Genomic DNA, 57,671 nt, shown 5'->3' with positions numbered 1-57,671 from the left:
CAGGGAAACGGCTTAATGCCTGAGAGTATGGGAGAACTGCTGTAGCAGGATATCCCTGTACGTTTCTCTCATAAACACCGATCAGTGCATCCAGCATATCCGGGTTCTCAAGGATATTTTTGTTTGTAGCAAGCTTGTCCTCGGCAGCAGCTCCATCGAGGATCTGTGCAAATACTTCAGGACCGAAAGCAAGAGAAAGGATCGCACCGCCTACACCGGAAACAGAAGAGTAACGTCCGCCGATATAGTCATCCATAAAGATTGCTGTAAGATAATCTTCGCTCTTTGCCAGAGGTGATGTCTCGCTTGTTACGGCAAGCATATGTTTGGATGGGTTTAATCCTGCTTTAACCAGAGCATTCTTTACGAAGGCTTCATTTGTCAGTGTTTCAAGAGTTGTACCGGATTTGGATACAACGATGAACAGAGCATGAGCAAGGTCTACGGAAGCAAGAACAGCAGCTGCGTCATCAGGATCTACGTTGCTGATAAATTTAGCTTCCATCTTGGATGTGTTGTTTGCTTTAGCCCAATTCTCAAGAGCAATATATAATGCACGAGGACCTAAATCACTTCCACCGATACCGATCTGTACAACAGTTGTGAATTTCTCGCCGTTTTCGTTAGTAATCTCACCTGCGTGAACTTTATTTGCGAAGTCTGCGGCTTTCTTCTGCTGTGCAACGTAGAATTCACGTTTGTTGACACCATCAACTACTACGTCTTCGCCAAGCTGTGTACGTGCAAGGTGATGAAGAACCATACGTTTCTCTCCTGTGTTGATCACAGCACCGTTGTATAATTCCTGGAATTTGTCAATAAGCTCAGCCTCATCTGCCAGTTTTGCAAGTGCATCCAGAACTGTTTCATCAACCTGTTTTGCAGCGTAGTTGTAAGTTAAGCCGGCTGCCATCGGTGTGCTGTATTTCTTTACACGTTCAGCACCTTTCTCGCCTGCCATGGCATCTGCAATATTTACATGACCTTTCAGTTCGGCAAGTTTGCTGTAGGAAGCAAGAGTGTCGAGATTTTTCCATGTTGCCATAATGATATTCCTCCTTTAAGTGACTGCAGCTGTATGGCCACAGTTATTAACTATAATTATACTGAATAATTGTTCTAATTTCAATGCACGAATGTATGGGATTCAGAGATATTTCGGCACTGCTGCGCGAAAATTTTGTGAATATTTCTCCGTCCCGCTTTCGTTACTGTTCACACACCACTGTCCCGCGAGGTGTTTTGGCATGAATATGCCAAAATCCCGAGACATACAAGCCAAAATTCCATTGCCGCAGGCAATCTGGAATGAATTTTGGCTACGTTACTGTGAACGGAGTGAACAGTAACCCGCTTTCCTGACAGCACAACTGTAAGATCAGTATATATTTGCAATAAGACCGGCAAAATGATATTATGTATAAAGTTACAGGCAGACAGTAATTTTACAGGGAGATAATTAAAAATGGAATTTTGGGATATTTATGATGAAAATAAGAAACCGACAGGACGCACAATGAAAAGAAATGACTGGTGTCTGAAGGACGGGGAGTATCACCTGACCGTACTTGGTGTCGTCGGCAGACCAGATGGTACATTCTTGATTACCAAACGTGTGATGACCAAGGCATGGGCTCCCGGCTGGTGGGAAGTATCAGGGGGTGCAGCCCAGGCAGGTGAGGAATCCTGCGAGGCTGTCCTTCGTGAAGTAAAAGAAGAAACAGGACTGGATGTACGAAATGCGGAAGGCGGATATCTGTTTACTTATAAGAGAGAGAATCCGGGTGAGGGAGATAACTACTTCGTGGATGTGTACCGTTTTGTCATGGATATTGATGAGAGTGACCTGCACCTGCAGACAGAGGAAACAGACGGATATATGTTTGCCACTGTTGATGAGATCAAAGCCTTTGCAGCAGAAGGGAAATTCCTGCATTATGACAGTATAAAAAAGGCGTTTGAGATGTAAGGTATGGGTATAACAGTAATGGAAGCACAAAATAAAAACCATCATACAGGAATGATTTGACCTGTATGGTGGCTTTTTTGGCAATTGCAGAAAGCCTTTTTCAGACACGCTCTAAGATTATTTCATGGCGTTTCTGATTGCAGCCAGCAGTTCGTCATATTCTTCGTATGCCGGGATCTCCGGATAATCTGCCTTGATCTTGTCTGTACTGCGGAAGAGAAATCCTGCCTTGCTTGCCTGGATCATACCCAGGTCATTGTAGGAATCACCGCTTGCAATGGTATCGAATCCGATAGACTGTAAAGATTTTACAGTAGTTAACTTGGATTGTTCCACTCTCATCTTAAAGCCTGTGATCTCACCGTTGTCTGCAACTTCAAGAGTGTTGCAGAATAAGGTAGGTCTGCCAAGCTTCTCCATGAGCGGTGCTGCAAACTGTGTGAAAGTATCGCTGATCAGAATTACCTGAGAGAAAGAACGAAGTTCATCCAGGAATTCCTTTGCGCCCGGAAGCGGATCAATTTTTGCAATCACATCCTGGATCTCTTTCAGTCCGAGACCATGCTCTTTCAGAATACCAAGTCTCCAGTTCATCAGCTTATCATAGTCCGGTTCATCACGTGTGGTTTTCTTCAGCTCCGGGATTCCGCTTGCTTCTGCAAATGCGATCCAGATTTCAGGTACCAGTACGCCCTCTACGTCAAGACATGTAATATACATAATAGAAATCCTCCTTTGTGTAAAACCTCTTTATTTTTGAAAATCCTTTAATGCTTTATTTAGTGAAATCATTCTAACATATTCTGAGAGTCCTTGCAAATTTAATTTTTGGTTACTGTTCATTGGTAATATCCCGCGAGGTGTTTTTTGTGAGCGAAGGTCACCTACAGAACTTGCCACTGGCAGCTTCTTACGGATGCTTGGCAACAGAAAACCCGAGATATACCGCACGAATTTATGCGATTAGCATAAATTAAGTTTGCGAAGCGTGTTACTGAGAACGGAGTGAACAGTAACAATTTTTGAGTAGTTCAAAAGGAGAAATAAAAACGAGTATTGACATAAAAAAACTAAAGCCATATAATAGTTAGGCAACTAATGGATAGCAACCTAACTATTATATGGCTTTGCAATAGTATGGGTACTGATTTTAGGAGGTGCGGCGAGATAGACGAGGAAATGAAACAGAAGCTGAATGAGATGCATGTAGGCAGGCTGATACATATTTTATCCCATACAATGAAACGGCATAATCCGGCAGAGGTGATGGAGAATGACGATCTGACGACCATGCAGAAGCATGTGCTGAAATTTATCCTTCTGGAAACCATGCACAGAGATCTCTATCAGAAAGATATTGAAGAGGAATTCCAGATCAGGAAACCTACAGTGACAGGGATCCTGAAGCTGATGGAGAAGAACGGTTACATTTACAGAGAGAGTGCGAAACAGGATGCACGCCTGAAACAGATCATTCCCACAGAGAAAGCAGAGAAGATCCGTCCTGCAATCTTAAAGAGTATTGAAGAAGGCGAAGCCAAAATGCTACGGGGAATTCCGAAGGAGGATGTGGAACTGTGCAAACAGGTTCTCTGGCAGATGTATGAAAACCGGAAAAAATCCTGCGATAGCAGGAATGATTTTTAACAGAAATAACGAGACATAAGGAGGACATTGACAAAGATGAATAAGAAACTTTTACGTTCAGTCCGGGAATACAAGAAGCAGTCTGTACTGGCTCCGATCCTTGTAATCCTGGAAGTACTGATGGAAGTTCTGATTCCTCTGGAGATGGCGAAGATTATCGACGTAGGTATTGCAAACGGAGATATGAGCTATATCATCCAGCGTGGAGTCATCCTTGTTGCAATGGCAATGCTTTCCCTGTTCTTCGGCGTACAGGCCGGAAATATGGCGGCAGTTGCAGCAGCAGGATATGCGAAGAATTTACGACACGATATTTTTTATAAGGTGCAGGATTTTTCCTTTAAAAATATCGACCACTTTTCAACATCAGGTCTGGTCACACGACTGACCACTGATATCACAAATGTACAGCAGGCATACATGATGAGTATTCGCCTTCTTGCCAGGGCACCGTTTATGATCATCCTGTCATGGATTATGACACTGACGATCAACAAACCGATCGCAGTGCTTTTCCTGATAGTTGTTCCTGTCCTTGGCGGTACACTAATCTTTATTGCGAAAAAGGCACATCCGCATTTCATCAAGGTCTTTGATGAATATGACAACCTGAACAATTCCGTTCAGGAGAATGTAAATGCCTCACGTGTAGTTAAGGCTTTCGTAAGAGAGGACTATGAGATTGAGAAATTCCATGGAATTTCCAGATATGTTTATAATCTGTTTACTAAAGCAGAGAAAATCGTTGCATGGAACTCACCGGTTATGATGTTTGTCATGTATACTGTAATCATTATCATTGTTGCAATTGGCGGAAGAGGTATTGTTCTCGGTGGCATGGAAACCGGTGAGCTGACAAGTATCATTGTCTACGCACTTCAGATTCTCATGTCCCTGAACATGGTAACTTTCGTGTTTGTTATGATCATGATAGCAGAAGCATCCACAGACCGTATTGTAGAGGTTCTGGATGAAGTTCCTGAGATGCAGGATAAAGCTGATGCAGTAAAGAATGTGGCAGATGGTTCCATTGACTTTAATCATGTAGATTTCAGCTATGCAGGAGAGGGAGGAAATCTTTCCCTGAAGGATGTAAATCTTCATATTAAATCCGGTCAGACAGTAGGTATCATCGGCGGAACCGGAAGTGCAAAGTCTACCCTGGTGCAGCTGATCCCCAGACTCTATGATGTCACAAAGGGTAATGTCCAGGTGGGAGGCGTGGATGTACGCAACTACAATCTGGAAGTACTTCGTGACCAGGTTTCCATGGTACTTCAAAAAAATGTGCTGTTCTCAGGAAGCATCTATGACAATATTCGCTGGGGTGATGAACATGCCAGTGAGGAAGAAGTTCGGAGGGTCTGTAAGCTGGCCCAGGCAGATGGATTCGTCAGTGAGTTCCCGGATGGTTACGATACAATGATCGTTCAGGGCGGTAACAACGTATCCGGCGGTCAGAAGCAGCGTCTGTGTATTGCAAGGGCTCTTCTCAAGAAACCGAAGATCCTGATCCTGGATGACTCTACCAGTGCAGTAGATACAAGAACAGATGCCCTGATACGTAAGGCTTTCCGCGAGGAGATCCCGAACACAACAAAGATTATTATCGCACAGCGAGTTTCTTCTATTGAAGATGCAGATCAGATCATCGTACTGGATGACGGTAAGATCGCAGGTGTGGGTACTTCAGAAGAACTGCTGAAGACAAATGATATTTACAGAGAAGTATATGAATCACAGGTCAAAGGAGGCGGAGACGATGAATAAGAAGAAAAAATTAGATCAGAACACCATCCAAACTGCCAAAAGACTTCTGAAATATATGACAGGAACCCATAAGATACAGTTTATCATCGTATTTATCTGCATCTTTATCAGTTCCGCAGCAAGTATTGCAGTATCCCTGTCCCTGAAATTTCTGCTGGATGACTTTATCATCCCGCTGATCGGACAGACAGATCCGAACTTTGCAGAACTCTATAAGGCACTTGCAGTCCTTGGCTGTATTTTTGCACTTGGTGTGATTGCCACATTTATTTATACCCGAATGATGGTTTATATCGGTCAGGGTGTGCTTAAAAGTGTCCGTGATGATATGTTCGAGCATATGCAGACTCTTCCGATCCGCTATTTCGACCAGAATACAAACGGATCTGTCATGAGCCTCTATACCAACGATACAGATACCCTGCGACAGATGATCAGCCAGGCGATCCCGCAGGCGCTGATGGCGCTGTTTACGATCGTGGTTACCTTTATTTCCATGTTATTGTTAAGTCCGCTGCTTACAATTCTGGCAGTTGTGATTATTTTTATTATGCTGAAGGTTACCAGTAAGATTGGTTCCAACAGTGGCAAATATTTCATCCGTCAGCAGGTATCTCTGGCAGATGTGACCGGTTTCGTGGAAGAACGAATGAATGGTCAGCGTGTGGTAAAAGTTTTCAACCACGAAGATAAATCAAAAGAAGAATTCGACAAACTCAACGAAGCACTCTTCGAGAGTTCTGCAAACGCCAATAAATACGGAAACATGATGGGACCTGTGATCGGTAACATCGGTAACCTGCAGTTCGTACTGACAGCAGTACTTGGGGGACTTCTCTCTGTAACAGGTGTGGGCGGCATCACCCTCGGTGTTATGGCTTCCTATTTACAGTTCACCAAGAGCTTTACCCAGCCATTCATGCAGGTGGCACAGCAGTTTAATGCCATTGTTATGGCACTTGCAGGTGCAGAACGTATCTTCAGGCTCATTGACGAGAAGCCGGAAGAGGATGAAGGTTACGTAGAACTTGTTAATGCAAGAAAGGATGCCAACGGCAATATCACAGAATGCAAAGAGAGAACGGGCATGTGGGCATGGAAACATCCACATTCTGCAGATGGTTCCGTTACTTATACAGAACTGACAGGAGATGTCCGATTCGAAGATGTTACATTCGGATATAACCCGGACAAAGTTATTCTGAAAGACATCAGCCTCTTCGCCAAGCCGGGACAGAAACTTGCTTTCGTAGGTTCCACAGGTGCAGGAAAGACAACGATCACAAATCTGATCAACCGTTTCTATGATATTCAGGAAGGTAAAATCCGTTACGATGGAATCAACATTACCAAGATTAAGAAGGATGACCTGAGACGTTCTCTGGGAATCGTACTTCAGGATACTCACCTGTTTACAGGAACTATTAAAGAAAACATCCGCTACGGTAAACTGGATGCTACAGATGAGGAAGTATACGAGGCAGCAAGACTGGCTCATGCAGACCAGTTTATCAAAATGCTTCCAAAAGGATATGATACCATGTTAAGCGGAGACGGTGAGGAACTGTCCCAGGGACAGCGCCAGCTTCTCTCCATTGCAAGAGCAGCAGTAGCCAATCCGCCTGTACTGATCCTGGATGAAGCAACCTCAAGTATTGATACCCGTACAGAGAGTATTGTACAAAAAGGTATGGATAACCTGATGAAAGGCCGTACTGTATTTGTGATCGCCCATCGACTTTCAACCATCAGAAACAGCGATGCCATCATCGTACTGGATCATGGAAAGATCATTGAAAGAGGCGACCATGAAGACCTCATTAAGTTAAAAGGAACTTATTATCAGCTTTATACTGGTAAGCTGGAATTGTCATAAGGAACTATCAGAAAGACTGCAATTATTTCAGAACATGAATAATTGTGGTCTTTCTTTGCGGGCGTTGCGTTTTCTGCGTTATAATGCTATGATCGTACAGGTATGTGGATCACAGATGATGAAGTTCCGGTTTAAGAATAAAAAAGAAAAATTATGCAGCAGCAAGGGAGAGATATACGATGGTAAAGATAGATCTGATCACTGGTTTTCTTGGTTCAGGGAAGACGACGTTTATCAGGAAGTATGCGCAGTATCTGATGGATGCTGGTAATAATATTGGAATTCTGGAGAATGATTACGGGGCTGTGAATGTGGATATGATGTTGCTTCAGGATCTGATGGGAGAGAACTGTGAGCTGGAGATGATCTCAGGAGGGTGTGATAAGGACTGCCACAGGAGGAGATTTAAGACGAAACTGATTGCTATGGGTATGTGCGGTTATGATCGTGTGATCGTGGAGCCGTCTGGGATTTTTGATGTGGATGAGTTCTTTGATATTCTTCATGAGGAGCCGTTAAATCGTTGGTATCAGATTGGGAATGTGATTGCAATTGTGGATTCTAAGCTGGAGCGTGATCTGTCAGAGGAGGCGGATTTCATTCTGGCTTCTGAGGTGGCAGATGCCGGATGCATTGTGATGAGCAAGAGCCAGGACGCATCACCCGAGGACATCCAGGGTACGATTGAGCATGTGAATCAGGCATTGGAGAAGGTTCATTGCAGCAGGAGATTTCATTGTGAAATGAATGGTGTGGATACTGCTAATGTTATCCACAAGAATTGGGATGAGATGTCGAAAGAGGACTTTGACCGGATTGCATCCTGTGGATATGTGATGGCAAGCTACAGGAAACCGGAGTTTGAGGCAGAGGATGCCTTTACTTCTCTGTACTTTATGAATGTGAAGATGACTGAGAAGGAGCTTCGGGAAGCGGCTGAGAAGATTCTGTCTGATCCTGAATGTGGGCGTGTGTTCCGAATGAAGGGATTTATGAGAGTAGACAGTGACAGCGAAGACGGTTCTGGACTATCTGCATGGGCAGAGTGCGATAGACGGCAGTGGATTGAATTAAATGCTACGAAGAATGAAATTACAATCCGACCGCTTCATGTAGGACAGGAGGTCCTGATCGTGATTGGGGAAGAACTGCAGGAGGAGAAAATTAAATCCTATTTGAAAATCTGAGATTTAAATTTACAAAAAGGGCACTTGAAAAATCAGGTGCCCCATTGTATAATCTACTTAGAAGATGACCGGAAGCGTGTTCCGGTTGCCCTCGGTATAATTAATGAGTAAAGAAATTAAGCATCCAACTTTGGGCGGTGGGATGCTTATTTCTTTTTATGTTGATCTATGTAAGTCAATGCCGTAAAAATTACTAACAATAAAGTAAGGACTTCCATTGTGTTCATCGGGCATCACCCTCCTTTCGTGAAACTGGAGGGCAGGGGTCGAAACTTCGCATCCGGGTCTGTTCAATTATACTTGTTCAGTATAACGTGAAAAATAGAAGATATCAAGTACTTTACGTTCTATATTATTAAAAACAAAACAGGGTATGAAGTTCATCGTAATCTGATGAAACTTCATACCCTGTTCATTTATTTTTATGGAGTTTTGTAACCGTAAGGATTATTTGGTAAACAGATCAACCAGATCCTGGCCGTCTTCGTAGCCCTGGCTCTTCAGCTCGTTTACGAACCATTCGTCTACACCGTCTACAGCTTTCTTGAAGGAATCGATATCCATATCAGCTTTCTCTGTGAAGGTTACGCCGTTTTTGGATTCCCAGCGTTCTTTAATCTCATTGTCACTGGAACGGTTGATGTAACGTTCGTATTCAACTGCCTTCTGACCACATTCATCAACAACTGCCTGCTGTTCTGGTGTGAGGCCGTCGTAGATATCCTGATTGATGCAGAAGAACAGACAGTCATAAATTGCATCCCACATGGAGCAGTAAGGCTGAACCTCCTGAACGCTTGCTGCGTCGATAGCAGGAAGCGGATTTTCCTCACCTTCAACAGTGTTCTGCTGAAGTGCTGTGTAAGTCTCTGACCAGTTCATGTTGGTGGCATCAGCGCCCCATCTCTTGTAGCATTCCATCAGAAGGTTGGAACCTGCTACACGAACCTTCAGATTCTTCATATCATCTACAGATTTAATCTCACGTTTGCTGTTAGTCAGTTCACGGAAACCGTTTTCTGCGATACCCATGCAGTGGAGTCCGTACTCACCCAGGATTTCCTTCAGCTTCGCACCTGCTTCGCCGTCGAATTTCGCATCTGCATCATCGTAAGAATCATAGACAAATGGAAGAGAAACAACGTTGAAACGTGGATCAAATGCAGAGTAGATCAGGTTGGAGTGCATGGAGATCTGAACCGGGTCCCCATTCATCAGAGCCTGGATGCCTTCGGACTGGTTGCCGTTTGTAAGCTGGTCAGCTGCGTAAATGTTGACTTTAACTTTGCCGCCTGTAGCTTTTTCCATCAGTTCACCGAACTTACGTCCGCCGTCAGCCCAGGTACTTGTCTCAGTAGTGGAGCATGCAAAGTTCCAGGTTGTTTCCGGCCAGTCCAGATCACTGTAATCTTCCACTGTGTTGAAGGAATCCTTTGTGAAAAGGTCAACCAGATCCTGGGCATCGTCATAGCCCTGGCTCTTCAGTTCGTTTACAAACCAGTCATCGATACCGTCAACTGCTTCTTTGAAGGAGTCGATGTCCATATCTTCTTTTTCTGTGATTGTTACACCGTTCTGGCTTGCCCAGCGTTCTTTGATCTCGTCATCTCCGGAACGGTTGATGTAACGCTCATATTCAACTGCTTTCTGTCCTGCCTCGTCAACTACTTCCTGCTGTTGTGGTGTGAGACTGTTGTAGATGTTTTCGTTGATACAGAAGAACAGGCAGTCATAAATTGCATCCCACATAGAGCAGTAAGGCTGAACCTCCTGAACACTTGCAGCGTCGATAGCGGGAAGCGGATTCTCCTGACCTTCTACTGTGTTCTGCTGAAGTGCTGTGTAAGTTTCAGACCAGTTCATGTTTGTGGCATCAGCGCCCCATCTCTTGTAGCATTCCATCAGAAGGTTGGAGCCTGCTACACGAACCTTCAGGTTCTTCATATCGTCTACAGATTTAATCTCATGTTTGCTGTTTGTGATTTCGCGGAAACCGTTTTCTGCAATACCCATGCAGTGGAGTCCGTACTCACTGAGGATTTCTTTCAGCTTTGCACCTGCTTCGCCATCGAATTTCGCATCTGCATCGTCGTAAGAATCATAGACGAACGGAAGAGAAACAACGTTGAAACGTGGATCAAATGCAGAGTAGATCAGGTTGGAGTGCATGGAGATCTGAACCGGGTCCCCATTCATCAGAGCCTGAATACCTTCGGACTGGTTGCCGTTTGTAAGCTGGTCAGCAGCGTAAATGTTGACTTTGACTTTGCCGCCTGTGGCTTTTTCCATCAGTTCACCGAACTTACGTCCGCCATCAGCCCATGTACTTGTCTCAGTAGTGGAGCATGCGAAGTTCCAGGTCATTTCCGGCCAGTCAAGGTCGCTGTAATCTGCGATTGTGTCAAAGGAGTTATTGCCGTCTCCTGCCTCCTTGGAAGCTGTGTCAGAGGAAGCGGAGGACTGATCACCTGTGTAGGAGCCTTCTTTTGCAAGAGCTTTCGGAAGGAAAGTGGAGGTGATCGGGATGTATGTAACGATCAGAAGAACTGCAACGCAGGCTGCGATCATTGGCACAACTGCCCTTGAGATCTCCTGCAGAGTAACTTCCAGACCTTTTTTGATCTTGATGCTGATTGCTACGAAGAGGTTTACGCCTACAGGAGGAGTTACCTGTCCGATTGCAAGGTTTACAGTTGCCATAACACCGAATGCTACTATATCGTATCCAAGAGCCTTACATACAGGAAGCATGATCGGGATGAAGATGTACATAGCAGAGTTTGCATCGATGAAGCATCCTGCGATCAGGAAGATGATATTTACGATCAGCAGGAAGGTAAACTGATTGTGTGCGATGCTTCCAAGTAAATTGGAGGCTGCATCTGCAATACCGAATTTGGTACATACAAACGAGAACAGGGAGGCACTTGCTACGATGAGCATGATACCGCCGGTTGTCTTTGCTGAGTCTACCAGGATGTCAAACATATCGCGGATGGAAACTTCGCGGTAGATGACCATACCTACGAAGAGTCCGTATACAACGGATACGGCTGCTGCTTCTGTTGGTGTGAAGATACCGCCGTAGATACCGCCCAGAATGATGACCGGCATCAGGAATCCCCAGAAAGCATCTTTAAAAGCGTCCCAGCGTTCTTTGCCTGAGGCTTTTTCTCTGGATGGTTTGATGTTGTGTTTCTTTGCTTCCAGCATTACTACGATTACCAGTGCCACGCCCATAAGAAGACCTGGTACGATACCTGCCATGAACATATCTGCGATGGATGTGCCTGTGATGGAGGCATATACAACGAAGGCGATACTTGGCGGGATGACAATGGCGATGGAGCTTGAGGTTGCCATCAGTGCTGTGGAGAATGGTGCGGAGAAACCGCCCTGTTCTACCATTGCAGGGATCAGTACGGCGCCAAGAGCTGCAACAGTTGCAGGGCCGGAACCGGAGATGGCGCCGAAGAAGCAGGCTACGATAACACATACGATGGCGATACCGCCTTTTTTGTGTCCTACGCAGGTATCAACGAATTTGATCAGTCGTTTGGAGATACCGGCTTTTGCCATGATGTTTCCTGACAGTACGAAGAATGGGATTGCCAGGAGCAGGAATTTGCTGATTCCTGAGTACATGTTGGTTGCTACGATCGTCAGGGATGTACCGGAGTAGAGGATTGCGCATACGGAGGAAAGTCCGAGGCAGATTCCGATGGGTACACCCAGGATCAGGAATATGAAGAAGGAGATAAATAAGATTGCACTGATCATTTATTTGCCCTCCTTTTTGTCTGTTGTGATTGTGTTCATGTTACTTTTTGTGCTGTTGTCGGTATTTTTGGCGCTGTCGGTTTTGCAGCAGAAGTCCAGACAGAATTCAATGAAGTGAAGGATCATGCATGCTGCACCGATGGGTACGAAGGACCAGAAGATCCATTCAGGCCAGTTTAATACGAAGGTTCTTTTTCCATTCTGAAGCTGAGTGATTACCTTGTCCATTCCGTATTTGAAAAGGATGACGCTAAAGATGATGCTCAGGACTGTGATCAGAATTACGGATGGTTTCTTCAGTTTCTTTGGAAGACGGTCTGTGACCAGTGTCAGGCTGACCAGTTCTCCTTCGCGGCAGGCCAGTGCGGCTGCCAGCAGGGTGATGAGTACGAATACCGCTACTACAAGTTCTTCTGTGAAGGACCAGGAACGGTGGATGACTTTACGGGAAAATACGTTTCCCACAGTCAGCACCAGGATCAGCAGTGTGGAGATCACAAGGACGATCTTTTCTACTGCAGCCAGTGCGTTCATGATTTTTTTGTAGATTTTCATGCTCTCTACTCCTCTCAAAAAATTTGCTGCTGTTTTTCGGAATTTGGAGCAGATTCAAGGCAGATGGAATGTAATGGTTATAATATGTAATTAGTTACATTTTTCATCTGTGGTGAATTCTGTTGTCTGCGAAAAACAGAAGTAGTGTTTCGGTTTCAGATCGACAGCCTGGAAAAGAAAGTATGTCTCGTGTGTCAGGGCTTTTTTATGTTATAGGAATATTATGGAGTAATTTCCTATAACATAAAAAAAGTCCGCCCCACGCAGGGACGGACATATGATATTCCGTAACCACCCTGTTTCACCTTTGAAACAAGTACGATTCTGCAACGTACCGATATACGCGGCTCCTGTAACGGGGGGCGGCCGGGGAAGCTTACTGTGAATACGGCAATATCTGTGATGGCTGTATTCAAGGGTTCGGCTTTCCTTCTCGGGGATGATATTCGAAACAGGTCTGTCACTGCATTTCACCGGACTGCAGTTCTCTGAGGACAGGGGGGACTGTTTTTACTGGTTCCCTTCGTTGAATTTATGCGTTATAGGTTTAGCTGTTTAAAAAGCTAAAGCAATTTTAACGCTGTTTGTTTTGAAAGTCAAGAGGTTTTTGTAAGTATTTGGGGGAAGTTTGTTGGTGTGGGGCGTACACAGACAATAAGGGACGCGCGAAGCAGCATCTCTCTGCAGGTTCAGTTCCGGGGGCTAAGTAACTCTAAGGTGGGGGAAATCCGCTAAAAGCATGAAGAAAAATGCAAAACTCGCTCCGTCGCAGACTCCGCTCAGACAGGTTGCTATTTTTCTTCATAACGCGGATTTCCCCCACCTAAGAGTTACTAAGCCCCCTCCAGATTCACCTGCAGAGAGATGCTGCTTCACGCTGGCTATTGGCTGTGTAAGAGAAAATGGATGAGGTGGTGGGAGCGGAGGGGTCAAGTGAAAAGAATCAGTTGTTACTCTTGACAATTGAATGATTTTCTGCGTATATTGTAAAAAATAAAATATTAAATATTGGATAAGTAAAATTATGAAAATAAATGAGTAAAAGCTACAAAGATGAGCAGAAAGAGGTAAAGATCATGGATTTAAAGAATTATTCAACAGGGGTACAGCATATCGGGATTCCGACAAATGACATTGATAAAACTGTGGAGTTTTATCATAAGCTGGGATTTGAGACGGCGTTTGAGACTGTGAATGAGGAAGCGAATGAGAAGGTTGTTTTTCTGAAGCTGGGAACTTTGGTTGTGGAGACTTATGAGAATCATGCGGCGAAGATGGAGCATGGGGCGATTGATCATGTTGCGCTTGATGTGAGAGACATTGAGGAGATTTTCCAGTATATTAATGAAGCTGGTTTAAACTCCACACAGGATACCATTCATTTCCTGCCATTCTGGGAAAATGGTGTAAAATTCTTTACCATTGAGGGTCCGAATAAGGAGAAAGTGGAATTCAGTCAGTATCTGTAAAACAGAAAAAGTTACGGAATATACCTACATAATAAAATTCCGAACATAATAAAATGAAGCAGTAAAGCCGATACATTGACTGGAAACAGTGTGTCGGCTTTTTCACTGTTCGAAATAGACTGTAGCAGTAAAAACCGGGAAAAATAAAGGGGCATTAAAGGGAAAAGAGAGATGAAAAATTTAAAGAAGTGGTATATTAATCTGTCGATACAGAGAAAAATTCTGTATTGTACGTTAGGGGTAGCATTGGTTGTTCTGTTGGCTGCCAGTGTTTCGCAGTATATGTCTGCATCTTCAATTGTGACAGAACAGACAAGGAAGCAGTCTGCGGGAGTGGTGAACGAGTTGTCGGTGAATTTGGATCATTATTTTGATATGGTGAGGAATTCATTTGAGTATATTGCAAATAACAGTACGGTTCAGGAGGAATTGGAGTCTGATGAACCATATAAATCGGATGGCACAGAGCTGTATTCCTATTATTCAAGATCAGGGCAGATCAGAAGGCTGCTTTTGCAGGGATATACAAGTATTTATATGAAGGATATCCAGCTGTATGGTTATAACGGAGCAAATCATCTGCTGGCAAATAATCGTGAGATTCATGAAAAGACCGCTCAGATATCCTGTGAACTGGCGGAGCAGGCAAAAGGACGCTGTATTTATTATAATGCTTCTGAGGAAGGCCTGATGTATATGGCAAAGCAGATCAAAGATTCTCTGACTATGAAGCCAGTGGGAATATTGAGAGCATCTATTAAGCTGAGCTATCTGAAAAAAATGACGATCACAGCCAGAGATTCTTTGGCTGCACATATTTTTCTTCTGGACAATGACAAAAATGTTCTGATAGAGAGTGCAGAGAATGATGCGACAATCAGTGACAGAAGCTGGATAGAAAAAATATCAGGCAACACAGGAGAATTTCTGTTTACTGCAGATGGACAGGGTTATGACTGTGTATATCAGAGAAGTTCTGACACAGGACTTACAGTTGTAGGAATGATCCCTATGAGTTTCTTGCAGAAAACAGCCAGAGGATTACAGAAAACGACAATCATGCTTATTCTGGCAAGTTTGATGTTGTGTATTTTTCTTGCTAATATTCTGGCAAAGGGAATCGCTGGTCCGATCAAGCGTACAAGTAAAGCAATGCAGCAGTTTGCGGAGGGTGACTTTTCTGTCCGTCTTCCGGAAGGAAGAAGGGATGAGATTGGAACCATGAATTCTGTTTTCAACCAGACGATAGAGAAAATAGAGCAGCTGATAAAACAGGTTGTGGAGATGGAAACAGTTAACAAAGATATTGAATTCCAGGCTTTGCAGGCACAGATCAATCCGCATTTTCTTTATAATGTACTGGATACGATCAACTGGATGGCGCGAAAGAAGGGCGAGGATAATATTTGTCATATGGTTACTTCTATCAGCAGTCTGATGCGTGCAAGTATCAGTAATAAAAGAAGTATGGTTTATATTCGTGAGGAAATAAAATATGTACAGGATTATCTTTACATACAGGAAACCAGATATGGAGATAAATTTACATCTTATATTGAAGTGGATGAGAGATTAAATGAATTAGAGATTCCGAAGATGACTATTCAGACACTGGTGGAAAATGCGGTAGTTCATGGTGTGGAAAATGCGACATGGGACTGTTTCCTTTATGTTTCAGGAGAAATTACAGATGGAATGGCAGTATTTACAGTAAAGGATGATGGAGTTGGAATGTCACAGGAGCAGTTGGAGAAATTGATGGGGACAGAGGAAGAGCCAGATCATGAAGCAGAGCGGACACATACCCATCTGGGAGTATATGCGGTGAGAAAGAGACTGGATTATGTATATCAGAACAAAGCAAGGATGAGCATTATATCAGAACCGGGGAAGGGAACACAGGTAATACTGGAAATCCCGATGAACGGTAATGTCGGAGTTACCTACAGGAAATGTGATGAACCTGTTAATGAAAATAACAAAAAAAGGGGAGACGAGAGATAATGGAATTGCAGGTAATGATATTAGATGATGAATATATTATTCTGGATGGTTTATGTTCGTTTCCATGGAGCGATTATGGATACCGTATATCCGCAACTGCAAGGAACGGATTGGAAGGGCTGGAGAAACTGGAGCAGGCGAAACCGGATCTGATCCTTACAGATGTGAAGATGCCGGGAATGGATGGACTGGATTTTGCAGAAAAAGCACATGAGATTTATCCCAATGCGGTTATAGTGATACTGACAGGATATGACAGTTTTGCCTACGCTCAGAAAGCAATCAGCATTGGTGTGGAAGAATATCTTCTCAAACCGGTGGACTATGATGAGTTAAAGGCAATGGCTGCCCGGATTGCAGGGGAAATTCATGCAAGGAAGGAAAAACAGCAGGAAATCCGGGATCTGAAGAAATATTTCAACAGGTCAGTTCCGCAGCTGAGATCCAAATTTGCGGGAAATCTTCTGTATGGAAGAATCCAGGGAAAAGGAGTTGTAAAAGAGCAGGCAGAATCTCTGAATCTGACAATAGAGAAATATATTGTGTGTGTAGGGCGAAAAGTTGTTGGAGAAAATAAAATCCATACAGGAGATAAATGGATAGAGGAATTTGCATGCATCAATATTTTTGAGGAAATTTTTAATGATTTTGGAATTCATGTTTTGAGCGATTATAATACAGCAACTGCAGAATATAATTTTATTCTTTTGTTTGAAAAGGAAGAAGAAAACGCAGTATGTATGGAAAAAGCATTGCAGGCATGCAGTAAGATACAGGTAGAAGTAGAACGGTATCTGAAAGCACATATGAATTTTGGATTGAGCGATGTAGAAGTGGACGAATATCAGGCAAATGCACAGTACCGTAAGGCACAGACAGCATGCAGGCAATGTGTTTATCTGGGTACGAATATCATACTCAGATACGAAGATCTGCAATATAAAAAACAGACAGACTTTGTGATTACTTCCGGTGAAAAAACACATTTTATGATGACTTTGTTTCAGGACAGTTTTGAGAAAGCGGAGGATGAACTTCATCAGATATTTCGAAACGCACCGGAAGATGTATCTCCGGTGAAATTTGCAGCAATGGATTTACTTTTGGGATGTATGAAATTTCCATATATCTGTGCAGTTGACAGTGAAATTCATAATAAAAACTGGAATCTTTCTGTGCTTCAGGATGGAATAAAAAGAATCTGTCAGTGCGAGAACACAGAAGAGGTGTTGAATTGTCTGCTGAATCTGTTTGGAACGCTGATTAAACAGAATACAGAAGGAACTGATGAACGGAACCGGAAACTGGTTCAGAGTGTTCTTTCTTACATTGAGAAGAATTATTCAGGAGATTTATCTATGGATGATCTGACTGAGAAATTCCATGTAAGCAGAACCTATATCAGCCGCCTTCTTAAGAAATATGCCGGAAAGAGTTTTCTGGAATATCTGACAGATGTCCGGTTCCAACAGGTGGAGAAACTGATTGCAGATAATAAATATAAACAATATGAAATCGCAGAAATGGTAGGATACAAAGACTTTGGATATTACATAAAAGTATTCAAAAAGCGTTACGGTATTACACCCAATGAATTCAGGAAATATATATAAACAGCGAGGTTAACTGTATCAGGTAAGTCATTTAATCGAATCAGACAAGTAGCGAGGCGGATGATTTTATCTGCCTGACGATAGAACAGGAGATTTGTGCACAGTATAAAATTTGTGCACAAATCTCCTATTTTTACTTTTATTTCCAATTGTTTATAAAAGGCAAAAAGACTAAAATAAAATCATCAAGAACGAGGAAACACAAATTAAAAGGAGGAAACAAGTAAATGAGGAAAATGAAAAAAGTGTTATCACTTGCCATGACGGCAGCTATGACAGCCAGTCTTCTGACAGGCATGGGAGCAGTTACAGCTTCTGCGAAGAAATCGGACGATGGAAAAAGAACGAAGATTACTGCTTTATTAAAAGGTACAGAGTCTACAGAACAGTATAAGACATTTGATTATCTTCTTAAAAATTTCTGTGATGAAAAAGGTCTGGATTATGAAATTGAACTTGTAAACGATATGCAGGATTATTTTACAAAACTCCAGATGTATATTAACAGTGATACACTTCCGGATATTTTTGGATGCCCGAACGGAACACTTTCTAAAGCATGCAAAGATATTGATGCACTGGTTAATGTGGGAGATGAACTTGAAAGAAACGGATATGATGAGAAATTAAATGGTGCGATCAGAGATTTCCTTACAGATGCAGACGACGGAAATATGTATCTCTTCCCACAGGGATTGTACTGTGAGTATTTTATGTACAGAAAAGATATCTTTGAAAAAGCAGGAATCAAAGATGCTCCGACAACATGGGAAGAATTTGAAGAAGATTGCCAGAAAATTGCAGATCAGGGCGAGATTCCGGTTATTGTGGGAGGTTCTGATGCATGGCAGCTGATGAGATATCTTTCTTTCTCACCATGGAGAGTAACTGGTTCTGAATTTATTGAGGGTTATCAGGCTGGAACAGATTCTTTCAGTGACAATGAGTCTGCAAAATATGCAGTAAATCTTCTTTCTGATCTTGGAACAAAAGGTTATTTTGAACCAGGATTTGCAAGTGTAGATTTTACCTCTGCATGTAACTTATTCTTTGGTGGTTCCGGTGCAATCTTCTATACAGGCTCCGGACAGATCAGCCTTGCAGAAGAAATGTATGACAATGGTGAACTTGGATTCTTCCCTGTGCCGGATACAGAAGGAATGGACAATATGTCTACTAACGTACCAGTTCATGCAGGTTTTGCGGAAGGATTTAATAAGGCAACATATGATGATACAATGCAGGAATTCTTCGATTATATGTGCGAAAACTTTACAGATGCATGCTACAATCAGGCACAGGTTTTCTCACCGTTTAATGAAGAACTTCCGGAAGGACTGCCACAGCTTTACTATGATACACAGCCAATGTTTGAAGATGCAGAAACAGCATGGACTTCCTGGGATGATAAACTGGATTCAGATGTAATGACTAAAATTGTTGATGAACAGCAGCAGCTTGCTCAGGGAATCATAAAACCGGATGAATTTATTAAGACCTGTGATTCTCTGGTAAAGAAATAAAAAAATTTAAGCAGTAGTCTGGAGACTGGCAAAATTTTTGTCAGTCTCTTTGAAAGAAAAGACATAAAACAATTTGATTTTCGGAAAGGAGGGAGCCTCGTGCAGAAAGCATTTGGAAAAAAATCAGTAATTTTCTTATTTATTTTTCCGGCATTTCTTATCTATACGGCATTTGTAATCGTGTCCATTGTATGGGCCGGATATTACAGCTTCTTTGACTGGAGCGGTGTTGGTGAAAAGGTATTTGTAGGCTTCAAAAATTACATTGAACTTCTTACACAGGATGATGTTTTCAGATCTACTGTATGGCATACACTGATTTATACAGTGATCAATGTTGCAATTCAGGTATTTGGAGGTTTATTATTTGCGATTCTCCTCAGTCGTATTAAAAAAGGAAGAGTTGCTTTACAGACTCTGTATTATATTCCGGTAGTTATCTCTTCTGTAGCGATTTGCCAGATTTTTACAAAGTTATTATCAGTAACTCCAACCGGTATTGTGAATCAGGTATTATCATTCATCGATCCATCTCTGAAACTGATGGAGTGGATTTCCAATCCTCAGATTTCACTGTATGTAACAGCTTTTGTAGAAGCATATAAATACCTGGGACTGTATATGGTTATCTTTTATGCAGCACTGATCGGTGTTCCGGATGAACTGGGAGAAGCAGCACTGATCGATGGAGCATCAACATGGCAGGAATATCTTTATGTAAGAATTCCTTATATTAAACCGGTTATCATTGCAAACTGTCTGCTGGTACTGAATGGTTCTCTGAGATCTTTCGAGTTCTCTTATCTGTTAACACATGGAGGACCGGGAAATGCTTCTGAACTGATGACAACTTATATGTATAAACAGGCGTTCAGCAGTATGAAATATGGTTACGGAAGTTCTGTAGCGATCATGATCGTAATCATCTGTATGGTAGTTGGAATGTTATTCCGTAAATTCACAGGAGGAGGGGATGACGAATGAAAAAGAAAAAACCAACCATTCCGAGCATCATTAAATGGGTTATAGCATTAATCCTTGTTGTGATGCAGGTTTATCCTTTCTTCTATGTATTTACTTCAAGCTTTAAGTCACTGGATGATTTCAGACAGTTACCGGCATATGCACTCCCGTCAAAATGGGTGCTGACAAACTTTATCAATGTTTTTACAAAAAGCCATATGCTGACTTATTTTAAAAACAGTATCATTGTTTTGATCGGTGTATTGATTCCTCTGCTTTTATTTGCATTGATGGCTGGATTTGCATTAAGCAAAATCAAATTCAAAGGCAGAAAATTTGTCCTTAATTATTTCCTTCTTGGATTGATGCTTCCTATGCAGGTTGCACTGATTCCATTGTTTACTATTTTTAATAAGATGGGACTGATCAATACATACCCGGCAATTATTTTGCCACAGATTGCTTTTTCACTGTCTTATTCCATTCAGCTGTTTTATTCATTCAGCAAATTCTTCCCTGAAGAAATGCTGGAAGCAGCGATCATTGATGGATGTTCACCGATAGGATGTTTCTTTAAGATGGTGGTTCCGATGTCACTGAACTCTATTATCACAGTAGCAACCATGCAGGCAGTATTCTGCTGGAATGAGTATATTAATGCTTATACATTTACCAGATCTACAGATATGAAAACCATTACACTTGGTTTAAATGACTTCGTAGGAAGCATGGGACTGACAGACTGGGGTGGTACATTTGCAGCCATCACTGTAACAGTACTTCCGGTATTTATTTTCTACTTCTTCAGCAGCAAGAAGATGCTGGCAGGTATGACAGCAGGTGCAGTAAAAGGTTGATAATATGCAAGAATTACCTGATAACAGTAGTTTGATTTATGAGTAAATAACAGGCTTGCCGGAAAAGTACAAGCAGGCCTGTAAAGTGAAATAAAGTATAAAAAAGGAGATTAAGACTATGCAGAAATTATACTATCAGTTCCCGGGAACATGGTTTGGCGATTGCATGCCATTTGGACATGGAGATAAATTCTATTTATATCATCAGAGAGATACCAGAAAACCGGGACCATTTGGAGAACCATTTGGCTGGGATCTGGCAACAACTTCTGATTTTGTACATTACGAAGATAAAGGCGTGGCAATTCCGAGAGGAACAGATGAAGAGCAGGATCAGTTTATCTTTGCAGGAAGTGTTTTCGAGGCAGAAGGACAGTATCATATTTTCTATACAGGTTATAACCGTGATTATCCGGCACTTGGAAAACCATCTCAGGTTCTGATGCATGCATACAGCGATGATCTTGTAACATGGCACAAAACTCAGGATGCACTTACCTTCACTCCACAGGAAGGCTATGACCCGGATGACTGGAGAGATCCATGGGTGATCCGCGACGAGGAAAATGATCAGTATCTGCTGATCCTTGGCGCAAGATTACAGGGACCAAAGACAAGACAGACAGGAAGAACTGTTAAATTCACATCCAAAGACCTGAAAAACTGGAAATTTGAAGGAGATTTCTGGGCACCGGATCTCTATACTATGCATGAGATGCCAGACTTATTTAAGATTGGTGACTGGTGGTATCACATTGTGACAGAATACAGTGACAGAAGCAAAATGGTATACCGTATGAGCAAGAGTCTGGAAGGTCCATGGATTGCACCGAAAGATGATGCATTTGACGGCAGAGCTTATTATGCAGGACGTACTTTTGAACTGAACGGACAGAGAATCCTCTTTGGCTGGGTTGCTACCAAGGATCAGGATGATGATGACAATAACTTCATCTGGGCAGGAACATTTATGGCACATGAGGTTTATCAGAGAGAAGACGGAACTCTTGGTGTAAGAATTCCGGAAACTGTATGGAATGCATTTGATAAAGAAGAAAAGACAGAAGATTTTGTAATTGATACTCCAACTAAGAGTACAGAAAAAGTAGTTGCAAAAGACACAGGAGATATCTTCAAATTCGAAGCAGATGTGGAATTCACAGAAGGAACCAGAACTTTCGGTGTGAGATTCTATGAAGATGAGGATAAAGCTGAGTCTTACCAGTTCGTATTTAATGTAACAGAAGACAGATATGTATTTGAGAAAAAACCAAACTGGCCATGGCCTGCAAACCAGAATATCGGACTGGAGAGACCGCTGGAGCTGGTACCTGGTAAGAAATATAATATCAAAATGATCGTAGATGATACAATTGCTACAATCTATGTAGACGGTGTTGCATTAAATGCAAGAGCATATAAACGTCCGGGAGAAAGCCTGTCACTCTTTGCTTCTGAAGGAAGCCTGAAAGTAACTAACTGCAAGGTTACAACCGGATTAAAGAAATAGAGACAGACAGCAATTTAATCGATAAACCGCGGAGCAGTGATTCGGTGTAGAGTAACGTGATGAAGAAATTGCTGTAAATAAAAAAGTTGCTGTGCGTTTCAGTTATAGAAATGCACAGCAGCTTTTTTGCGTTAAGTCGATTGGAAACAACAGCTTTAGGGGTTGCTTAATCTTCTAATTTAATCTTCTCCTTAAGAACCACACATCCTGCCATATCACCGATAACATTGACGCAGGTTGCGCCCATATCGCAGAGTGTATTGATACTGATATAAACACCCATAACTCCTGCCGGTAATCCTGCCATGGTTGCCAGGGCTGCGAAGGATGCGATGGCACCGCCAGGGATTCCCGGGGTTCCTACTGACAGGAGTACGTTTGCCAGAAGGATTATGATCATCATGGAAATGCTTACGTTAATTCCGCATGCATTGGCGAAGAACATGATCATGAATGACATCAGGATGGATACGGCATCCATGTTTACAGTAGCACCAAGAGGAATGGCAATACTTGTGATCTTGTTGGATACGCCCATTTCGTCTTCCATACGCTGTTTACTGATCGGAATGGTCGCTGAACTGGAACAGGTTCCGAATGCGTTCAGAGCTGCAGGAAGCATTGCTTTGAAGAATTTCACAGGGCTTTCTTTGCCGATGAATTTCACGGAGCCACCGTAAATGACCAGGGCAAATCCGAAGAATGCCACATACAGGATGATCAGCTGAGTTGCCAGTGAAATGATGGTTTCTGTACCGTTGGCTTCTACAACAGGAACGATAGTACAGAATACACCGATAGGTGTGAAGTACATAACTGTGCTGATGACTTTCAGACAGACTTCGTTACAGGAATCGATGACTTTCAGAAGTGCAGTACCCTTTTCGCCGATAGCGATAAGTGTGAAGCCTACGATGACTGCGAATACAAGTACCTGAAGCATATTTCCGTTTGTGAAAGCTGCAACCGGATTGGATGGGATCAAGTTTTTGACGGTGTCCAGAATGCTGGTCATCTCAGTTGCCTGGATGTCGGAAGTTGCCATCTCGAATTTAACACCCTCACCGAGATGGATCAGCCGCGGGATGATCAGTCCTGCCAGGCTGGCAAGTGCTGTGGTGCACAGGAAAAAGATCATGGCACCGGCTGTGATCTTGCCGGTTGTGCGGGCATTACCGATGCTGGAGATACCCATGATAATGGAACAGAAGACCAGTGGAAAGATCATCATGTTCAGGGCATTCATGTAAATGCTTCCGATAAGGCTTGTGATGGCAAGTACCGGTTCGAAACGGTTTGCCAGAAACAGTCCGGTAATGATACCAAGGATCAGACCGGTAAAGATTGCTGCGGTAATATGTTTTTTATACCACGAATAGAATTTTTTCATTTGTTCCCTCCTCTTTATTGTTATTTCCTGATACCCGAAGGACTATATTGGCAGACGGATTGAGTGATGCGCAAATCTGGTAAAATTTCTGCGGCCTATAACTGTGATAAGATACCGGGTTCAGGAAAAATAGCACGACACTACTTTATCACAATAATGTGTGAATTACAATATTTCCCGCTGGTTTCTTATTTGAGTGGGAGTGTTTCCGAAGTGCTCAAGGAACATCCTGCGAAATAGTTTGTAATTGATAAAGCCATGCCGCTCCAAATTGTAACACAGAAAAACAGGCATCGATGATACAGATATCGAAGCCTGTTTTTCTGCGTTGCCGGAAATTATTTTGTAATATTCCTGTGACATAAAAAGTCCTATGCAGGCTATTATGATTGTCAGGTGCAGGTGAAGAGGGTATAATAGTTGTAATTATTTAACCAAATCAAGGAAGAACCTGCTTCAATTGTAAAGAGCAATAAGTAGTAGGTGGGGACTTACTTGTATCAGAAGGAGGGTTTATATGAAACCAACTATTTTATTAATAAATTTTCAGGATCAGCAGAAGCTTCGTAAGTTAAAGATGGCATTACTGCCTTTTAAGATTCGTTTAAAAACTGTAGAAACTCAGGACTATAGTCAGCCAATCGGATATCTGGCAGGAGTGAAAGAGGTTTCTCAGGTACAGATTCCATCAGCGCTGATCCCTCAGGAGCAGATGGAGAAGGAAATGCTGATTCTTGCAGGAATCACCGGGAATCTGTTTGACCAGGTGCTCTATACTTTGCGGAAAGCAGGTACACCTGTGGATTACAAGGCAGTTCTGACGGAGCATAATCAGAACTGGAACTGTATGCAGCTTTATAAAGAACTGGAGAAAGAACATAATATGTATCACCCGTCTTAAATAATAGAAATAGTTGGAGGTTTTGGCTATGAAGGTTGTAGTTGCAGTTGATTCATTTAAGGGAAGCATGACTTCCATGGAAGCAGGAATGGCTGTCAAAGCAGGTATTCTTGCAGCAAAAAAGGACGCAGAAGTGATCGTAAAACCTCTGGCTGACGGTGGAGAGGGAACTACGGATGCGCTGATCAAAGGTCTGAAGGGAGAACGTGTGGATGTGACAGTTACAGGTCCTTATCATGAGCCGGTTCAGGCATATTATGGATATCTCAGGGAAAGTAATACCGCAGTCATGGAAATGGCAACAGCAGCAGGTATCACACTTTCAGATAAGAAGGAGCCTATGACCGCTACCACCTATGGAGTGGGAGAACTGATCCTTCATGCAATCGGCAGAGGTATCCGCAACTTCATTATCGGTATTGGCGGAAGTGCCACTAATGACGGCGGAGTGGGTATGCTGAAAGCACTTGGCTACAGATTTCTGGATGAAAAGGGAGAGGATGCCGGAGAAGGCGGACAGGCACTTGCAAAGATTGTATCTGTAGAAATTTCAGACAAAAAGCAACTTCTTTCCCAGTGTAATTTCAGGATTGCCTGTGATGTGACCAATCCTCTCTGCGGTTCTCAGGGAGCTACATATATCTATGGACCGCAGAAGGGAGTTACCCCCGATATCCTTCCGGTTCTGGATGCAGGCATGAAAAACTATGCAGAGGTTACTGCCAAAGTGACCGACAAAGACAACCAGAATGCGGCAGGTGCAGGTGCGGCAGGCGGACTTGGATTTGCATTTCTGAATTATCTGGATGGCGAGCTGACGCCCGGAATACAGCTTATTCTGGATGCTGTTCATGTGGAAGAGGAAATGAAGGATGCAGATGTGGTTGTAACAGGTGAAGGTTGTCTGGATTATCAGACTGCCATGGGGAAAGCTCCGGTCGGTGTTGCAAAGCTTGGTAAGAAATATGGCGCAAAAACCATTGCATTTGCAGGAAGCGTTACGAAAGAGGCAGTTGCCTGCAATGAAGCAGGAATAGATGCTTTCTTTCCAATTGTACGCGGAATTTCCACACTGGAAGAAGCAATGGATCCGGACACTGCAAAAGCAAATATGGCTGCAACTGCAGAGCAGGTATTCAGACTGTTGTAATTATTTTTTATAAAAAATCTTCTGAAGCAGATAGGAAATCGATTTGATATGTCTGCACAGGAGATTTTTGTTTGCAGAAATTGCAATGTTGAGAAACTTCAGATGATATAGTAAAATTATTACAGCCAGAGAAAATACTTTGAAAAAAGTTGATTAAAAGATCTAAGGATATGTAAGGGAGAGACAACATGACACTAACACAGATGAATTATATCATCACAATTTCCGAAACTGGTTCATTAAATAAAGCTGCGGAGGCGTTGTATATTTCCCAGCCTTCTCTGACCAATGCAGTGAAGGAACTGGAGAAGGAGCTTGGAATCATTATATTCAACCGTAGCGGCCGTGGTGTGACACTGACCAATGACGGGACAGAATTTCTGATGTATGCCCGTCAGATATACGGACAGTATGAAAGTGTGGTTGAGAAATACAGTGAGGGTGGTTCCTATAAGAAGAAATTTGGCGTTTCCACCCAACATTATTCTTTTGCAGTGAAAGCATTCGTGGATATGGTGCAGAAGTTTGATGTGTCGGAATATGAATTTGCCATCAGGGAGACAAAGACTGCAGATGTGATCAGTGACGTCAGCGCCATGAAAAGCGAGGTGGGAGTACTTTATCTCAGTGATTTCAACAGAAAGGCACTGCTAAAGCTTCTCCACTCTGCGAATCTGGAGTTTCATCATTTGATTGACTGTCAGGCATATGTATATTTGTGGAAAAATCATCCACTGGCAAATGAGAAATCTATCAGCTACAGCCAGCTGGCAAAATATCCCTGTCTGTCCTTTGAACAGGGAGACAAGAGCAGTTTTTATCTGTCAGAGGAAATTCTGTCTACCAATGAATATTCCAGAACAGTCAAGGCTTCGGATCGGGCGACTATGCTGAATCTGATGGTAGGACTCAATGGCTATACCCTGTGTTCAGGGATTATCTGTGAGGAGCTTAATGGCAGTGATTATCTGGCAATTCCCTTCGAAGGGGATGAGCAGAACCAGAACAGCGACATGGAGATTGGCTATATTACCAGAAAGAATTCAATCCTCAGTAAGGTGGGGAATCTGTATGTCTCTTCACTGAAGAAATATCTGGAGCAGAATACTTCTTTTTCATAAGGAGAAAACAATGAGTCAGAAAAAAGTACAGATAAAAAAGACTCTTGGTCAGCAAACCGAGGATCAGCTAATGAAGTACATCTTAGATAATCAAATTGCAATTGGTGAGAAAATCCCAAATGAATTTGAGCTTGCTGGGATATTTGATGTAGGAAGAAGTACAATTCGTGAGGCTGTGAAGGGGCTGGTAAGCCGTGGGATTCTGGAAGTGCGGCGTGGAGACGGAACTTATGTGATCAGTACAGTTTATATGGAGAATGATGTTCTGGGATTTGGGCAGATAAAAGACAGATATCAGCTGGCATTAGATCTTTTTGATGTCCGTCTGATGATTGAACCGGAGATTGTCACATGGGCATGTAGAAAGGCAACGAAGGAACAGATTGCAAAACTTCGTGAATTATGTAATGAAGTTGAGATGCTATACAAGCAAGGGCATAATCATATCCAGAAAGATATAGAATTCCATAGTTATCTGGCAAAACTCAGTGGAAATATGGTAGTAGAGCGTCTGATCCCTGTAATCAATACATCAGTTGTGATATTTGCCAATATCACATACAGAAGTCTGATGCAGGAAACTCTGGAAACACACAGGGCAATTGTTAACTCTATTGAACATAAAGATCCTGTAGGGGCAAAATGTGCCATGAATATGCACCTGACCTATAACCGGCAGGTAATCATGGAACTTCTGGAAAAAAAGAAAAAAGTAAGAAAAAATCATGAACCAGATGATATATAAGTACATCTGCTATTAATCAATCAAACAAGAATAATAATGTAAATACATCAGACGTATTGAATGTTATAAAAACGTTTTTTAATGAAAGATAGTAAAAATATACAAAAAACAGGCGGTGAACAAGGAAAAATCACCGCCTGTTTTTGTCGTTTTGCAGAAAAAAATATATATACATCATATGTATTGAAAGCTGAAAATCCAATTGTTATAGTGTAGCCATGATCAAGCAAGGCGCCGGATATATAACATATAATAACTGTCTTTGGTAATAGAAGTTTTTAGCGGGAGTTTCTTAGCAGGAGGAAAAATCATGAATTTAAAAAGTCAGGAAATGCGTAAATTAGCGCCGGAATTAGACCCATTAAGAATCGGAACAGGATGGAAAAAGGAAGATCTTGGGAAACCGCAGATTATGGTTGAAAGCACTTATGGTGACAGTCATCCGGGAAGCGGACATTTAAATATATTGGTAGAAGAAGTCAGAAAAGGTGTTGCAGAAGCCGGAGGCTTTGGAGCGCGTTACTTCTGTACTGATATCTGCGACGGGGAAAGTCAGGGAACAGATGGAATTAATTACAGTCTGGCAAGCCGGGAAATGATTGCAAATATGATAGAGATTCATGCCAATGCGACTCCATTTGATGCAGGTGTCTATCTTTCCAGCTGTGATAAAGGAATGCCGGGAAATCTGATTGGGCTGGCAAGAGTCAATATTCCAGCCGTTGTTGTTCCTGGTGGAACAATGAATGCCGGACCAGAGATGCTTACTCTTGAACAGCTTGGCATGTACAGCGCGAAATATGAGAGAGGCGAAATTGATGAGGCAAAGCTGGACTGGGCTAAATGTAATGCATGTCCAAGCTGTGGAGCATGCTCTTTTATCGGAACTGCATCAACCATGCAGATTATGGCAGAAGCGTTAGGACTTGCACTTCCGGGAAGCGCATTAATGCCGGCAGCCAGCCCGGATCTTCTGGCATATGCAAGAGAGGCCGGAAGACAGGCGGTGAAATTGGCGCAGACAGAGAATATGCGTCCAAGTGATATTGTGACAATGAAAAGTTTTGAAAATGCAATTCTGGTTCACGCAGCAATTTCAGGAAGTACAAACTGTCTTCTCCATATTCCGGCAATCGCACATGAGTTTGGAATGGAAATTACAGGAGATACTTTTGACCGCCTTCACAGAAATGCAAGATATCTGTTAGATGTTCGTCCAGCTGGAAGATGGCCCGCAGAATGCTTCTATTATGCAGGAGGAGTTCCGGCCATCATGGAAGAAATTAAAGAACATCTGCATCTTGATGTAATGACGGTAACAGGAAAGACTCTTGGTGAAAATCTTGATGATCTGAAAAAGAACGGATTTTATAAGAAATGTGATAAATGGCTGCAGGAATTTAATCAGAGATATGGTATTAAAATTTCAAAAGAAGATATTATCCGTCCATATGACAAAGCCATTGGAACAGATGGAAGTATTGCAGTATTAAGAGGTAATCTTGCGCCTGAAGGTGCTGTTATCAAACATACGGCGTGTCCGAAAGAAATGTTCAAGTCGGTTCTTCGTGCGAGACCATTTGACAGTGAGGAAGAATGTCTGGATGCGGTTCTTAAACATAAAGTTCAGAAAGGTGATGCTGTCTTTATCCGTTATGAAGGACCAAAAGGAAGCGGAATGCCGGAAATGTTTTATACATCTGAGGCAATCAGCAGTGATAAAGAATTAGGAAAAAGTATCGCTCTGATCACAGATGGAAGATTCTCAGGAGCTTCAACAGGTCCGGTGATCGGACATTGCAGCCCTGAGGCAGTAGATGGCGGTCCTATCGCTCTGGTAGAAGAAGGCGATCTGATTGAAATTGATGTAATGGAGCGAAAACTGAATATCATTGGAATTGCCGGAGAGCGCAAAACAGCAGAAGAGATTGATGAGATACTAAAAGAAAGACGCAAAAACTGGAGACCAAGAGAGCCGAAATATAGAAAAGGGGTTTTGAGATTATTCAGCCAGCATGCGGCAAGTCCGATGAAGGGTGCATATCTGGAATATTGATCAAATGGGATATGAGAAAAGGAATTGATTATGTATCAGGAAGAAAATAGAAAACAAAAATTTATAACAATGGGTGAAATTATGCTGCGTCTGACTCCTCCTGACTGTGAAAAAATCCGGACGGCAGATTGTTTTGAAGCGAGATATGGAGGAAGTGAGGCGAATGTGGCATTGTCTCTGGCAAATCTTGGGATAGACAGCTCATACTTTACGGTTGTACCGGATAATAGCCTTGGAAAAAGTGCGATAAGAATGATGAAAAGTAATGATGTTGACTGTACACCTGTAATTTTCAGTACATCTGAAGAAACTCCGACACATAGATTAGGAACATATTATCTGGAGACTGGATATGGGATTCGTCCAAGTAAGGTCATTTATGACAGAAAACACAGTGCTTTTGATGAGTATGATTTTACTAAGGTCGATCTGGAAAAATTACTGGATGGCTATACCTGGCTGCATTTAAGTGGGATTACCCCTGCTTTGGGAGAGCGTTGCAGAAAAATGATCATGGACTGTCTGAAAATTGCAAAAAAGAATGGAATCACCGTCAGCTTTGATGGGAATTTCAGAAGTACATTATGGAGCTGGGAAGAGGCAAGAGAATTCTGTACAGCGTGTCTTCCGTATGTCGATGTTTTGATGGGAATAGAACCATATCACTTATGGAAAGACGAAAATAATTACAGTGCAGGAGACGTGAAGGATGATATCCCATTTCAGCCAGATTTAGAACAGCAAGAGGTAGTCTTCAATGCATTTGTTAAAAGATATCCGAATCTGAAATGTATTGCCAGACATGTACGATATTCTCCAAGCTGTAGTGAAAACAGTCTGAAAGCATACCTGTGGTATGAGGGAAAGACTTATGAGAGCAGAAAACTGACATTTAATATTCTGGATCGTGTTGGCGGTGGTGATGCGTTTGTAAGTGGAATTATTTACGCACTTATGCAGAAATTTACTCCGGAAGATACCGTAAATTTCGGAGTGGCCAGCAGTGCGATCAAGCATACACTTCATGGAGATGGAAACATTACCGATGATGTTTCACTGATCCGTCATGTGATGCAGATGAATTTTGATATTAAAAGATAAAGGGGCAGAGATTATGAAAACAATAGAAGAACAGTTTCAGAAATTAGGAGTAGTGCCGGTTGTTGTTCTGGAAGATAAAAAAGATGCGATTCCTTTAGCAAAGGCTCTGTCTGAGGGCGGACTTCCATGTGCGGAAGTAACATTCCGTACAGAGGCAGCGGCAGAAAGTATTCGTCTGATGTCAGAAACATATCCGGATATGCTGGTAGGAGCGGGAACTGTACTGACTACAGAGCAGGTAGATCTTGCAGTGAAATCTGGTGCAAAATTTATTGTAAGTCCAGGGTTTGACCCGGAAATTGTGGATTATTGCCTGAAAAAAAACATTCCGGTATTTCCTGGGTGTATTTCCCCTTCAGAAGTTGCCCAGGCTGTAAAAAGAGGATTGAAAGTGGTTAAATTTTTCCCGGCAGAGCAGGCTGGTGGAATTGCTATGATAAAGGCAATGGCAGCACCATACCAGAACCTTAAATTTATGCCGACAGGAGGAATAAATGCCGGAAATTTGAAAGACTATTTATCCTGTGATAAGATTCTGTGCTGTGGTGGAAGCTGGATGGTAAAGGGAGATATGATCAGAAACGGTGAATTTGATCAGATTCAGGTTATGGTAAAAGAAGCAAAGGAATTAGCGGATGAGATTCGCTTTAAATAAAATATATTAAAAATATTGGAGCCTTAGCTTTGGCTCTGATGTTATAAAATGTCGAAATAAGGAAAAACTCTCGTTTATGGAATATATGATATGCGAGAGTTTTTTGTTTGGCTGTTGAGAACAGTTATGAGTGAACAATAATCTTGTTTACTTTAACTGAATCAGCTACGAAGTAGGTATTAAGTGACTTTTATATTCTTCTGTTATAGAATAAAAGTAATGATGTTAGGGTCAAAAGGCATTTTGCCCCTAACTTGATATCTACGAATTGCTCCGCTGCAAAGCAGCTCCCGCAATTCTCAAAGTAATTATTGAGGTAAAAGGATATCTTATTATAGATATACAAGCAGGAGGAAATCAAAATGGGGTTACAATGCAATGATGAGATGCAGGAAGATGTAATGTCGGAAACAGATATTATAGAAGCAAAGGAACAAGTATCCAGTGTCATTTTTGAGCATCAGGAGCAGGAAATTCCTCATAATCCTTATGATCAGGAATTGCGCGAAATGGATAGTATTCGACGTGGTGATGTGGAAATGCTTAAACACAGTATGTCGGAAACCTATCGCGGGGAAATTGGGCAGCTGGCCAGAAATCCAGTCCGGCAGGCGAAGAATGTTGCTATCTGTGTTATCACCCTTGCTTCCCGTGCTGCTATCGATGGTGGAATGGTTCCGGAAGAGGCATTTTCTATGGTGGATGGATATATTTTAAAGATTGAGGACATGAATAATGCAGTAAAGATTAATTCCATGATGCGTCAGGCAGAATATGAGTTTGCAGAGCGTGTGGCAGAAATTCATAAGAACCAGCACAAAAATGAGCTGGTCGAACGGACAAAGAATTATATTTATCAGAATCTTCACAGTGAAATCGTAATAGGAGAAATCGGGCAGAAAATAGGAGTAAATACCAGCTACCTATCGGATCTTTTTCATAAGATTGAAGGGATTACCATACAGCAATATATCCGTAAAGAAAAAATACGTCTTGCCGAAAATATGCTTCGTTATTCTGATTATGAAGTAAAAGAGATTGCAAATTATCTTTCTTTCTGCTCACAGAGTTATTTCGGGAATATTTTCCGTCAGCAGACAGGAATGACACCTGCCAGATACAGAAAGAAATATGGAAAATGGAAAGAACAAAAATAAATGATATTCACCTAAAATAAATGATAGAATAATCCGCACGGATTGGTTAATATAAGGTTCATAAGAGATAGCATTGTAAGTAATGAAATAGATAAATCATTACTGGATATAAAAAATATCCGTAAATATATTATAGCAGTGATGAATTTATAAGAGTTTTTTAGAAATCAACAGTTAACCAAATATTAACAGGAGGATATGATTATAATGAAGGAACTTCTTTTCGGAGCGGCATATTATGATGAATATATGCCATATGACCGTCTGCAGCAGGATGTTGCAATGATGAAAAAAGCAGGAATCAATACAGTAAGGATTGCAGAGTCTACATGGAGTACCTGTGAGCCGCAGGAGGGTGTGTTTGACTTTTCTCATGTAGAACGTGTAATGGACGCAATGGAAGAGGCAGGAATCAATGTCATCATTGGAACTCCTACTTATGCGATTCCTACATGGATGGTGAAGTCTCATCCGGATGTAATGGCAGAGACTGTAAATGGCAGAGGTATTTACGGAGCCCGTCAGATCATGGACATTACTCATCCGGTGTATCGTTTCTATGCAGAGCGTGTGATCCGTAAATTAATGGAGTGTACCGCATACAGAAAATGCGTTATTGGTTTTCAGGTAGACAATGAAACCAAATACTACGGAACAGCCGGAAAGAATGTGCAGGAGAAATTTGTGAAATATCTCCGCAGGAAATTTAATAATGATCTGGATGCCATGAATCATGAATTTGGTCTGGATTACTGGAGCAACCGCATCAATGCGTGGGAAGATTTCCCTGATGTGAGAGGAACGATCAATGGAAGCCTCGGAGCTGAATTTGAGAAGTTCCAGAGAACGCTGGTGGACGAATTCTTAAGCTGGCAGGCAGATATCGTAAATGAATACCGCAGAGAAGATCAGTTTATCACTCATAATTTTGACTTTGAATGGCGGGGATATTCCTATGGAGTACAGCCTGATGTAAACCATTACCATGCAGCGAAGGCACTGACGATTGCAGGCACAGATATTTATCATCCGACACAGGATGATCTGACAGGGGCAGAGATTGCATTTGGCGGTGATATGACACGTTCTTTAAAGAGAGATAACTATCTTGTTCTGGAAACAGAAGCTCAGGGTTATCCGGGATGGACTCCGTATAAGGGACAGCTCAGACTTCAGGGTTATAGTCACCTTGCAAGTGGTTCTAACAGCGTAATGTACTGGCATTGGCATTCTATTCATAATTCTTTTGAGACATACTGGAAGGGACTTCTCAGTCATGACATGCAGGAGAATGCACCGTATCGCGAAGCATGTATTATGGGCAAGGAATTCTCAGAAATCGGAAGTCATCTGGTGAATCTGAAGAAGAAAAATGATGTCGCTATCCTTGTAAGTAATGAGGCATTAACGGCTCTCAAGTGGTTCGGAATCGAAGCAACTGCGGCAGGAAATAATGGCATTGGATACAATGATGTTGTTCGCTGGATTTATGATGCACTGTATCAGATGAATATTGAGTGTGACTTCGTATGGCCGGAATCTGATAATCTGGAACAGTATAAAGCAATCTTTGTCCCGGCACTCTATGCAGCACCAGATGAACTTCTGGAAAGACTGAAACAGTATGTGGCAGATGGTGGTACGCTGGTGGCAACATTTAAGACTGCATTTGCGAATGAGAATATTAAGGTAAGTCATGAAATTCAGCCGCATATTTTAAGTAACTGCTTCGGAATCAACTATCAGCAGTTTACCTTCCCGAAGAATGTCGGACTGACTGGAAGTATTATCCGAGAAAGTGGTGCAGATGAAGCAGATAAGAAAAATGAAACAAAAGAAAATATTGAGACTGAAGAAAATACAGATGTGCCTGCAACAGCTAAAGTATTCATGGAATTATTAATGCCACAGGAAGCAGAAGTTCTGGCATCTTATGATCATTATAATTGGAAAGAATATGCAGCAATCACTAAGAATCATTATGAAAAAGGAACTGCCATCTACATTGGTTGCATGACAGATGACAACACTTTAAAAGCAGTGATCACAGAAGCACTTAGGAGCGTTGAGGTAGAGCTTCCGGAATACAGATGGCCGGTGATCGTAAGAAAAGGAACCAACGATCTGGGAAAATGTGTCAGATATATCCTGAACTATTCCGCAGAAGAACAGAAAGTTTCTTATTATGGCAAAAATGGTACAGAGTTGTTATCAGGAGAATCTGTACAGGATGGAGAAAGCATCACGGTTTCACCATGGAATATAAAAATTGTTGAAGAAGCATAAGATATAGGTAATGTAAAACACAGGGAGATTTTTCTTATAGATATTCCTGTGTTTTATATTGCCTTTAAATATTGATATTATATTGTGCAAAAACTATAAAAGAAAAAAAATTAACAAATGAATGACAAAATAACAAACAAAAAGGACATAATTCTTTCTTTAAATGAAGGTGAAAATTGATAAAATATTCTTATAGAAAACACAGAGATATATACAAATATCACAATCAAGGAGGAAAGAAATAAGATGAAAAAATTTACAGTGTGTTTACTGATCGGTGCAATGGCTGCAAGTATGCTTACCGGCTGTGGAAGCAATGGTGGAAGTTCTGATTCTTCAGACTCAAAAGCAGACAGCAGTTCAGAAACAATGACTATTATGATGAACGGTTCTGATTCAGATGCATTTATGGAAGGATACCGTAAGATCGTTGATGGATTTAATGAGTCCAACGAGTATGGAGTAAAGGTAGAAATTCAGAACATAACCAACGCTGACTATAAGACAAAACTGACAACAATGATGGCTTCTGACTCTGAACCAGATATTATCTTTACATGGCCACTTGGATATCTTGAAAACTTTGTAAATGGTGATAAGGTCGTCAGCATTCAGAAATATCTGGATGAAGACGAGGACTGGAAAAATAGTTTCAATGGAGGTATTTTAGATCCTTTAACATATGATGGCGAAGTATATGCAATCCCAACTCAGCAGAGTACAGCTATCATGTATTATAACAAAGCAATTTTTGATAAATATGGTCTTGAAGTTCCGACTACATATGATGAGTATGTGCAGATATGCGACACATTAAAAGAAAATGGAGTTACACCTGTTGCATTAGCTTCTACAGCGGATGATGCATGGCTTGTATCTCAGTATATCCAGCAGCTGAGTGATGGAATTAAAGGCGAGGATCTATTCAACTCTCTAAAAGACGGCACAGGAAAATGGAACGATGAAGGTATGGTTGAAGCTGGTAAACTGTTCCAGGAAGAAGTTAATAAAGGATATTTCGAAGATGGATTTACCGGAGTATCAAGAGAAGAGGCACAGTTACAATTTGCAAATGGACAGACAGCGATGTACTTCAACGGATGTTGGGAAATCTCCAATCTGGATAAGAAAGAGAATGCTGCAGAAGCAGAAAATATTAGTTGCTTCTTAATGCCGGCAGTAAATGAAGAATATGCAGGTGTAGAAGTTGGTTCTGTTGATACTTCTTATGCGATTACTAAGAACTGCAAGAATGTAGATGCTGCAGTAGCGCTGTTAAAATATATGACAAACGAAGAATCAACTTCTTTATTACTTTATGATTATGGACGTACCCCAAGTACAAACTTTGATATCGACAATTCAAAATTAACACCGCTGTGTGCAGATTTCATAAATCTTCTGGGAGATGTAAAGGTACAGACACCATGGTTTGACCGTGTAGATACTGATCTTGGAAATGAATTTAACAATACAACAATTGGAATTGCAAACGGTGATGATGTGCAGGAAGCATTTGATACCCTGCAGTCTTATGCAGAAAGCAAGAGTAAATAAACAGATTGTTAAATAAACTGGCGGAACCTGAGATTTTACATCGGGTTTCGCTTGTTAAAAGGGAGAGTTGTCTATGAATAAAGTAATGGGTAATAAGAAAACCATAGCACTTTTTGTATTGCCTGCATTTATTATTTATGCAATCTTTGCATTAGCTCCTATCTTTTATAATGTGTATCTTTCATTATTTGATACAGACCTGATGTCAAAGATGAATTTTGTAGGAATCAAAAATTATCTGAGTCTTTTCAGTGATAAAACATTTAAACATGCATTTGGAAATAATATTCTGATGGTTGTTGGATCTTTGGTGGCACATATGCCATTAGCAATGTTCTTTGGTAATGCAATCTTCAAAAAAATCAAAGGTGCATCATTTTTCCAGACTGTATTTTTCCTTCCATGTGTAATCTGTGGCGTAGCAGTTGGTCTTACATGGACATTCGTTTACAATGGTAACTATGGTCTTTTGAATGGATTCTTAAAGGCAATCGGACTTGGCGGTCTGCAGCAGATGTGGCTGGCTAACAAAGAGACAGCAATGCTTTGTATCATTATTGTTATCATGTGGCAGTATGTTGGTTATCATATGGTAATTCAGCTGGCTGCAATGAGAAATATTGATTCTTCTTTCTATGAGGCTGCTGAGATTGATGGTGCTACGGGCTGGCAGCAGTTTAAGTACATCACATTTCCGCTTATCAAACCAATCCTGAAAATTGACGCGGTTCTGATTATTACAGGTTCTCTGAAATATTACGATCTGGTTGCTGTTATGACTTCAGGTGGACCAAACCATGCAACAGAGGTTATGTCTACATATATGTATTATCAGTCATTTAATATTCTGAATTATGGATACGCCAGTGCAATCGGTGTTGTCTTAATGTTACTGTGTATATTATCTGTAGGAATTTCCAACAGAGTATTCAAGACAGACGAAACAGTGTAGGAGGTGTTGGAAAATGAAGAGAAGTGCCTCAGAAAATATATGGCTCGTTATTAAATATGTATTGCTGATCGGGTTTACGATTCTTTGTGTCTACCCTCTTGTATGGCTGTTTTTGGCATCATTTAAAACGAATGCTGAATTGTATACGAATACATGGGGATTACCGGAACAGTGGTCAATGACAAACTATGTAAATGCAGTTGTAAAAGGTGGTGTATTCAGATACTTTGGAAACTCAGTTATTATTGCTGTTTCTGTGGTTCTGGTTACTGTAATCCTTGCAACAATGGCATCTTATGCAATTGCCAGAATGCATTGGAAGCTTGCAAACCTTACACATAGTATTTTCCTTTTAGGAATGATGATTCCTATTTATGCTCTGGTAATTCCTCTGTTCTCTATTTTTAAGGGGATGGGGCTTCTGGATACACATCTTGCTGTTATTATTCCGCAGATTGCTGTAGGATTTCCGATGGCCATTTTCATTATCTGCGGATTTATGAGAAGTATTCCGACAGAACTTGAAGAGGCAGCAATTATTGACGGATGTACGGTATTTCAGTGTTTCTTTAAGATTATCCTGCCAATAGCAAAATCTTCAGTTGTAACAGTTGCAGTCGTTCAGTTTATCAATGTGTGGAATGATCTTCTGTTGCCGAGAATTTTCCTCACGGACAGTTCAAAAATGACGCTGCCGGTAGGACTTACCAACTTCCAGGCGATGTATTCTACAGACTATGTAGGTATGATCGCGGCAGTTATTATTACAATTATTCCTAGCATTGTAGTTTATATTTTATTACATAAGCAAATTATGGAAGGTATGGTTGCAGGTGCTGTAAAAGGATGATATGATTCAGAAAAAGAAATCGCTGCTTCTTATATGGGGCAGTGATTCTTTGAATCAGGAAGGTGGTAATGTTATGAATTTGTTGATTGCAGATGATGAGGCTGTAATTCGCAGGGGACTGCTGAGTCTTGACTGGAAATCAATAGGAATTACAGATGTGTATTCGGTTGCAAATGGAGTAGAAGCGAAAGAACTTTTGTTGAGAACATCGATAGATCTGGTTATTTTTGATATCAGAATGCCCGGTTTCAGTGGACTGGAACTGGCGCAGATGGTGAAAGAACGGTCTATGGATGTGGCCGTTGTACTTTTATCTGGATTTTCAGAATTCGAATATGCAAGATCGGCAATGCGATATGGTGTATATGAATATCTGCTTAAACCGGTTTCTCCAAATGAACTGATGGAAACAATGCATAACGTTATGCACCGTCTGGAACAGAAAAGATTTGAACAGAAGTTATTAAGCCAGAAGGATGAATTTGGGGAAAAGCATGATGCGGTATCGCAGGTAAACAGTCTTTTTGTACAGTCATCCGGTGCAATCAAATCGATTCTGACTGATATCGCGCAGAATTATGAGCAGAATATTTCTTTGGCAGATCTGGCTGAGAAGTATCATTTTTCAGAGAGTTATATTTCACGTAAGATTAAGAAAGAAACAGGCTATACTTTTGTGGATATTCTAAACGGGATTCGTCTGATGTGTGCTGCGAGTCTTCTTAAAACAGGTGAAAAGATAAGCGATGTGTGTGAAAAAACAGGATTTAATGACCAGCATTATTTTTCACAATTGTTTAAGAAAACATTTGGATGTACACCGTCGAATTACAGAAGTGAAAGCGGAGAAACTTTCTCGGGGCTTTATGAAATTCTGAACAGTAAAGCTGGAAATGGAAAGTGATATGGCAAGACAAAATAAATTAAAGAAAACAGGTGGCTTAAAAACAAATGGCGGTCTGATGAACAAAATTTTTAAAGTTTATATGCTGTTAATGTTCATTTCCTGTATGGTTCTTTTGATTGTTTTTGGAATTCGTTTTTCGAGCGTTTATAATTCACAGGCAAAATCTCATATGAATGATGTTACTGCAGCTACGGAAACAAGAATAGAAGAAAGAATCAGCCAGATAGATCAACTTTCTGTGTCAATTCTGATCAATAACAGTGTGCAGAAGAATTTAAAATCAATTAATCATCAAAAGGTTATGGAACCGGAGAAAACATCTTTTCAGATTGAAAAAACAGCGATTTCCAGAGATATTCGAGGAAGTATTTTTAATATTCCAGGTATTGTATCAGCCAGAATATATTCTTCTGATGGTGTGGAAATTGTAATAGGAACTTCCGGTAAAAAGATGAAAGCCGATGATATCACAAGAGAAAAGATATATGCAAAAAACGGAGGTGCATTATGGGCAGACGATGAAGAAAACGGGATGGTTGGCCTGTATCGCGCAATCTTAAGTGTTGACGATTTTAAGCCTATTGGATATATGGTTATTGAATGTAAAAATTCATACTTCAGTGAGAAGCTTCGATCTGTTCCGAGTACTTATAAAAACCGTTTTTATCTTTTGAATAATGAGATGGATATTATTGTATCCAGTGAAGAAAATATGCAGGGAATTTCTTTTCCACTGAAGACCAGAGATTTTAAGAGAGTAAAAATTGTCAGAGATCCCAGTACTGAGAAGAATAGCTATTTCACATATCAGTATATGAACAATGGATGGCTTTTGGTTTCTACTATCAACGTAGGGCAGTTGTGGAAGAATATAGGAATTGCCCTTCTGAGTGTACTTCTTACGTTTGGAATCGTGCTTCTGGTGTCTCTGGTAATAATGAGACATGCCGCCAGAGTTATGGTAAAACCGACAAAGAAGCTAGTGGATAGTATGACAGCATATCAGGAAGGAAATTTTGATTCCCGATTCGAGGTGGAAAATCAGGATGAAATCAACCAGATTGGTATGGTTTATAACCAGATGGCGGATAAGGTACAGAATCTGATAGAGAAGAATTATACGCTGGAAATTGCAAACAGAGAGGCTGAAATTGAATTTCTGAAAATGCAAATCAACCCTCATTTTTTGTATAACTGTCTGGATACGATAAGCTGGCTTGGTTTTTCAAATGGAAACAGTGAAATAACGGATCTGGCAGTTGCTTTGGGAAAATTTCTCCGGGCAAGTATCAAAAGGGAAGACTATTATACGGTAAAACAGGAAATGGAGGTTGTAGATAACTATTTATTTATCCAGAAATACAGGTTTGGAGACAAAATAGAGATCAGACATAATATTCCTGATGAAGTGCTGAATTTCTATATACCAAGCTTTATCATTCAGCCGGTTATAGAAAACAGTATTGTACATGGTCTGGAAGAACAGATTGAAAAAGGAATCCTGTGGATCAACATTCAGCTATGTAATAACAAATATCTTCAGTTTAATCTGACGGATAATGGAAAAGGCATGGATGAAGAGCAGTTAAAACAGGTCATTCAGAATTATAGTGATAAAAACAAAAAAAGCAGTATTGGATTGAGTAATGTATATCGAAGGTTGAATTTGCTATATGGAGAAGCATGTGAATTTCATGTGACAAGTGTAGCGGGAGAAGGAACAGAGGTGACTTTCAGGATTCCTGTAATGCAGGTACCTGGCAATCATACTCTGAATGAAACATAAATGTTTAGTGGAGGACATGACAATGAATGCAAAACAGAACTACAAATGGAACGAACTGACAATGGGAACCTGTTATTATCCGGAACACTGGGATAAGAAACTCTGGGCAGATGATCTTGACAGAATGAAGAAGACCGGAATTTCTGTGATCCGTATTGCAGAGTTTGCATGGAGCAAAGTAGAGCCGGAGGAAGGTGTTTTTACCTATGATTTCTTTGATGAATTTCTGGACCTATGCAGTGAAAAGCAGATGAAAGTTATCTTCGGAACACCTACAGCAACTCCTCCTGCATGGCTGACAGAGAAATATCCGGAAGTCTTAAATGCACGGAAAGATGGTGTGCTTCTCAGACATGGAGGAAGAAGACATTATAATTATAACTCACCGGTTTATCAGAGACTTTGTGCAAGGGTTGTGGAGAGAGAAGCTGCTCATTATGCGAAACATCCGGCAATCGTGGGATGGCAGATTGATAATGAAATCAACTGTGAAGTGGATGAGTTTTATTCAGAGGCAGATTCTGTTGCGTTTCGTGAATTTCTCAGAAAACAGTATGGAACTCTGGAGAAATTAAATGAAGCATGGGGAACTACCTTCTGGAATCAGACTTATACAGCATGGGATCAGATTTATGTTCTGCGCCCGGTTTTAACTCGGGGAATTAATCCTCATCAGCATCTGGATTATATCAGATTTATTTCAGAGAGTGCCCGTCATTTCTGTAAAATGCAGGCAGAGATTATCAAAAAATATGTAAAACCGGGAGACTATATCACAACAAATGGTAAATTCTGGAATCTCGACAATCATAAAATGGAGAAAGAGTCTCTTGATGTTTATTGTTATGATTCTTATCCGGATTTTGCATTTGGTCTGGATCGTGATCCGCTGCACAGTGATGATCTGAATGATCGTAAATGGTCTCATAATCTCGCAGAGATACGTTCTATTTGCCCTCATTTTGGAATTATGGAACAGCAGTCCGGTGGAAATGGCTGGACAACCAGAATGGAAGCACCGTCTCCGCGTCCGGGACAGTTAACTCTCTGGGCAATGCAGAGTGTAGCTCATGGTGCTGATTATATTTCTTTCTTCCGCTGGAGAACCTGTACATTTGGTACAGAAATCTACTGGCATGGAATTTTGGATTATGATAATCGCGAGAATCGTAAATACAGAGAGGTTCAGGATTTCTATAAGAAGTTAAAAGCAATTGACGGTGTATGCAATTCAGAATATAAAGCAGCATTTGCAATCGTTAAGGATTATGATAATGAATGGGATACTTCTGTAGATGTATGGCATAACAGAGTAGCAGGAGCAAGCGAACAGGGAATCTTTAAAGCTGCTCAGTTGACACATACACCATATGACATTGTATATCTGCAGGAGGACAGTGAACTTACAGATCTGACGAAATATCCGGTACTGTTTTATGCACATCCGGTTCTGATCAGTGAAGAACGCGTGAAACTTTTGAAAGAATATATTGAGCAGGGCGGAACATTGGTTATCGGATGCCGTTCAGGTTATAAAGATATGAATGGTAAATGTGTGATGCTTCCACAGCCGGGGCTGCTGGCAGAACTTACCGGTACAGATGTACGTGATTTTACATTTACAAGTCCTGCAGAAGACGAGGTATTTGCAGAGTTTAGCGATAAGAAAATTCCAATGCCAGTATTTAATGATATTATTACACCGCTGGAAGGCACAAAAACACTGGCCATCTATGGAAACAGTTATTATGAAGGAAATCCTGCGCTTACCTGCCATGCAGTTGGCAAAGGACAGGTATTACATCTGGGGGCAACTTTCAATAAGGAAAATACTGAAGCATTGTTTGATTATCTGAAGATTAAAGAGCCATTTAAAGAATATATTGAAGCTCCGGAAACAGCGGAAGTGATTATGCGTGAGAAGGATGGAGAGAAATACATTTTTGTATTAAACTATCAGGCTGAAAAGATTGAATATACACTTCAGAAACCAATGATCGCACTTTATGATAAAACAGAAGCAACAGGAAGATGTACACTTCCTGCATTTGGAACTGCTGTGTATAAAGTAATAGAATAAAAAGTATTTCGAGAGTTACCGAAAGAATATAAAGACGGGGACTGACTAAAAACTGCTATAGAAACAAGAATGATATATTTGGCTTGTTATTCAAAGAAACATATATCAGGAAATGTTTGATATAGCAGTTTTTATTTGTCTGTGTATATGACAGGAAGGATAATCTTGGTAATTTTTATCAGGCAGTTTTTTTGATAGATTATTCCTCAAGTAATTTCACATAACGTGCCTGATGCTGAACGGCCGGAAGAAATTTATTTAATTCCTTTCGTATGTTGTATTATTCTTTTTTGGTGTTTTGTTTCCTGTACTTCTGCGGGCTGCAGCCCTTCACTCTGGAGAATATCTTGGCATAGTAGTTGGAGTCTGTGAAGCCGGATTTCTGGGCGACTTCCATGATGCTGTCATCGGAACTGAGGAGAAATTCAAGGCTCCGTTCCACCCGGTATTCCTGCAGAAATGTAAACAGGGATACGTTCATGTATCTCTTGAATAACCGGCTGCATTCGCTCTCGCAGAGGTGGATTTCCTCTGCGATATCTTTCATCTGGATTTTATTCATGTAATTGTATTCCAGATAATCCATGATCTCACGCATACGGTTTCGTTCCAGTTTGCTGTGTTCCGTATAGGGGAGGTTCTCCGGGAGATTCTGCAGCATACAGCGCCACAGCTTCTGCAGCGTTCCGGTGATATCCAGTTCGTAAAATTCTTTTTTCTCTTCATACAGAGTTATGATTTCTCTTACATATTCAGAAAAAACTTCATGCCAGGGCTGCGAATAGTCAATGTAGACTGCAGGAAGGGAGAAATTGTGTAAAAATGGCTCCACATATTTCCTGCGCAGGATACTTCCGTAGGAACCATAGATAATCTTTGGCAGAAAAGTGATGGAAACATATTTGCCGTCTTTCATATCTTCCATGAAGCCTGCGTGGAGTACATTGGCATTTCCCAGAAGGATATCTCCTGCTTTCATGTGGTAGGTACACTGGTTTACTTTATAGAGAATCTGTCCATCCAGGACAAGGGTGATTTCTATCTCAGGATGCCAGTGCCAGAGAAAGGAGCCGGATTTGTAGCCGGAAAGTTTCTCGTAGCTTACCAGCAGTGGAAATTCATCACTGCCATGTTTCTTCAGTTCTTTCTGTGAGCCGTCGGTTATGATCTCTGCCATTATACATGCGTCCTCCGTTGAGAATATATGATGATCTTTAATTATCGTATTTTATAGCAATTCCGGAAAATATTGCGGACAACCCGATGCATCAGAGAAAGACCGTTATGCGAAATTGCTGTTGATGACTTATATAATACATTGTACACTTATATAGATATAAACGCAAGATTTTACTATTTTCCCCTTAGATTATCAAGGAATTTTATGACACAGCAGGGTATACTTTAATCCAAGAGTGTAGCTGATAAGGCTGCTCCTAAATTTTCATACACATATTCCCGTCTGCCGCTGGTTTTCACACCTGCACTGCCACTGTAAACCGTGAAAATTGTCAGTACATAGTACTCATAAAACTATGTATCAGCGGTCAGACCGGAAAAATGAACGGAGGATTTTTACAATGAATATTCCAAATAAAAATGAATTGACACGTATTTACGGCGAAGCAGAGAAATCAGCAGCACGTTTTCAGGCTGTAGCTGATCATTTCGCAGAAATTTACCATCATGATATAGCAGAATTTTTTACAGCACCGGGAAGAACAGAGATCATCGGAAACCATACAGATCATAATGGCGGTCGCGTAATCGCAGGCAGTATTGACATGGATACCATCGGTGCAGCTTACCCGAACAACAGCAGTGTTATCCGTATCACAAGTGAAGGATATGACAAGGAAGTTGTCGTAGACATCAATGATCTTGCCAGCGTACCGAAGGCTCAGGGAACCGTATCTCTGGTAGCAGGTATGGTGGAAGCTATTCAGAAATTCGGTTTTAAAGTAGCCGGTTTTGATGCTTATGTGACCACAAATGTAATCCGCGCAGCAGGTGTAAGCTCTTCTGCATCTTTCGAAATGCTGGTATGTTCCATCATTAATTATTTCTTTAATGATGGTGCAATGACATACATCAACTATGCAAAAGCAGGACAGTATGCTGAGAATGTTTACTGGCTGAAGGCTTCCGGATTAATGGATCAGCTTGCATGTGCAGTTGGCGGACCGATCCTTCTGGACTTCTCAGACAGAGAGAATCCAAAATATGAGAAAGTAAACTTCTCCTTCCATGATTATGATCATCATCTTGTAATCGTTAATACAGGAAAAGGTCATGCTGATTTAAGTGAAGAATACTCTGAGATCCCTATGGAAATGAAAGAAGCAGCCAAGGCAGCAGGAGCAGAGCTTCTCTGTGAGACAACTCTTGAGAAAGTGCTTGCAAACATGGATAAGATCGATAATGACAGAGCAATCTTAAGAGCTATTCATTTCTTCAAAGAGAACGAACGTGTAGAGAGAGCCGCAAAAGCAGTTGAAGAGAAAGACGGTGAGACTGTACTGAAGCTTCTCAGTGAATCCGGAAAATCTTCCTGGGAATTACTTCAGAACTGCTATCCGATCAAAGCATATACAGAGCAGAAGATTTCGGTTGCGCTTGCTCTTACAGATCTCTTCCTTGAGAAACTGGGCAAAGGTATCTGCCGTATCCATGGAGGCGGATTTGCCGGTGTTATCATGTGCGTAGTGCCGGAAGAGGAGACAGAGAACTATGTTTCCTATATTTCTGAATTTGCAGGAAAAGAAAACGTATATCCGATGAATATCCGCGCAGTTGGTGCAGTACATATTGAAAAGTAAATATGTCGCAAAGGGTGTTACTGAACATACAATTATGAGCAGGCAGCGAAGCAGATTGTGAATATCTGTTTGACAAATATTGATTTAGATGTTATCAGGAAAAACAGGCAGCAGTAAGGTGGATTGGATTGCCATACACTTTACTGCTGTTTTTTTGATGGAAGTTTCCTGTTTTGCTTTTCAATGCAAAATTCCTGTATTATAATTGTGATAATGTATAATTATGATAATGATATATGATAATTTTTGTAGATAATGCATTTTGCATCTGCTTATCAGAATGTGAAATTTACAGGAATTGCTACAGAATTATAAGGTATCTAACCGAATAAACTGCGGAGCAGTTATTCGATGTAGAGCCGCGTAACGAAGCGGATGATTTTATCCGCTTGACATGAGGGGGAAGGAATAATGAAAAAAGAATGGACAATGCGGAAGGCACTGCTTGTTCTGTGCATCGTAAGTGTCGTATTCGCACTTCTTCTGCAGACGTTTCTGTTTCATCAGTCTCTGCGCAGACAGATCCGGGCAGAGAGTATTTCAGATCATGAGCTTTCTCTGAATAAAATGCAGACAGATCTGTCTAATTTTATTCACACAATACGAGGGGAAATGCTTATGATCTACAGTGAGCAGGATCTTATCGCAGCTATGCGTGATACTGCTGAAAAGGATTCAAGCATGAAGGATTATTACTGGAGAAGCTGGTATTTTGCAAGGAAACGTTTTACAAAGGAGGATCAGCTTCTTGCCATGTATCTTTATGATACAAAAGATCATCTGATCAGCAGCTACCGCTACAATTCAGTTACATATCCCAAAGATATTTACAAGGTAGAGTATGATGATAATTCAGACCGGGTTTATGATTATGTGCATGGAGATCGTACAGACCTGATGATTTCCGGATATCACAATTCTGTTGCAAAGAAAGATATTGTGCGGTTTGTGTTGAAACTGCATAATTATGATGCAGACAGGAATGCCCTGGGGTATCTGGTCTGTGATATTAACAGTGCGGCATTTACTTCAATTATGGCTAAATATGTGGATGTAGAGCAGGTATGTCTGTGGCTGCAGCCATTAAATGACCGGGTGATTGCAATGACCGGAGAGGCTTCTGAGAGTCAGCGCAGAATCCAGAAGCAGTTGGCAAAGGTTGTACAAAGTCATTATAAATCCGGTGAACTGGAACAGGAGTATGATGGAAATTATCTGATCCAGGTGTCACAGGAGAACTATAATCTGGAGGCATTTGTGCTTGTCTCCCAGTCTCTTCTCACTGCAACGCAGAAGACACTGATACGAACACTTCTTATTATAATGGGAGCCATGATCCTTGCAATTATGGTGATCGTATTGTTTGTGTCTCAGTGGATGACAAAGCCTGTAGAAGAGATGAGCAGCACTATCACGCGGATCAAGGACGGAGAAACCCAGCTTCGGGTGCAGCCCGTAGGATGGTCTCAGGAATTGACTACGCTGGGTACGGAATTTAATGAAATGCTTGACCGTATGCAGGTCATGGCACAGGAAGAACTGCAGCATAAAATGCTGGTAGAGCGGACGGAGTATAAAATGCTGCAGGCGCAGATAAATCCTCATTTTCTCTATAATACACTGGATACCATGAGCGGGATTGCCAATGCGCAGAACTGTCCGATGGTAAGCGGTATGTGCCATTCATTGTCTGCAATTTTCCGCTACAGCCTGAATATGACAGATGAGCTTTCCACTGTGCAGAATGAGATGGCGCATGTGAGAAATTATCTCTATGTTATGGATATGAGAAATGGCTCAACGATAGCTTACGATTATCAGATTGACAGCGATACACTGGCAGATCAGATGCCGCGTATCTGCATCCAGCCGGTTGTGGAGAATGCGCTTACACATGGTCTCAGAAATGTCCGCCGTAAGGATAAAAAACTTCTGATACGTTCAGAACATGTGAATGAGAATCTGGTGATCACAGTTCAGGATAATGGTGCGGGGATGGATGCGGAATCTATGAACCGTCTGCTGGAGCAGAATGATATGAAACGTGTGGAGTCCGGCATTTCCATTGGAATCCTGAATGTCAGCGCGCGTCTGAAGAGGCTTTTCGGAGAGAAATACGGACTGCATATTGAAAGTACAGCAGGCGAGGGGACAACTGTGACGATCACAGTTCCGGCTGTTTCTACGGAGAATTCCGGTGATATGGAAAATGTGTAACTGTTCAGTACCTTCACAGTTACGAGCCAAAATGCATTAAAAATCACCTGCGGTGATGGCATTTTGGCTTGTATGTCTCGGGATTTTGGTACTTACGTGCCAAAACACCTCGCGGGATAGTAGACTACTGAATAGTTACGAAAATGTTCAAAAATGAGCAAGGAGAGAGACAATGAAAAATATGAAATATAAGGTTCTTGCTGCAGATGATGAATTCTGGAGCAGGGAAAATATCCGGAATCTGATACCATGGGAGGAGTATTCCCTGGAATTTCTGGAGCCTGCATGTGACGGGGAAGAGGTTATGGAGAGAATCGCCGAAGAAAAACCGGATATTATTCTCACAGATATTAATATGCCATTTCTGAGCGGTCTGGAATTGCTGCAGCGTTTGCAGAATGAATACCCTGAAATCATTACCATCGCCATCAGTGGCTATGATGACTTTGATAAGGTAAAGGGTGTATTTGTTTCCGGCGGTCTGGATTATCTTCTGAAGCCTGTGGGAAAGGAAGAGATGGTAAAGGTGCTTACCAAGGCACTGGGACTTCTGGAAGAGCGTGAGAATACAAAAAAGCAGGATGAGACCAGCAAGCTCCAGAAACATAAGCTGTCGTCATTTCTGGAAGACAGTGAATACTCGGCACTGCTTTCCGGGAAACTGTACGGGCAGTCAGCATCCCAGACTCATGTATCCAGCACGAATACATTTTCAGAAGTAGCCACACTGATGGTTAAATTTTACAATATTACAGAGATTGCGGAGCAGTTTGAACATGATAATCTGCAGATGTCCTGGAATATTAAGTCCAGATTGAGAGAACTGACCGGTTCAAAAGGGAATGCGATTATTTTTAACAACAGCAATAAGATGAGCGAATTTCTTATTGTAAAGACTGCTGACGCAAAGGAATTCAGAGCACTGGCAGAAAATATTCTGAAAGAATTTCCGCTGGAAGAATACGGCCCTGTCTCTGTTGTACTCCATGAGCAGACAAGTTCACTGGATGATATCGGTACAGTTTACAGAGAACTGATCTCAACACTGATTACCCGTCCGTTTAACAGGGAACACAGTATCCTTTTCTGCCCGGAAGAGAAAACAGGAGAGCTGCCAAGAAACAGCGAAACGCAGATGGTCGGGAAATCAGCACCTGCACATATGGAGACGGAATTGTATCATCTGTTGACAACGGGACAGAAGGCAGAGGCAGAGAAGCTGATCTTTAAGACCTGTAATTTCAGACAGTGTGATGATGGAAACTGGACTTACCTGGATGTGAAACAGTATGCGGGCAGGATTACAGGAATCCTTTACCGTTATGTTCAGGAGAAATGCCCGGAGCTTACCGCACAGGCAGAGGAAGCCATGGATAACATTGATTATTATATGAAATGTCTCAATGCACACTCTCTGCTTGTATCCCTGAAAATCCTGTTGGACAGCTTATGGGAGAGCGGAGAGGATAAAAGCTCTGATGCAGGTTCTATTATGCAACAGGTGGAGCAGATACATAAATATATTGAGCGTTCCTATCATGAGAATATTACACTCACTGCTCTGGCAGAGCAGTATCATATGGATGCAAGCTATCTCTCCAGGACTTTCAGTCAGAAATACGGTGAGACGATCATTGCATTTCTTACCAGAATCCGGATGGAGAAAGCGGCAGAGCTTATGAAAAATCAGGACAAGAAGCTGGAGACGATTTCGTTTCTGGTGGGATATGATGATTATAACTACTTCAGCAGGGTGTTCCGAAAGAAGGTGGGATGCAGCCCGAGGGAGTATCGGAATAAGTTTACGCAATTATAATATGGAAGAAACTCAGGTAGAATTGAGTGGACAGTAGCGAAAGCGGAAGTCCTCTGTATGGCGGTTCTTATCGAATCGATACAGAGGACTTTTTTGAAAGATATACAACTGATCAATAGAGAAAACATACAAGTTACTGGCATTTTGCCCAACTTGTTCATATTTTGTCCAAGTTTTATATATAAACTGGTCAAAAATGTGCAACAAAATTTTTCAAATATGTCCTAACTGACCAAAGGCAAAGTATGGTTTAATATAATCACAGAGGAACGGAAAGCCCGGAAAAACTTCCGTTCAAAAAAATAAGAAACTAAGATTTTTCAAGGAGGGTTTTACAACATGAAAAAAAGAATGAGAAAAGCAGTCGCTATCGCAGCAACAGCAGCAATGGTTGGTTCTTTACCGGCAGGTGCAGTTACAGCACAGGCAGCCGATGACGACATCACAATCGGCGTATCAATCTGGAGCTCCACAGACGTACTTGGAAGCCAGAGTAAAAAAATCATTGACAAAGCAGCAGATGCTCTTGGTGTTAATGTAATGTATGTTGACCAGGGCCACGTATCTGAGCAGGTTACAGCTTCTGTTGAACAGCTTTGCGCAGCAGGATGTAACGGTATCGTAATCTGTAACTCTGCAGACTCTGAAATGACATCTGCCATCCAGACATGTGATGCAAATCAGGTTTACCTTACACAGTTCTACCGTATTATCTCCGAAGAGAACAGCCCTGAAGTATATCAGACAGCATGCAACTCACAGTATTATCTTGGTGCAGTTCATGAAGACGAAGTAACAAACGGATATACACTGGTTAACCTGCTTCTTGAGAACGGTGACAGAAACATCGGACTTGAGGCATGGACAGTTGGTGATGCTACCTTCCAGCAGAGATGGAAAGGTTACAAACAGGCAGTTGACGAATGGAATGAAGCTAACCCGGATGATCAGGCAACAATCACAGAGCCTGTATATGCTAACACATCTTCCGAAGAAGGTGCAGCAGCAGCTCTTTCCCTTTACAACTCCAACCCTGATATGGACGCTCTGATCGTTGCGGGCGGCGGCGGTGACCCACTTGTTGGTTCTATCGGTGCTCTGGCAAACGAAGGACTTACAGGAAAGATCGACGTTGTTTCCACAGACTTCCTTGATGACCTTGGCGAGCAGCTTGAATCAGGCGGAATGTTTGCTGAATCAGGCGGACACTTCTGCGACCCGTTATATGCATTCCTTATCACATATAACGCAATCAAAGGCAACTATGTAAAAGATGAAGGATCCTTCGGATACGAAATCCAGTTCCCATACCTGTATGTATCTTCTTCCGAAGACTATGAAAACTACAAGAAATACTTTGTAGATGACGATCCATACACAGATGAAGAGCTTGTGGAATTAGCAGGATACAGCTTTGATGATCTGAACAAAGCAGCTACATCACTTTCTATTGAGGATGTTATTTCCCGTCACAGCAACTAATATGATGAACTTATGCTCCACTGCCTTTTCTCCAAAGGGCAGTGGAGAAACTTTTAAGAGGTAATTGTCAGTGCCCGCTCGAAGCAAAAGGCCAAACCCTGATGAAGCGTGTGACCTCCTGCTTTTGGCGGGCGATGAATTGGATAAGGAGAATGGTTATGAAAAAACTCAAACAAAGCCAGTATTATGGAATCGGCCTTCTGGTTCTTATGCTTGTAGTTTTCTGGGCAGTATTTAAAGTACTTGCACCGACTACTTTCGGTTCCCCGGAGAAACTGGCCACTTACATGAAATCAGCATTAATTTACGCAGTTGGCGGATGTGGCCTCTACTTTATCTGCGTAATGGGACCTTTCGATATGAGCGTTGGTGCCAATATCGTACTTTCATCCATTATCGCCTGCAATGCAAGTGAGAAATTCGGTTATGCCGGTCTTATCATTGCACCGCTGATCTGTGGTACGATCATTGGTCTCATCAATGGTGTGGTTTATATTAAATTACATATTTCTTCCCTGATCGTTACATGTGCCCTGTCACTGATATACGAGGCATTCAGTGTATATGCCACAAACGGAAAGAACGTAATCCTGTCTACAGATTACAGAGCATTCGGTGATTATCCGGTCAACCTGATCCTGGCACTGATCGCATATCTGCTCTGTGCATTCATTCTGAAATACACAAAGATCGGTACTTATACATACGCAATCGGAAGTAATGAAGTTGTTGCAAAGAACATGGGTGTAAATGTTTCCAAATACAAAATTGTAGCCTTTACTCTTGCAGGTTTCTTCTTCGGACTTCAGGCAATCCTGACGATCAGCTTTGGTACTTCCATGACATCAGCTTCCAACCTTTCCTCTATGAGCCGTAACTTTACTCCTCTGATGGGAACATTCTTTGGACTGGCATTTAAGAAATACGGCCATCCGGTTATCGCTATCGTGATCGGTGAGATGATCATCCAGCTTATGTTCAACGGTTTCGTTGCACTTGGTGCTCCGACTACTATCCAGAACGTGGTAACAGGTGTTGCACTGCTGGCAATCGTTGCACTGACAACCAAACCGGTTAAAGGTCTTGTAGTAAAATAAGGAGAACGATTATGGGTGAAATATTATTAAGAGCAGAAAATATTGATAAACATTTTGGCATCACACACGCCCTGGACAACGTTTCCTTTACATTTAATAAAGGTGAGATCCACGCACTGATCGGTGAAAATGGTTCCGGTAAATCTACATTAACATCCTGCCTGACAGGTATTTACCAGAAAGATTCCGGTAAGTTTATCCTTGAAGGAAAAGAGATTACTGCAACAAACCAGGTTGAAGCCAACCATCAGGGTGTAGCCATTATCGTACAGGAGATCGGAACACTTTCCGGACTGACTGTAGCAGAGAATATTTTCCTTGGAAACGAGGATCAGTTTACCAAATGTGGTATCAAAAATACCGCAGCAATGAACAAGAAAGCCCAGGAATATCTGGACAGCTATGGATTCAACTATATTGATGCAACTAAAGTAATCGATGATTACAACTTCGAAGATCGTAAGCTGGTAGAGATTGTAAAATCTACTTACTTTAATCCGAAGGTTCTGGTTGTAGACGAGACAACAACAGCACTTGGACAGAAAGGCCGTGAAGAGCTTTTCAAGGTAATGCACAAAGTTCGTGACACAGGAAACTGCGTAATCTTTATTTCCCATGACCTTGAGGAGGTTATTGAGCAGTCTGATAACATCAGCGTACTTCGAGATGGTGTAAAGATCGGTTCCATTACAAAAGAGGAAGCTACACCTGACAGACTGAAAGCCTTAATGGTAGGTCGTGAAATCGGTGACAGTTACTATCGTACAGACTACGGCGAAAAGGTATCTGACGAAGTTGTTCTTTCTGCTAAGAACGTGACAGTAAAAGGACAGATCGAGAACCTGAACCTTGATCTTCACAAAGGTGAGATTCTTGGTATCGGAGGACTTTCCGAATGTGGTATGCATGAGGTTGGAAAGGCACTTTTCGGAGCTTCCTATTTCCGTCAGGGAAGTGTAACTCTGGGAGATGGCACACCGATCAATTCCATTCCGGATGCCATCAAACACAGTATTGCATATGCTTCCAAAGACCGTGACAATGAGTCTCTGGTCATCAATGATACAATTGGCGATAACATCTGTCTTCCATCTCTGGAGGATCTGAAGACTCATGGATTCCTTCGTGCAAAGACAATGAATGAATTTGCCAATAAATTTGCAAAACAGATGAGTACAAAAATGACAGGTGTTGACCAGTTTGTATCCGCTCTTTCAGGCGGTAACAAACAGAAAGTCGTTCTTGCACGCTGGGTTGGTAAAGACTCCGACCTGATCATCCTTGACTCCCCTACACGTGGTATTGATGTCAAAGTTAAAGCTGATATCTATGCCATGATGAACGATATGAGAAAAAGAGGAAAATCCATTATTATGATCTCTGAGGAAATCATGGAGCTTCTGGGTATGGCAGATCGTATCCTGATCATGAAAGACGGCAAGATCAATGGTGAATTCCTTCGCTCTCCGGATCTGAAAGACACAGATCTGATTGACAATATGATTTAAGGGGGTAAAAAAATGAGTACAACAAAAAAATCAACTGAGCAAGTACCATTTCTGGAACGTCCCATTGTGCGTACGATCCTTCCTATCGCAGGATTCGTGATCATCTGTGTATTATTTGCATTCCTCACAGACGGCAGACTGTTTCAGCCGAAAAATATATCACTGCTTCTGAGCCAGTCATACATGCTGCTGATCTCATCCATCGGCGTGTTCATGGTAATGACAATGGGTGGCCTGGATTTCTCCCAGGGCTCCATGCTTGGTGTTGCTTCCATCGTAGTCTGCTACCTTTCCCATTACAATATGGTTCTGGCAGCTCTGGGTGGTGTGGTAACAGGTGGACTGATCGGACTGATCAATGGTTACTTCAATGTTAAGAGAAAAATCACAAGCTTCATTGTTACAATCTGTACAATGTATCTGTTCCGTGGAGTTTGTGCTTATGCAACAACTAACTCACCTGTTTATGCAGTAAGTGATATTTCCAAATACAACACACTGCCATTTATGCTTACTTTTACAGTGATCATCTTCGTAGTGGCATACCTTGTATTCACTTACACAGGTCTGGGCTCCAGACTGAAAGCAATCGGTGCAGGTGAAACAGCAGCAAGATTCGCAGGTATCCGTGTAGAAACTACAAAGATCCTCGTATTCGTGGCAGCAGGATGCATCACAGGACTTGCAGCATTTGTCAATGCTATCAAAGTAGGTTCCGTTACATCCACAGCCGGAAACCAGCTGGAAACACAGATCATGATCGCCCTGGTACTTGGCGGAATGCCTGTAAACGGCGGTGCTAAAGTAAGATTCTACAATATCATTCTTGGTGTTATGACATACAAAGTACTTTCCAGTGGTCTGGTAATGCTGATGATGCCGACACAGTTACAGCAGCTGATCCTCGGTATCATCTTCCTGATCGAGGTAGCAATCTTCAGTGACAGGAAGACAGGTATGATTGTTAAGTGATCATTATCATGCTTAGAGTGCTGTGGGTATTGCAGCAGACAGTGTTATAGATTTATATGACAAAAAACATTCGTCATATAAGCTGACATAATCTCATTACTATATTTACATAAAATCCCTGGCTTTCCGCAGAAATTGAATCTGCAGGAGACGGGGATTTTTGTCTTAGAGATTTATCTTTTGTATAAAAAATTTTTAGAGTCGAAGAAAATTTATATATTAAACCTCATTTCGTATTTTATTTACAAGTGCCATGTGTGATTTTGTCGAAAACTTTTTCTTGTAGAATCCATCTTTTTGCATTATACTAAGTCCAAAGAGTTCTTCTGCTTCGGAAAGGACAGAAGAATGGAAACCAGAAAATTCAAAGATCTGACAATACGGGATGCGTTTATGTTTGCAGCAGTGATGTCTGATCCGGAAATCTGCCGAAGAGTGCTGGAGCTGGCATTGGGAATTCCGATTTCGGAAGTACACATTCAGACAGAGAAAACCATGGCATATCATTCGGAATATCATGGGGTTCGTCTGGATGTTTATGCTGCAGATGCTGACAGAACACGTTTCAATGTGGAGATGCAGGTTACTTTGCAGAAATTTCTTCCGAAAAGAAGCCGTTATTATCATGACCAGATAGACATGGACGCCTTACTTGCAGGTGATTCCTATGAGAATCTTCCGGATACTTATGTTATTTTTATCTGTGATTTTGATCCATTCGGTGATGGATTGTATCGTTATTCAACAGGTATGGTCTGTGAAGAAACGGGAAAATCTGTAAGTGATGGTGTGAAAACTGTTTATCTCAACGCACATGGAAGGAATAGAGATGGTATTCCTGAAGAGTTACTGCAGTTTCTGGATTATGTGAAAAATACCGGGCGAACAGAAGGGATTTCAACGACAGATCCATTTGTCAGACATCTGCAGGACAGTATTGATAAGATCAAGCAGAATCGTGGGATGGAGGAAAGATATATGCTGTTAGAGGAAATGATGAGGAATGAAAAACGGGAAGGAAATACAGAAGGAAAACAGGAATTTCTTCTTACTGCGCTTGAATCCAAATTTTCAGTTCCGTCTGAGTTAAAAGAGAAAATCATGTCCGAAACAGATATTGAAAAACTTAACCTGTGGTTCCAGCTTTCGCTTAAAGTGTCTTCTCTTGAAGAGTTTGAACAAAATATGTGAAGGTTCTGAAGTATTTCTTAAAACCGGTAGTTATTTTTAGCGGAAAATTTGCACGCATCTATAAATTCTAAGCCCATATCGGGCAATCTATCAGAAACTTGTTATTATTAATGTAGTGGGAAACAGAAGGACTCTTTTGCTATAAGTCAGGCAGATATTCACAATCTCCGCAGGGGAGGAAAAGTCGCAGAAATCCAAGGAATGTGCATGATCTAACTTTACGGTAAAATGGTTTCATGTTATCATTATTTCATGGAATTGCTATAAGAAAAAACGCGCAGAAAGTTGTTGCCTGACTCAGAGAGCGGTATACGGAAGATACCCATTAACAGAGTAAATACAGGAAAAAGAACGGGAGAGGATTTCAAATGATAGATGTACACAAGATAAGTACAAACTGTACAAGAAATGAATTTGTAGGAACCGCAGTTCTGGATACGATCGGGCTTGTGATTTCAGGGATTGATGATACTTTGCTGGAGACTATGAACGTAGGAATGAAGTATCGCTGTCTGGGATTGTTCAGTTCCCGTACAGGTGCTGCAGGACAGATCACTGCTATCGATGATGCGGTGAAAGCAACCAACACAGAGGTTCTTTCCATAGAATTGCCGAGGGATACCAAGGGATGGGGAGGTCATGGAAATTATATTGTTCTTGGGGGAACTGATGTCTCGGATGTACGCCATGCCATATCTATGGCTTTGGAACTTACGAATAAATATGCAGGTGAACTCTATATCAGCGAGAGCGGACATCTGGAATTCGCCTATTCAGCCAGTGCAGGACAGGCTCTGAATAAAGCATTCGGAGTACCGGTTGGAGAAGCCTTTGGGTTTATGGCGGGTTCTCCGGCTGCAATAGGGCTTGTGATGGCAGATACTGCGATGAAATCAGCGCCTCTTTCCATTGCGAAATATATGACGCCAAATAAGGGAACCAGCCATTCCAATGAAGTGATCCTGGCAGTTTCCGGAGATGCCAGTGCTGCTAAGACAGCGGTATTAAATGCCAGACAGACAGGTCTGGAGCTTCTGATCGGAATGGGCAGTTATCCGGAGATACCGGGGATCCCGTATTTGTAGAAATAAACTTTGTTGTTACTGTTCACACACCACTATCCCGCGAGGTGTTTTGGCATGAATATGCCAA

At 41.5% G+C, this 57,671-nt stretch carries 42 protein-coding genes (1 of these 42 running past the window's edge); 36 read left to right on the top strand and 6 right to left on the bottom strand.

The genetic code is table 11. From position 1 onward, the window contains the following. A protein-coding gene (locus LJE11_RS08610) for a glucose-6-phosphate isomerase (RefSeq protein ID WP_008705267.1) crosses the window boundary here: on the bottom strand, positions 1–1,045 show its 5' portion. 539 nt of this gene lie to the left of the window's left edge; the window shows 1,045 of its 1,584 coding nt (coding positions 1–1,045); the start codon lies at positions 1,043–1,045; its stop codon lies beyond the left edge, outside the window. 420 nt (positions 1,046–1,465) lie between these two features. On the opposite strand from LJE11_RS08610, the gene LJE11_RS08605 reads away from it, so the two are divergent. Next, positions 1,466–1,969 carry an NUDIX hydrolase gene (locus tag LJE11_RS08605; protein ID WP_008705266.1) on the top strand — a complete coding sequence of 168 codons (504 nt, stop codon included), beginning with the start codon at positions 1,466–1,468 and terminating at the stop codon, positions 1,967–1,969. A 117-nt stretch (positions 1,970–2,086) separates the two neighbouring features. On the opposite strand, the gene thrH is transcribed toward LJE11_RS08605, so the two are convergent. Further along, positions 2,087–2,689, bottom strand: a complete 603-nt coding sequence (gene thrH, locus LJE11_RS08600; RefSeq protein ID WP_227295829.1) for a bifunctional phosphoserine phosphatase/homoserine phosphotransferase ThrH — start codon at positions 2,687–2,689, stop codon at positions 2,087–2,089. 459 nt (positions 2,690–3,148) lie between these two features. Between thrH and LJE11_RS08595 the strand changes: the two genes are divergently transcribed. The 4 genes from LJE11_RS08595 to LJE11_RS08580 all read left to right on the top strand — a co-directional run bounded on the left by LJE11_RS08595 (position 3,149) and on the right by LJE11_RS08580 (position 8,449). Then, positions 3,149–3,616, top strand: a complete 468-nt coding sequence (locus LJE11_RS08595; RefSeq protein ID WP_081018880.1) for a MarR family winged helix-turn-helix transcriptional regulator — start codon at positions 3,149–3,151, stop codon at positions 3,614–3,616. Positions 3,617–3,652: 36 nt separating this feature from the next. Continuing rightward, positions 3,653–5,386 (top strand): ABC transporter ATP-binding protein, encoded by a 1,734-nt coding sequence (locus LJE11_RS08590; RefSeq protein WP_008705262.1) that lies wholly within the window; start codon positions 3,653–3,655, stop codon positions 5,384–5,386. Next, positions 5,379–7,262, top strand: a complete 1,884-nt coding sequence (locus tag LJE11_RS08585) for an ABC transporter ATP-binding protein (protein WP_008705260.1) — start codon at positions 5,379–5,381, stop codon at positions 7,260–7,262. Before LJE11_RS08590 ends, LJE11_RS08585 begins: the two co-directional genes overlap by 8 nt. A 179-nt stretch (positions 7,263–7,441) precedes the next feature. Then, entirely contained in the window at positions 7,442–8,449 is a 1,008-nt protein-coding gene (locus tag LJE11_RS08580; protein ID WP_227295827.1) for a GTP-binding protein, read from the top strand. A 447-nt stretch (positions 8,450–8,896) separates the two neighbouring features. Here LJE11_RS08580 and LJE11_RS08575 read toward each other — a convergent pair whose 3' ends face one another. Both LJE11_RS08575 and LJE11_RS08570 read right to left on the bottom strand, forming a co-directional pair. Further along, positions 8,897–12,229 (bottom strand): TRAP transporter large permease subunit, encoded by a 3,333-nt coding sequence (locus LJE11_RS08575; protein ID WP_227295826.1) that lies wholly within the window; start codon positions 12,227–12,229, stop codon positions 8,897–8,899. After that, positions 12,230–12,784, bottom strand: coding sequence for a TRAP transporter small permease (locus tag LJE11_RS08570; RefSeq protein ID WP_227295824.1), 555 nt, complete (start codon positions 12,782–12,784; stop codon positions 12,230–12,232). It abuts the gene before it with no gap. Positions 12,785–13,860: 1,076 nt separating this feature from the next. Between LJE11_RS08570 and LJE11_RS08565 the strand changes: the two genes are divergently transcribed. The 7 genes from LJE11_RS08565 to LJE11_RS08535 all read left to right on the top strand — a co-directional run bounded on the left by LJE11_RS08565 (position 13,861) and on the right by LJE11_RS08535 (position 22,723). After that, positions 13,861–14,253, top strand: a complete 393-nt coding sequence (locus LJE11_RS08565; RefSeq protein ID WP_020993212.1) for a VOC family protein — start codon at positions 13,861–13,863, stop codon at positions 14,251–14,253. Between the two features lie 171 nt (positions 14,254–14,424). After that, positions 14,425–16,257 carry a cache domain-containing sensor histidine kinase gene (locus LJE11_RS08560; RefSeq protein ID WP_227295822.1) on the top strand — a complete coding sequence of 611 codons (1,833 nt, stop codon included), beginning with the start codon at positions 14,425–14,427 and terminating at the stop codon, positions 16,255–16,257. Beyond that, the gene (locus LJE11_RS08555) at positions 16,257–17,870 is read left to right on the top strand and encodes a response regulator transcription factor (RefSeq protein WP_008705249.1); all 1,614 of its coding nucleotides are present in this window, start codon (positions 16,257–16,259) and stop codon (positions 17,868–17,870) included. Before LJE11_RS08560 ends, LJE11_RS08555 begins: the two co-directional genes overlap by 1 nt. A 227-nt stretch (positions 17,871–18,097) precedes the next feature. After that, positions 18,098–19,393, top strand: coding sequence for an ABC transporter substrate-binding protein (locus LJE11_RS08550; RefSeq protein ID WP_161233710.1), 1,296 nt, complete (start codon positions 18,098–18,100; stop codon positions 19,391–19,393). Between the two features lie 99 nt (positions 19,394–19,492). Next, complete coding sequence (locus LJE11_RS08545; protein WP_008705245.1) at positions 19,493–20,377, top strand: carbohydrate ABC transporter permease; 885 nt, start codon at positions 19,493–19,495, stop codon at positions 20,375–20,377. After that, positions 20,374–21,213: a carbohydrate ABC transporter permease gene (locus LJE11_RS08540; protein ID WP_008705243.1), complete on the top strand. Its 840-nt coding sequence runs from the start codon at positions 20,374–20,376 to the stop codon at positions 21,211–21,213. The genes LJE11_RS08545 and LJE11_RS08540 overlap by 4 nt, the downstream gene beginning before the upstream one ends. 118 nt (positions 21,214–21,331) lie before the next feature. Beyond that, positions 21,332–22,723: a GH32 C-terminal domain-containing protein gene (locus LJE11_RS08535; protein WP_008705242.1), complete on the top strand. Its 1,392-nt coding sequence runs from the start codon at positions 21,332–21,334 to the stop codon at positions 22,721–22,723. A gap of 166 nt (positions 22,724–22,889) precedes the next feature. Here LJE11_RS08535 and LJE11_RS08530 read toward each other — a convergent pair whose 3' ends face one another. After that, positions 22,890–24,113 carry a dicarboxylate/amino acid:cation symporter gene (locus LJE11_RS08530; RefSeq protein ID WP_227295820.1) on the bottom strand — a complete coding sequence of 408 codons (1,224 nt, stop codon included), beginning with the start codon at positions 24,111–24,113 and terminating at the stop codon, positions 22,890–22,892. Positions 24,114–24,630: 517 nt separating this feature from the next. On the opposite strand from LJE11_RS08530, the gene LJE11_RS08525 reads away from it, so the two are divergent. The 15 genes from LJE11_RS08525 (at position 24,631) to LJE11_RS08455 (ending at position 43,417) form a co-directional block, all read left to right on the top strand. After that, positions 24,631–25,014: a DUF3783 domain-containing protein gene (locus tag LJE11_RS08525; RefSeq protein WP_055059721.1), complete on the top strand. Its 384-nt coding sequence runs from the start codon at positions 24,631–24,633 to the stop codon at positions 25,012–25,014. A 28-nt stretch (positions 25,015–25,042) separates the two neighbouring features. Then, positions 25,043–26,164 carry a glycerate kinase family protein gene (locus LJE11_RS08520; RefSeq protein WP_227295818.1) on the top strand — a complete coding sequence of 374 codons (1,122 nt, stop codon included), beginning with the start codon at positions 25,043–25,045 and terminating at the stop codon, positions 26,162–26,164. Between the two features lie 188 nt (positions 26,165–26,352). Further along, positions 26,353–27,285: a LysR family transcriptional regulator gene (locus tag LJE11_RS08515; RefSeq protein WP_008705237.1), complete on the top strand. Its 933-nt coding sequence runs from the start codon at positions 26,353–26,355 to the stop codon at positions 27,283–27,285. Positions 27,286–27,295: 10 nt separating this feature from the next. Further along, a complete protein-coding gene (locus LJE11_RS08510; RefSeq protein WP_008705236.1) occupies positions 27,296–28,030 on the top strand; it encodes a FadR/GntR family transcriptional regulator in 735 nt (244 codons plus the stop codon). A 310-nt stretch (positions 28,031–28,340) separates the two neighbouring features. Continuing rightward, entirely contained in the window at positions 28,341–30,086 is a 1,746-nt protein-coding gene (gene ilvD / locus LJE11_RS08505) for a dihydroxy-acid dehydratase (RefSeq protein WP_008705235.1), read from the top strand. A 30-nt stretch (positions 30,087–30,116) separates the two neighbouring features. Continuing rightward, positions 30,117–31,187 (top strand): sugar kinase, encoded by a 1,071-nt coding sequence (locus LJE11_RS08500; protein WP_227295817.1) that lies wholly within the window; start codon positions 30,117–30,119, stop codon positions 31,185–31,187. Positions 31,188–31,200: 13 nt separating this feature from the next. Next, a complete protein-coding gene (locus LJE11_RS08495) occupies positions 31,201–31,842 on the top strand; it encodes a bifunctional 4-hydroxy-2-oxoglutarate aldolase/2-dehydro-3-deoxy-phosphogluconate aldolase (protein ID WP_227295816.1) in 642 nt (213 codons plus the stop codon). Positions 31,843–32,204: 362 nt separating this feature from the next. Beyond that, positions 32,205–32,999, top strand: coding sequence for a helix-turn-helix domain-containing protein (locus LJE11_RS08490; protein WP_173700956.1), 795 nt, complete (start codon positions 32,205–32,207; stop codon positions 32,997–32,999). Positions 33,000–33,206: 207 nt separating this feature from the next. After that, positions 33,207–35,285, top strand: a complete 2,079-nt coding sequence (locus LJE11_RS08485) for a beta-galactosidase (RefSeq protein WP_227295815.1) — start codon at positions 33,207–33,209, stop codon at positions 35,283–35,285. A gap of 246 nt (positions 35,286–35,531) precedes the next feature. After that, entirely contained in the window at positions 35,532–36,842 is a 1,311-nt protein-coding gene (locus tag LJE11_RS08480; RefSeq protein ID WP_008705222.1) for an ABC transporter substrate-binding protein, read from the top strand. A gap of 73 nt (positions 36,843–36,915) precedes the next feature. Next, positions 36,916–37,794 (top strand): carbohydrate ABC transporter permease, encoded by an 879-nt coding sequence (locus tag LJE11_RS08475; protein WP_008705221.1) that lies wholly within the window; start codon positions 36,916–36,918, stop codon positions 37,792–37,794. Between the two features lie 13 nt (positions 37,795–37,807). Further along, positions 37,808–38,644 carry a carbohydrate ABC transporter permease gene (locus tag LJE11_RS08470; protein ID WP_118408579.1) on the top strand — a complete coding sequence of 279 codons (837 nt, stop codon included), beginning with the start codon at positions 37,808–37,810 and terminating at the stop codon, positions 38,642–38,644. Between the two features lies 1 nt (position 38,645). Further along, entirely contained in the window at positions 38,646–39,548 is a 903-nt protein-coding gene (locus tag LJE11_RS08465) for a response regulator transcription factor (RefSeq protein WP_227295814.1), read from the top strand. A gap of 1 nt (position 39,549) precedes the next feature. Beyond that, positions 39,550–41,337 (top strand): sensor histidine kinase, encoded by a 1,788-nt coding sequence (locus LJE11_RS08460; protein ID WP_227295813.1) that lies wholly within the window; start codon positions 39,550–39,552, stop codon positions 41,335–41,337. Between the two features lie 22 nt (positions 41,338–41,359). Further along, the gene (locus tag LJE11_RS08455; protein WP_020993205.1) at positions 41,360–43,417 is read left to right on the top strand and encodes a beta-galactosidase; all 2,058 of its coding nucleotides are present in this window, start codon (positions 41,360–41,362) and stop codon (positions 43,415–43,417) included. Between the two features lie 280 nt (positions 43,418–43,697). Here the strand turns inward: LJE11_RS08455 and LJE11_RS08450 are convergent, their stop codons facing one another. Continuing rightward, entirely contained in the window at positions 43,698–44,594 is an 897-nt protein-coding gene (locus LJE11_RS08450) for an AraC family transcriptional regulator (RefSeq protein WP_008705216.1), read from the bottom strand. A gap of 403 nt (positions 44,595–44,997) precedes the next feature. Between LJE11_RS08450 and LJE11_RS08445 the strand changes: the two genes are divergently transcribed. From LJE11_RS08445 to pduB, 9 genes are all read left to right on the top strand, one after another. Beyond that, positions 44,998–46,236, top strand: a complete 1,239-nt coding sequence (locus LJE11_RS08445) for a galactokinase (RefSeq protein ID WP_008705215.1) — start codon at positions 44,998–45,000, stop codon at positions 46,234–46,236. A 411-nt stretch (positions 46,237–46,647) separates the two neighbouring features. After that, entirely contained in the window at positions 46,648–48,453 is a 1,806-nt protein-coding gene (locus LJE11_RS08440) for a sensor histidine kinase (protein WP_227295812.1), read from the top strand. A 172-nt stretch (positions 48,454–48,625) separates the two neighbouring features. Beyond that, the gene (locus LJE11_RS08435) at positions 48,626–50,269 is read left to right on the top strand and encodes a response regulator transcription factor (RefSeq protein WP_008705213.1); all 1,644 of its coding nucleotides are present in this window, start codon (positions 48,626–48,628) and stop codon (positions 50,267–50,269) included. A gap of 339 nt (positions 50,270–50,608) precedes the next feature. Continuing rightward, entirely contained in the window at positions 50,609–51,751 is a 1,143-nt protein-coding gene (locus tag LJE11_RS08430) for a sugar ABC transporter substrate-binding protein (RefSeq protein WP_008705211.1), read from the top strand. A 158-nt stretch (positions 51,752–51,909) separates the two neighbouring features. Then, positions 51,910–52,848 carry an ABC transporter permease gene (locus LJE11_RS08425; protein ID WP_008705209.1) on the top strand — a complete coding sequence of 313 codons (939 nt, stop codon included), beginning with the start codon at positions 51,910–51,912 and terminating at the stop codon, positions 52,846–52,848. Positions 52,849–52,859: 11 nt separating this feature from the next. Beyond that, the gene (locus LJE11_RS08420) at positions 52,860–54,356 is read left to right on the top strand and encodes a sugar ABC transporter ATP-binding protein (protein ID WP_008705208.1); all 1,497 of its coding nucleotides are present in this window, start codon (positions 52,860–52,862) and stop codon (positions 54,354–54,356) included. 12 nt (positions 54,357–54,368) lie between these two features. Further along, positions 54,369–55,328: an ABC transporter permease gene (locus LJE11_RS08415; protein WP_008705206.1), complete on the top strand. Its 960-nt coding sequence runs from the start codon at positions 54,369–54,371 to the stop codon at positions 55,326–55,328. A gap of 348 nt (positions 55,329–55,676) precedes the next feature. Further along, entirely contained in the window at positions 55,677–56,519 is an 843-nt protein-coding gene (locus LJE11_RS08410; RefSeq protein WP_008705204.1) for an Rpn family recombination-promoting nuclease/putative transposase, read from the top strand. Between the two features lie 368 nt (positions 56,520–56,887). Further along, entirely contained in the window at positions 56,888–57,604 is a 717-nt protein-coding gene (pduB, locus tag LJE11_RS08405) for a microcompartment protein PduB (protein WP_008705201.1), read from the top strand. The last annotated feature ends 67 nt before the right edge of the window (positions 57,605–57,671 follow it).

The organism is Blautia sp. DFI.1.216, assembly GCF_020594215.1.
Lineage (GTDB): Bacteria > Bacillota > Clostridia > Lachnospirales > Lachnospiraceae > Blautia_A > Blautia_A wexlerae.
This window is presented reverse-complemented; position numbering and strand designations above follow the sequence as displayed.

Coding starts and splice junctions, on each gene's coding strand:
- LJE11_RS08605 (WP_008705266.1), top strand. CDS start 1,466: ATGGAATTTTGGGATATTTATGATGAAAATAAGAAACCGACAGGACGC.
- thrH (WP_227295829.1), bottom strand. CDS start 2,689: ATGTATATTACATGTCTTGACGTAGAGGGCGTACTGGTACCTGAAATC.
- LJE11_RS08595 (WP_081018880.1), top strand. CDS start 3,149: ATGAAACAGAAGCTGAATGAGATGCATGTAGGCAGGCTGATACATATT.
- LJE11_RS08590 (WP_008705262.1), top strand. CDS start 3,653: ATGAATAAGAAACTTTTACGTTCAGTCCGGGAATACAAGAAGCAGTCT.
- LJE11_RS08585 (WP_008705260.1), top strand. CDS start 5,379: ATGAATAAGAAGAAAAAATTAGATCAGAACACCATCCAAACTGCCAAA.
- LJE11_RS08580 (WP_227295827.1), top strand. CDS start 7,442: ATGGTAAAGATAGATCTGATCACTGGTTTTCTTGGTTCAGGGAAGACG.
- LJE11_RS08575 (WP_227295826.1), bottom strand. CDS start 12,229: ATGATCAGTGCAATCTTATTTATCTCCTTCTTCATATTCCTGATCCTG.
- LJE11_RS08570 (WP_227295824.1), bottom strand. CDS start 12,784: ATGAAAATCTACAAAAAAATCATGAACGCACTGGCTGCAGTAGAAAAG.
- LJE11_RS08565 (WP_020993212.1), top strand. CDS start 13,861: ATGGATTTAAAGAATTATTCAACAGGGGTACAGCATATCGGGATTCCG.
- LJE11_RS08560 (WP_227295822.1), top strand. CDS start 14,425: ATGAAAAATTTAAAGAAGTGGTATATTAATCTGTCGATACAGAGAAAA.
- LJE11_RS08555 (WP_008705249.1), top strand. CDS start 16,257: ATGGAATTGCAGGTAATGATATTAGATGATGAATATATTATTCTGGAT.
- LJE11_RS08550 (WP_161233710.1), top strand. CDS start 18,098: ATGAGGAAAATGAAAAAAGTGTTATCACTTGCCATGACGGCAGCTATG.
- LJE11_RS08540 (WP_008705243.1), top strand. CDS start 20,374: ATGAAAAAGAAAAAACCAACCATTCCGAGCATCATTAAATGGGTTATA.
- LJE11_RS08535 (WP_008705242.1), top strand. CDS start 21,332: ATGCAGAAATTATACTATCAGTTCCCGGGAACATGGTTTGGCGATTGC.
- LJE11_RS08530 (WP_227295820.1), bottom strand. CDS start 24,113: ATGAAAAAATTCTATTCGTGGTATAAAAAACATATTACCGCAGCAATC.
- LJE11_RS08525 (WP_055059721.1), top strand. CDS start 24,631: ATGAAACCAACTATTTTATTAATAAATTTTCAGGATCAGCAGAAGCTT.
- LJE11_RS08520 (WP_227295818.1), top strand. CDS start 25,043: ATGAAGGTTGTAGTTGCAGTTGATTCATTTAAGGGAAGCATGACTTCC.
- LJE11_RS08515 (WP_008705237.1), top strand. CDS start 26,353: ATGACACTAACACAGATGAATTATATCATCACAATTTCCGAAACTGGT.
- LJE11_RS08510 (WP_008705236.1), top strand. CDS start 27,296: ATGAGTCAGAAAAAAGTACAGATAAAAAAGACTCTTGGTCAGCAAACC.
- ilvD (WP_008705235.1), top strand. CDS start 28,341: ATGAATTTAAAAAGTCAGGAAATGCGTAAATTAGCGCCGGAATTAGAC.
- LJE11_RS08500 (WP_227295817.1), top strand. CDS start 30,117: ATGTATCAGGAAGAAAATAGAAAACAAAAATTTATAACAATGGGTGAA.
- LJE11_RS08495 (WP_227295816.1), top strand. CDS start 31,201: ATGAAAACAATAGAAGAACAGTTTCAGAAATTAGGAGTAGTGCCGGTT.
- LJE11_RS08490 (WP_173700956.1), top strand. CDS start 32,205: ATGGGGTTACAATGCAATGATGAGATGCAGGAAGATGTAATGTCGGAA.
- LJE11_RS08485 (WP_227295815.1), top strand. CDS start 33,207: ATGAAGGAACTTCTTTTCGGAGCGGCATATTATGATGAATATATGCCA.
- LJE11_RS08480 (WP_008705222.1), top strand. CDS start 35,532: ATGAAAAAATTTACAGTGTGTTTACTGATCGGTGCAATGGCTGCAAGT.
- LJE11_RS08475 (WP_008705221.1), top strand. CDS start 36,916: ATGAATAAAGTAATGGGTAATAAGAAAACCATAGCACTTTTTGTATTG.
- LJE11_RS08470 (WP_118408579.1), top strand. CDS start 37,808: ATGAAGAGAAGTGCCTCAGAAAATATATGGCTCGTTATTAAATATGTA.
- LJE11_RS08465 (WP_227295814.1), top strand. CDS start 38,646: ATGATTCAGAAAAAGAAATCGCTGCTTCTTATATGGGGCAGTGATTCT.
- LJE11_RS08460 (WP_227295813.1), top strand. CDS start 39,550: ATGGCAAGACAAAATAAATTAAAGAAAACAGGTGGCTTAAAAACAAAT.
- LJE11_RS08455 (WP_020993205.1), top strand. CDS start 41,360: ATGAATGCAAAACAGAACTACAAATGGAACGAACTGACAATGGGAACC.
- LJE11_RS08450 (WP_008705216.1), bottom strand. CDS start 44,594: ATGGCAGAGATCATAACCGACGGCTCACAGAAAGAACTGAAGAAACAT.
- LJE11_RS08445 (WP_008705215.1), top strand. CDS start 44,998: ATGAATATTCCAAATAAAAATGAATTGACACGTATTTACGGCGAAGCA.
- LJE11_RS08440 (WP_227295812.1), top strand. CDS start 46,648: ATGAAAAAAGAATGGACAATGCGGAAGGCACTGCTTGTTCTGTGCATC.
- LJE11_RS08435 (WP_008705213.1), top strand. CDS start 48,626: ATGAAAAATATGAAATATAAGGTTCTTGCTGCAGATGATGAATTCTGG.
- LJE11_RS08430 (WP_008705211.1), top strand. CDS start 50,609: ATGAAAAAAAGAATGAGAAAAGCAGTCGCTATCGCAGCAACAGCAGCA.
- LJE11_RS08425 (WP_008705209.1), top strand. CDS start 51,910: ATGAAAAAACTCAAACAAAGCCAGTATTATGGAATCGGCCTTCTGGTT.
- LJE11_RS08420 (WP_008705208.1), top strand. CDS start 52,860: ATGGGTGAAATATTATTAAGAGCAGAAAATATTGATAAACATTTTGGC.
- LJE11_RS08415 (WP_008705206.1), top strand. CDS start 54,369: ATGAGTACAACAAAAAAATCAACTGAGCAAGTACCATTTCTGGAACGT.
- LJE11_RS08410 (WP_008705204.1), top strand. CDS start 55,677: ATGGAAACCAGAAAATTCAAAGATCTGACAATACGGGATGCGTTTATG.
- pduB (WP_008705201.1), top strand. CDS start 56,888: ATGATAGATGTACACAAGATAAGTACAAACTGTACAAGAAATGAATTT.